Consider the following 54,170-nt stretch of genomic DNA (forward strand, 5'->3'; position numbering starts at 1 on the left):
GTATTTTTTCAAATGTATATTTTCTGCAACTTTCCGGAACTAAAAGTACGGAAGTGTTTGAACCCGTCAGGATCTCGTAAGACAATGAACCAACAATGACCTGAACAAAGTTTTGTTTTCCAGAGGTGGCACAGACCACCAGGTCCACATCTTGATCTTCGATGACTTCATTAATGCCATGTATCAGACTGTCATTTTTAAGGATGGTTTCAGTAATTAATGTTGGATACTGAGCCTTCAGAGAAAGTTCGATCTGGCGCAAAGCATTTTCGGCTCTTTGCACATTGTCTTTTACAATATCGGCACCCAATAATTGTTTTCCGGTCTTGTCGATCACAAAGAAATTATCAATATTGTGCAGTATAATAAGACGTGAGTGATGCCTTGACGCAATATTCAATGCCATCAACAATGCATTCTGCGATTTTTCTGTGAAGTCGGTGGTTAAAAGAATAGTATTGATTGAATTTTGCATTTAAAATGGTATTTACATCAGTATATTGATGTGCAAAGTTCGCTAATGTTTGTAGTAATGTATGTTAGAAAATACTGGTAAAGTGGTATAATTTATAGGCAAGGTTTTAAGAATGTGTAAAACTGACAACTGTATATTTGATGATTGCCTAACGTTTTTTGATAGTAGAGATGCGTTCTTAAAAAAGGTAATTTGAGAGCGGTTACTTCTTAAAAAGATCATGGGTTCAATATTACCGTAAAATACAACCAACAAATAAGCTGTGGCGGGATATTTGATATTTTCACCTCAAGCCGCTTGAGTATTACAGCTTCGCCTAAACGTACTGAATATTACAGCAATTCACAAAATCCTTTTTAGCAATAATAAATTTACGTCCTCTATGGATCAATATCTGATTATTTTAGTAATACTCAGCGCTGTCATTTTCAGTGTGGCATGGATGCCCGGAATTTCAAAAAAAACTGGCATCTCGTACTCCATTTTTTATGTAGCATTAGGATTTTTAATTTATCGTCTGGCTCCCAATTTTCTGCCGGATCCGCTGCCTCAAAAAAACGAAGACCTAACACTTCATTTAACAGAATTGATTGTCATTATCTCGCTGATGGGTACGGGTATCAAGATCGATCGGAAATTTTCTTTCAAGAGCTGGTCATCCCCGTTGAAACTGGTAGGTTTTACCATGTTATTATGTATTGGTGCAGCAACGGGAATGGGCTATTATTTTTTAGGTTTAGGTCTTGCTTCGGCAGTATTGCTGGGCGCTGTTCTTGCTCCAACCGATCCAGTTCTCGCATCGGATGTACAGGTGGGACCTCCAAATGAGGGAATGAAATCAGAGACCAAATTTGCGCTCACATCAGAGGCTGGACTCAATGACGGAGTAGCCTTTCCATTTACCTGGCTTGCCATTACTGTTGGCGTTATTCTATCAGGCAAAGAAGGTAGTTTTTTTGACTGGTTTGCTTTTGATGTCATCTACCGCATAATTGCCGGTATCGTGATCGGATTTCTTGCGGGAAAAAGCATTGGCATTTTGTTGTTCCGCATTTCAAAAAAATGTGAGATTTTAAGAACCAGAGATGGTCTGGTGGCAGTTGCCGCTACTTTATTGGTGTACGGTATAACAGAAATCATTCATGGTTATGGTTTTATTGCGGTGTTTATCTGTGCAATCACGCTAAGGCATTTTGAGAAAGATCACCAGTATCACGATAAACTTCATTCTTTTACGGATCAGATAGAAAGGCTGCTCGTGTGCCTGCTGCTGATTATTTTCGGAGGAGCCTTGGCGATGGGTATTTTGAAACCCATAACTTGGAAAATGGTTTTATTTTCGATGACTTTCCTTTTAATAGTAAGGCCTTTATTTGGATGGTTGGCATTGGGCTCTTCAAAAATGAAAAATAGAGAAAAGCTGGCAATCGGATTTTTTGGCATTCGAGGGATGGGTTCAATATTCTATCTTGCATTTGCTGTCAGTAAATTTAATTTTAGCCATCAGGATGAATTATGGGCTACTGTTTCTATAACGATCCTCTTTTCAATATTGATTCATGGTCTTACCGCCACGCCTGTCATGGAATATCTTAAAAGAGAAGAATAGCATCAGGCTATTGGGTTCCTGCCGAAAAAGTCTTACATTCTAAGAGAATACTTTATTTCTGACCACATGGTCTAATCCTTAGCGTATTGATTGCCTGGCAATCAACTACCATGATTTTATATTTATAATAGATGCTTTTACATAATATTAGATCCTTTGATAATAATTTTTAGTCAGAGTACCCTTTAAGCAATTGCCTGTAACTCATTAAAATCGATGATTTTGAAATAAAGCCTAGGAAGATATTCTGCTGATCGACTACAGGCAAGCTCCACGTACCGGTGTTGTCAAAGATCTGGAGGATCTCTCTCGGCTTGTCTTCCGGATGGATAAATGCAGCCGGGGCTCTCATTATTTTTGTTATTGTAGGTGTCAAATCATTTTCATCATTGAAAAAATAAGGTCTGATATCATCTAATGTAAGAATACCTCTCAACTTTTTATCATTATCGATAACTGCGAAAAAATTCTTGTTCCCATTCTTTACTAAATCAGACAACTCTTCTATTGAAGCATTTTCATTAATAGTTTGGGAATATCTATCAATGAAATCTTCTGTGTGGAGTGAGAAAAGAAGATTCTTATCATGCTCATTCGTGAAAATCTTACCTTGGTCGGCCAAAGATTTTAGTTCTGGAGATATCGGTGAAAACCATTTTACAATGAGATAGGAGATCACGGAAACAATCATCAGAGGTATGAAAAGGTCGTATCCAAAACTGGACTCAGCAATAAGAAATATGGCAGTTAACGGGGCGTAAAGAACACCACTCATCGCACCGGCCATTCCTACCAGAACTAAGTTTGATACAGGTACTTCCTTGAAGCCGATCTGTTGGCAAATCACGGCAAATAAAAATCCGACGGTGCCTCCTGCAAAAAGTGATGGTGCAAAATTACCTCCATTTCCGCCGCTGAAAATTGTGAAAGATGTCGCAAAAGCCTTTAACAGACATACACAAACTAGAAATACAATAATCGTCCATTCTTTGATGTCAAAATATCTAAAGAGACTGTTTTCAATGATCGAGTTTGTATTGCCATTGGTAAAGGCCTTGACTGTATCATATCCTTCTCCGAATAGTGGTGGAAAAAGCACACAGAGTAACGATAGGATCGCTCCACCCAGCATTGCCTTCCGCAATCGGGACATTTTCAGACCTTTGATAAAATGCTCCACTTTTTGGGAAACAATTAAAAAATATCGTGCATACAGTCCTGTCACAATACCCAATATAAGATAATAGGGAAGATTCCTGTAATCGAATGCTTCTCGGGTATGAAACCTAAAAAGGATATCTTCCTGAAGCAGAATCCTGGATAGGAGGCTACCACATACCGCAGCAACTACCAGTGGGATAAAATCTGTAAAGACCACTCCTGTCAGTAGGATTTCAAAGGCAAACATTACTCCGGCAATAGGAGCATTGAAAGCCGAGGCTACACCAGCTGTGGCTCCGGCTGCCAAAAGTAGTGTTCTTTCCTTGTAATTCAGGCGGTAGGTTTGCGCGTAATTGGAACCAATGGCCGCACCAGTCACAGCGATAGGGCTTTCTAAACCGGCAGACCCTCCTAGGCCTACGGTTATTGCACTCTGGACAATTTGGGAATAGGTTTTGACGGATGAGACGATACTCGAATTCTGAGCGATCTCATACAATATGGCACCTATCCCTTTTCTGTCCTGTCCTTTAAATATCGTCAACACGATACTCGTTGTCAATACGATTCCCAAAAAAGGAAAAATGATATAGAATAGGATCTGATATTCAAAATGAACCTTGTTCGTTATAAAGAAATGGATATTGTGTACTATCGTTTTCAGCAGAACACCAGCCAGACCTGCTGTACAGCCCACTAGAATTCCGGAGAGAAGTAAAAACTGGCTGCGGCTGAGCCTGTTGTTGAGCCAGTGGAGGATCAGTTCATAGCTGCGGGCCTTTTCAAGTCCATATTTTTGGAAGTCTCTCTTGAACCTGAGAAAACTTATATATTTTTTTTTATTGTTGATATTCACTTATTTGGATCGCTTTTATTTGCGAGAGGATGTTAATTAGAATACGCAATTTTTTTAGGGTTATTGCAAATATACCAAAAGGATATGGGATGGCACCTCTATCTCTGCGAAATCAATAAGATCTGTATTCTAAAATATGGTAGAAAACGATCTTTCATTTTTTTTGTATCTTACTACGGTCAATTATTCGAAATCATCAATTAAAAATATAAAAATTGTAATTATGAAAATAGGATTATTAGGATTTGGGAAGGCAGGTAAAGCAGTAGCGAATGTTATTCTTCAGCACAAGGATTTTTCATTGGAATGGATTCTGAAGAAAACTGATACGCTGAATAAGCTTTCTGCAAAAGATATTCTTGGAATCTCAGCATCGGATGATGCGTTGATCTATTCTCAAAGCAGCACTGACATTGAAACATTACTTGAGGATCATCCTGTAGACTTTGTTATTGATTTTTCCAACGAAGAAAGCATCCATCTTTATGGCAAGTTCGCAGCCCGTAAAAAGATCAAGATCATCTCAGCCATTTCGCATTACGGAGAAAATGAGATCCAAGTTCTGAAAGAACTTGCAAGGGACACTGTGGTGTTTTGGTCGCCTAATATCACATTAGGCGTCAACTACCTGCTGTTTGCAGCATCGCTGTTAAAAAATATAGCGCCTGGTGTTGATATTGAAGTGGTCGAGGAACACTTCAAAGCCAAATCCGGCGTGTCGGGAACAGCAGTGAAAATTGCGGAAACTTTGGATATAGAAACGGAAAGCATCAATTCTGTCAGGGCTGGTGGTATCGTTGGAAAACACGAAGTTATCTTTGGTTTTCCGTACCAGACCGTTAGGCTTGTCCACGAATCCATATCACGAGAAGCATTTGGAAGTGGTGCATTGTTTGTCGCTGAGAACCTTAAAAGCAAACTGAAAGGATTGTATAATTTTGAAGACATCCTGCGACCTTACTTTTTCGCTCAGACTCCAGATATGTTATCTTAAAATCTATCAGTTGGAAAAATGCCATTCCAATTTTGGAATGGCATTTTTGAAGTGTATGTCATTTAGTTTTCAGAATTGTTTAAAAGTTTGACATTTTTCTCATTTAGCCTTTTTTCAAGCCAGCTTTTGAGCTGCAATTCATTCACTTTCTTTCCAGAGTAGATCATCACAAATTGGAGCCTTGCACTATCCGTTTCGGGATATTGGGCTATCTTTCCGTAGGAAACGTCGGACATATCCGGATATAGGATTTGTATCTCTTTCCCCAATGTGGAGTCTGAAACTTTATAATTATCCAGTTCTGACCGAAGGCTGGATAAGGCTATATCCTTCTCTGACAGGTTTGTATTGTTTTTGTTGATCTCACTCAGTATCTCTGATTTCAGATCGGAATTGTTTTGCCTGATGTTGATCTTTGTATTCGAAAGCCCGTTATCAGAAAGCATCTTGTTGTAAGACTTGATCTCTTCAGCAGTGAATTTTTTATTTAGGAATGCAACGTCGATGGTTTTGGGAGTGGCGTTGTAGTTTATCTTTTTATAGATCAATGTGTATCCATTCTTTTCAAATTCTTTCTGAAGGAAAAGCTCTGCAGTCTTCGTGAATTTCTTTTCATTGTAAAGATTATAGGCCAAATACGAACTGGGAACGATCATTACCAGTATTAAGAAAGATATGCTGTACCTGATCCTTTTTTCATATTTGTTATCGACAATAGAGGAAGGATAATGCAGATATTTTACGACAAGAAAAGTAGCAATGCATATAAAAAAGCAATTGATGCTGTAAAGATAGAATGCGCCGATGAAATAAGAAAAATTAAAAGTAGCAAGACCAAATCCAGCCGTACACAATGGAGGCATCAATGCTGTTGCAATGGCAACACCGGGAATAGGATTTCCTTTCTCTACCCTTGTTATGGCAATGACACCTACCAGACCACCAAAAAAAGCGATCAGAACGTCGTAGATGTTGGGTGCGGTCCTTGCCAAAAGTTCTGACTGTACATCCTTGAAGGGACTTATGTAAAAGTAGAATCCTGAAACCAATAAACTAACCACCGTTGCGATAAAAAGGTTCTTAAATGATTTCTTGAGCAGAGGAAAATTATAGGTCCCAAGAGCAAATCCGGCACCTACGATCGGGCCCATTAGAGGAGAGATAAGCATGGCCCCGATAATGACCGCAGTGGAATTGACGTTAAGACCGATGGATGCGATGATGATCGCACAGGCCAGGATCCAGAGATTTGAACCTCTGAATGAGATGTTGGAGGTGACATTTTCCAATACCTTATCCTTTTTCTCCTCACCATTGTGAAGATTAATGAAATTAAAAATATTATTCATCGGTTTGAGTTGGTTTAGAATCTTTGTTGAGGATCATATAGCCTATAATTCCTCCGATCAAAGAGGCTGCAAATATGCCGATCTTAGCCTGTGTCTGGTACTCTTCATGGGTAAATGCAAGGGAGGTTACAAACAAGGACATGGTAAATCCGATGGATGCCAGAAAGCCAAGTCCCAGCAGATTACGGATATTCATCCCCTCAGGTAATTGGGCAATTTTTAGTTTAATAAAAACAGCAGTGAAGCCTACAATACCTAAGACCTTTCCGACCAACAAACCCAATGCTACACCCAATGCGATATTGGTGTCGAATAAACTGTTGAGGTCAATATTCAGGGAAACTCCGGCATTGGCTATTGCAAAGATCGGTATGATAACAAAAGTTACAACGGGATGCATCGCGTGTTCCAATATCTGAAGGGGAGGAGTGGCGGCATTTGTCGTCTCATTGATCTTTTCCAGAACATGTAACTGGTCGTTGGTCAATGTAGGTGTATTTTCGGTAGGGTCTAAATTTTTAAACCTTTCCAGATAGCTGCTGATCTTGGAGATAAACAGGTTTTCCTTGATCTTCACATCTGCCGGAATGGTAAAAGCAGCCAAAACAGCAGCGATCGTGGCGTGAACGCCTGAAATTACAAAGCATGTCCATACACCACAGATGCCAAGGAATGCGAAAAAGAAGATCGATCTGATGCCAAGCTTGTTGCCCAGGTACATCACTGCAAGAATGCCCAGTCCTATCAACAAGTAGGTCATTTCGATGTTCGATGTATAAAAAAATGCGATTACCAGCACAGCACCAAGATCGTCAACTATTGCCAAGGCGGTTAAAAATACCTTCAAGGAGAGTGGGATCTTTTTTCCCAATAGAAAAAGCACGCCCAAAGCAAAAGCTATATCTGTCGCCATAGGGATTCCCCAACCTTTGTGCATTTCCCCGGCCGGATTGAGCAGTAGGAATATAAATGCCGGCATTACCATTCCCCCAACTGCCGCAACAATGGGAAGCATGGCCTTTCGTGGGTTGGAAAGTTCCCCGCCGATGATCTCCCGTTTCAGCTCAAGCCCCACCACGAAAAAGAAAACAGACATCAATCCGTCGTTGATCCAGTGATGGACGGTAAAATCGAAAAAACTTTCCCCATTCCATTGAAATCCAAAGGTCTGCTCCAGAAAATGATGGTAGCCATCGGATAATGGAGAATTGGCCAAAATCAAAGCAATAATCACACTGATCCCTAAAAGTAATCCCCCGGACTTTTCCTGCTGGATAAATCGCTGAACGGGCTGTGTGATCTTGTCGATCGGCTTTGTGGTGTAACTTTTGATCATAGTTTATTAAAATGGATAACTGCAAATTTATGAATACTAAAGGGAAAAATAAAGGAACATTGCTAAAGTTATTTTTAATATACTTTGATATTTAGCTCGGAAATTTGTTAAGAATTAAAAAGAATATGTCATATGTGCTCAATTGTAATTTTAAAGTTAATTATCAGAAAAGAATGAACTTTTTAAAATTAATTTGTTTAATATTATGGACCTTAAATTGATTAAAATAAGAAAATGTCAACAAAAAAGCTTAGTGAATGGTACGCCACTGCGATCTGTGGCAATGATATAACTTCATCTTGTCTGTATGTTTCGGCTCTGGCTATTGTAGCGGCAGGTCAGTATGCATGGGTCGCCCTTCTTATGGTAGCTGTGGTACTATTTTTATTCAGAAAGATCTATGGCGAGGTAGTTGGTGCGCTTCCTTTGAATGGTGGTGCATATAATGTTTTGCTAAATACCACGACAAAAAGCAATGCCTCGATAGCAGCCTGTCTTACCATCTTGTCTTACATGGCAACGGCTGTGATTTCCTCAAGCGAGGCGATGCACTACCTACATCATATTTTGCCATATTTTAATGTGAACATAGCAACATTTGTACTTTTGCTTATATTTTTAGGGCTTACTATTTTAGGAATTTCTGAAAGTGCGGTGGTTGCCCTGGTCATTTTTGTATTCCATCTTGCAACAATGGGACTGTTGATTGGTTCCTGCTTTTTCTTTGTCTGGCAGCATGGATTCTCAATATTGATCGACAATTTCCATCTTCCTGCCAGAAATGGAAGTATCTTAACCGCTATTTTCTTTGGATTTTCAGCTGCTATGCTTGGGATCTCAGGATTTGAGAGCTCTTCAAATTTTGTGGAGGAGCAGGAGCGAGGTGTTTTTGCGAAAACATTAAGAAATATGTGGATCGCAGTATCTGTGCTGAACCCCATGATTGCATTTCTTGTGATATGCATCATCCCCATATCTGCAGTAGAATCACACCAGAATTCTTTTTTAAGTTATATTGGTACTTTGACCGGTGGAAAATGGCTCGCTACGATCATTTCGATCAATGCGGTCTCTGTTTTAAGTGGTGCGGTATTAACTTCATTTGTGGGCGTCAATGGTCTTATAAAAAGGATGACATTGGACAGAATATTACCAAATTACTTTCTGAAGGAAAATAAAAGGGGTAGTACCTACAGAATCCTTATTCTTTTCTTTCTGTTATGTCTCTCAGTGCTATTGGTGACAAGAGGACAGTTGGCACCATTGGCCGCTGTTTATGCCTTGTCTTTCCTGACTGTCATGGCATCATTTGCATTAGGCAATATCCTGCTTAAACTCAGAAGGTCACGTCTGCCACGTCCGGAATATGCCAAACCCGGCGTTGTGCTGTTAGCTTTTGCGGCCATAATTATTGCTTTATATGGGACTGTAATGACGAAACCTCAATATCTTGTCACCTTTCTGCAATATTTTATTCCTTCGGTACTGATCATTTTGGCCATGTTGCTGCGAAAAGATATTATTCACTTTGTTGTTAATCTGTTGCAGTCGCTATCGAAGAACTATAAAAAATACACTCTAACAAGACAGAGATCATTGTACCGTAGCCTGAAAAAACTCTACGAGCAGGATTTTGTTTTCTTCTCAAAAGGTGATGATATTGCAACATTAAATAAGGTGATGATGTATCTTCACGAGAACGAGGTGACCAATAAAATGAAAATTGTTACAGTACTTCACGAAGCCCAGCAACCGGATCCGAAGTTTCTCGCAGATTTTGACACTCTGGATAGAGCATATCCAGAGGTCGATATGGAATATATTACTTTATTGGGTGACTTCACACCGCAGCTTGTTGAAGAACTCAGTAACAAATGGGGCATTCCAAAAAACTTCATGTTCATTAGCAGTCCCGGGGAAAAATTCAGTTACAGGGTAGATGAACTTGGTGGGGTAAGGCTTATCCTTTAATAAATTGGCATTGAATATACTTTGCCTTCCTTACGTTATATACAAAACAAATTTATTTTGAAAGCCTTTGAAGTATTGAATTCATCTCATCGATCTCTCTTTGCTGGGACACAGCAATACTGTCAGCCAATTTACGTACCTCAGGGTCTTTAATATTTGCACTTCTACTGGTCATAATTGCTGACGAATGATGTGGTACCATTGCTTTGAGATATTGAATGTCATTTACTGGCGTCTGATTTCTTAGAGCTGTGAAAGAGCCGGCAAAAAATACTATTGAAAATATATTATCAGTCTGTTGATATTTTTATTATCATACATTTTCGGCATCATGACCGGTATCATGACAGCCATAGGACTTATCATAAGGATGGTCATATATATCCTGGTTAAACTGGTATAATAGTCTTTGATATTATTCATATTGAGAAACATTATAAAATACATTATAATGAAAGAACACACTATCATTAATGCAAATTTTTTGTAATTCATCAGTCTAAAATTTAACGTAAAAAGAAATTTAATTGCACACGGGTCAATTGATAGGTCCGCTGCGGTATGCATTATTAAAACAACTCTGGCTAAAATTAATATATAAAATAAGCTGCGATTCGCAGCTTATTTTATATCTACCATCATCAATCAGAATCTTCTTCAGAAGCTTGAAAGTTGATAGAATTGTATGCTGAATCGGTCAGTAGAGCATCGGCCTCTTTTTCTTCTGCTAATGTTGATTCCAGAAGAGAGGCAATTTCGTCTTCACCAAGCGTTTTTGCAAAAGCGATTAAAGTTCCGTAAGATGCAATCTCATAATGCTCAATTTTCTGTGACGCAGAAATAATCCCAGCATCTCGCACCGGACCAGCTTCAGTTTCTTCCAAGATACTTTCTCCTTCTTTAATAAGGCCTTCCATTGCATCGCATTTCTTACCACGGTTTGATTCCCCAAGAATTTCAAAGATCTGATCTAATCTCTTCACCTGTCCTTCTGTAACTTTTACATGTTCTTCAATTGCTGAAATCAGTTTTGGCTCTGTGGCATTGTTTGCCATTTTAGGCAATGCCTTCAAAAGAGCACGTTCTGCATAGATGATATCCTTGAGTTCATCAATAAATAATTCTTTAAGTCCTTCTGCTGCACTGGATTTCGCTTCAACTTTTCCACGACCTTTTCCATTCTGTGTGTCTGTTTCTTTCATAACAATAATTTTTTATGATTTTGTGACTTGAAAAATTGCAAATATCAGACCGGATAAATTTTTTGGTTCGTAAATTATTCCTAATTTTCTCATTCGCTATATAGAACCGGAATGCCATTAATGTTACCGCTCTGCTTTATTTCTCCTCATAGATCGATACCAGAATATGTCTGGCAGCATTACTTCGAACAGGAATAGATCTGGTACATCATTACCATCAGATTTAAAATTTCGTTTACTTTTGAAAAGGACCTTATGGCATAATTTAATGACTCTAAAAACTATGACTAAAAGCTCTAGTTGCTTGATTGTCTTCTACCAAAATATTTTTTCGCATACTCATATTTTAATAATTACAAAACCAACATGAAGGTTAGAAATCAAAACTCAATATTTTAAGTTAATTGATTATTCTCAAGGAAAACTTATTTCTTTACCTAATGACTTGAATCTTGGTCAGTAGTTCTGCTTTGATAGTTATAGCATTGGTGTGAATGTCCAATCTCCGATCCCATAAGAGAAGAACTGCTGAAGCTTCAAAAGGAACTTAAAGAAACAAAGCTTGAACGTGACATCTTAAAAGCGGTAAGCATCTTCTTGAAGAGAGACGGGTAAGATATAAATTTATCAAAGAACACGCTCATGTGTTTCCTGTCGGGAAGATGTGTAAGGTATTAAAAGTAAGCAGGAGCAGTTTCTATCATTGGAAGAAAAGAAAACTTACTATGTGATCAGAAAGAAGAGCTATTTTATCTGCGGAGATCTTCAGTATCGATTATTGGAACATGGCAGATATGGAAGCCCCGGATTGTAAGGGAACTAGAATCAAAAGGAATAACGGTTCCCGAAAAAACTTAAAGTGAGCAGCAATATTGAAAATGTTTTAGTGTAAAGTGGATGGGAAAGTAGGCTGCGGTTGTTTGGGAATTTACAGTATCTCACTGACCAAGTCAAGATTCCATTTTCGGTCCACGAAAAATCCATAGCTATACCAGTAAGGATGCATAACTCCCATGATTTTAGCGATACCTCTTGAATCGTCATCTCCCTGCATTATTCAAATTTAATTTTCGGCGTGAATTTAACGGCTCTATGAGTGGCTATAAGAATGTGTCACTCAATGACGCTGTCTGGCAGCGTTATCTCTAATACAACGTTTATGCTTATCCCTCTATAATTTTTATCATTTAAAAATATTTCTTAATTTTGGTGCTATGAGAATGACTGTAATGTTATAATATCCTTTTCAAGCTTAGTTCTTAAGCAGAATGCGCTTTTATACAAAGCGTACCATTCTATTATTCACTCATATTATCAATAATTATATAACCAATTCCATCAAGATTTCTTTTGTATGGCAGTGGTTTTTAAATAAATAAATTATGTCAGATATACTAATTAAAAAGGAAATAGAGCATTTTATTCATAAAGGTTTTGTTCGCCTTGACAACTCATTTTCCCAAGAAATTGCAAATGCAGCTTTAGATATTCTTTGGGATAACCTTCCTTGTGACAGATCAAACCCTTCGACCTGGAGTGAACCTGTGATTCGTTTGGGGATGTACACACAGGAACCTTTCATCACATCTGTAAATTCCTCTATTTTACATAATGCATTTGATCAGCTAATAGGAAAAGACAAATGGATTCCCTGTAAGAGTGTTGGGACATTTCCTGTCAGATTCCCATCTGATAAGCAACCTAATGATATTGGTAAGCATGTAGATGTAAGTTTCCCTGGAAATGACCCTAATAATTATTTTGAATGGCGTGCCAATATAAAATCGAAGGGTCGAGCCCTGTTGATGTTGGTGTTGTATTCAGAAGTTAACGAAAAAGATGCTCCTACCGTCATTTATGAAGGGTCTCATATCGATGTTGCAAGGCTTTTATCGAAAGAGGGAGATACTGGTCTATCGTTTATGGAACTTGCGGACAAACTAGATACCTTGCCTAAAAGGAAAAAAGTATATGCAACGGGTAAAGCAGGAACTGTGTATCTATGTCATCCGTTTTTAGTTCATTCTGCTCAGCCTCACAAGGGAACAAACCCTAAATTTATGGCACAACCTCCTTTGCTCTTGAGAGGTGAATTGTCTATTTCGGATAATGATAGCAACCATTCACCGGTAGAACAAGCTATTCGTTTAGCGTTTGATTGGTAAGTGGAGATAAATTCTATTATTTAGGAGGTTGTATTGAAAAATACAACCTCTTAAAATTCGGAGATAAAACTTTGTCGATTTACTTCTTATTACTGTGACATTTTCTCTTTTTCTTCATTCCAAAATTTGTTTTTGTTAGACAATTGTTTTTCTAGGTAATCTAATTTCGTGTTCCCTCGGATAGGGCTCTCTAAAAGTTAAACTCACATCTTCACGAAGATTACTTTCAACTTCCGTAGCTTTTTCCTCATCCATTTCATATCGAGGATCTGCAATAAGTGGCATTTTGGCCATTTTTGTTATAGTAACAGTTGGGAAATGGTAATCGACTTCTACGGTTCCGCGTAAAAGATAAATACCTCCTTCCTTAAAAGGAAACTTTTTCAGGCTGTCCGGGAAATGAGCCGTATCAAAATACTGACCCTCGGCATCGATCCAGGTTCCGAAGTACATATCATCTCTATTCCCATATTTATTCTTAATAGGAACGTGCTTTCTTGAGATGAGGTATGCCAGCATTCTAACCTGTTGTTTATGGTGCTTCAGAAGATCTTTAACCATAACATCACCTCTGTGCTTGGTTTTCAATAAATCAAAAATTGAATAAGACACAGTGAAACCTAATATTTCAATTTCGTCGAATGCGTCTTCAAAAGGATCTCTTTCTATGACGGGTAATTCATATTTCTTTTGTGGTTCATCAAATAAAGAGATGATCTTTGTCTTATAGTGATTTTTAGCCAACAGGAATCTCGCTTCGATCAATAATTCGTGTTTTTGTTTTCCCGTAAACCTGAAAGCACCGACAAAGATCAGTATTTGTAATGTTTCAATACCGATGTTGACTCTTTTCACAAAATCTTCAAGTGATTTGTAATTGCCGTTTTCTTTTCGTTCTTGGGGAATGCACAATTTAACAGCAGCATCTAATTTCTCAATATGCATTAAGCCTAAATAGACATCTATTCCATATACAGTTGTTTGAAATTCACTTAGGTTGACACAGGGGTTATGGATTGTAGCGCCGGCCATTTTCGCTTCGTGAACATACACTTCCGTTCTGTAAAACCCACCGCCGTTGTTAATGGCTGAAACCATAAATTCAATAGGGTAGTATGTTTTTAAATAGAGGCTCTGATAACTTTCAACAGCGTAAGAGGCAGAGTGAGCTTTGCAGAAAGAATAGCCGGCAAAAGATTCGATTTGTCTGTAGACCTCTTGTGATAATTGTTCAGGATGTCCTTTTCTCTTACAGGATTCAAAAAAATCATCTTTTAATTTCTGTAATGCAGAAAGTGATCTTCCTTTTCCGCTCATTGCCCTTCGCAGGACATCACCATTTTGTGCAGATACTCCCCCATAGTGAAGGGCAATTTTGATCACATCTTCCTGATAGACCATAATGCCATAGGTTTCGCCCAATTCCTTTTCAAACACTTCATGAAAATATTCAAATTGACCGGGATGATTATGGCGGAAAATATACTCACGCATCATACCGCTTTGTGCTACACCTGGGCGAATGATAGAGGAAGCGGCAACCAATACTTTATAATTATCACACTTCAGTCTTCTTAATAATCCGCGCATAGCGGGCGATTCGATATAAAAGCAACCTATTGTTTTTCCAATACTCAATAACTCATTACATTTTTCTTCATTCTTTGAAATCGTGGTGTCTTCAATATCTATGGTAATATCTCTCTTTTCTTCAATCAGCATAACTGTATCTTTTATCGTTCCTAAGCCTCTTTGGGAGAGAATGTCAAATTTTTCCAGACCTATTTCTTCGGCAGTATGCATATCGAACTGTACAATCGGAAACTCTTTCGGCGGAAATTCCAGAGCAGAATAATTGGTAATGGGTTCTTCGGAAATAAGGATTCCGCAAGAATGCATACTCCTTTGATTAGGAAAACCGATCATCATCTGCTCATATTTATAAATATCCTGAACAATTGCATTTTGGTCGTGTTGTTCTCTTGGCTTTTTTGAGAGCTGATCTAATTCATCTTTAGGAAGTCCGAATACTTTTCCCAATTCTCGAAATCTTGATTTTCTCTTAAATTCAACATTGGTTCCGCAAAAAGCCACATGATCTTTGCCGTACTTATTAAATATGTACTCCAGAATAGTATCCCGGTTCTTCCAACTCCAGTCAATATCAAAGTCAGGAGGCGTTTTCCGGTTAAGATTCAGAAACCTTTCAAAATAAAGATCCAATTCTAAAGGACAAATGTCAGTTATCCCCAGACAATAAGCAATGATACTGTTAGCGCCGCTTCCTCGACCCACGTGCATAAATCCCATACTATGACTGTACTGAATGATATCCCAGGTGATTAAAAAATAACCGCAAAAATTCAGATGATTAATCACTTCTAATTCTCTCGCAACCCTTTCGACAGCTTCTCTGTTTTGATCAGAATATCTTCTGCGCACACCTTCATAAGCCAGCCGAGATAATAATTTAAAATCATTTTCCTTACTGTCTGTATAATGCTTTTTATTTTTTGGTGTTTCAAAATCAAAATCAAAACTGCATTCTTGTACGAGATATTTGGTGTTTTCAATGATTTCAGGATATTGTTCGAATTGCTCTAATAGGTTTTTCTTACTAACGAAAACCTCATTATCTTTACAATAATCCTTTTCAGTCAATTTGGTAAATAAGGTATTGCCACTAATCGCTCTAAGTACTTTATGAAGTTCATATTCTTCATCCGTCTTAAAAGTTACCGGATGAAGAATCACCATTTTATGGATCAAAGATTTGAGTTCAGGCTTGACTAGTAAATTCAATTCATCATGCCTGATGCCTATAAATTCGTGTTTCAAAAATATTTCAGGAATGTTCTGCAAAGAATAGATGACAAAACAATTTTCCAGTTGAGGATTTAATTTAGGAATCTCAATTCCGTCACAATTATAATCGTTCAAAAGTCTGTTGACCTCTGTAATCCCTTTAGGATTTTTAGCCAGACAGACATAGTATTGTTCATTTTTAACCCTTACATCAACACCGACAATCGGTTTAATACCTCTATTTTCACACAACTTATAAAACTGATAGATTCCGGTTACGGTGTTAATATCCGTCAATGCCAAAACTTTCAGTTTATATTCAACAGCAATCTCAACCAGATCTTCCACAGAAATAGTTCCATAACGTAGGCTATGATATGTATGGCAGTTGAGAAACATAATTTTATCTATTGAGTCAAAAAACCAGAAGCCCTTCCTAAGCTTTTAGCACCAAACCGATCTTTCATTTTGTCCATCGTCTGGTATAATGAGATCAGTTCTTCGGTATCTTCAAAGAGATTCATTTGATGATTGCCGTGAACAAGTCCTGTAAACTTGACACCCACCAGACGAATTCTCATTCTTCGCATATAAACTTTTCTGAAAAGCTCCTGAACATACTTGAGCAAAGTATGATCTGCTGAAGTATAGGGAACTTTGCATTGCTTCATTTCTGTATCAAAATTGGCGTACCTGATTTTTACAGAAACTGTTGAGGTCAGCCATTTTTCGTGACGTAACTCATAGCATAACTGCTCTACCATTCCTGAGAGAGTGCTATGGATTTTTAGGATGTCAATGGTATCTTCGGTAAATGTGGTTTCTTTCGAAATAGATTTTTGTTCTGAATATTGTATAACAGGATTAAGATCAATACCATTAGCTTTTTTCCAAAGTTCTGTGCCGTTCTTTCCAATTAACTCCTGAAGGACATCCACTGGCATTTGAGAAAGTGTTTCTATTTTCCTCACGCCTAACCTTGAAAGCAATTCAAAAGTCACATTGCCAACCATCGGAATCTTTTTGACGGATAAAGGGTTTAGGAAAGGTTGAATTGCCAGTGGTTTCAATTCTAATTTTCCGATGGGTTTAGCTTCTCCGGTTCCAATCTTTGAAACTGTCTTATTGGTGGAAAGAGCAAAACTAATGGGTAGCCCTGTATTCTTTATGACAGCTTGTGCAATTTCTGTTGTCCATTGATAACAACCGAAAAACTGATCCATTCCTGAGAGATCCAAATAAAATTCATCTACGCTCGCTTTCTCCATTACCGGAACTTTTTCCTGAATAATTTCCGTAACCTGATGTGACATATTGGAATAGTATTCCATATCACCCTTGATTACTTTAGCTTCCGGACATAACCGCAGAGCCATTCTCAAAGGCATAGCCGAGCGGACCCCAAATTTTCTGGCTTCATAAGAGCAAGATGCGACTACACCACGGTCACCACCGCCTATGATTACAGGCTGTTTCTCTAATACAGAGTTTCTCAACCTTTCACAGGAAACGAAAAACGTATCTAAGTCCATATGTACAATTGCTCGTTCCATTTGACAAAATTAGATACATTTAGTATCATTTTTATTATATTTGCTGATACAAATTGTATCTATGTCAATTTTTTCAGATAACATCAGGTTTTTGAGAGATCAAAAGAACTTAACGCAAGAAACTCTGTCAGATGAGATCCAGCTGAGCAGAGTACGATATTCTAAATACGAAGGTGGCCGATCAGAGGCACCCTACGAAGTATTGATCAGAATTTCGAAATATTTTAAAGTGAGCATAGACCTATTACTGACAGTAGATATAAGAAAATATCCTTTGGAAGATATGATCAATATTCCAGGCAATAAGATATTATTACCTGTTGTGGTAGATTCGGAAGGAAATAATTTCATTGAAATTGTTCCGCAAAAAGCTTCAATGGGCTATTTAAAAGGATTCAGTGATCCCGAATATATTGAAAGCCTTCAAAAAATGCAGCTGCCTTTTTTGAAACATGGGAAATTCAGGGCATTTTTAGCTGATGGCGATTCAATGCCGCCATTTGCCGATCAGTCGATCATTATTGGTGAACATGTAGAATCACTGGATGATCTGAAAATAGGTAAGGGATATATTTTTGTTACGAAAGAGGGAATCACTTACAAGACCTTCTTTGAAAGACATCTGCAATCAATTACTGTGACTGCTGATAATTCTTTCTATAAACCCTACCAAATTGCACTGGAGGATATTGTTGAGATCTGGAGTTATGCCCAAGGTATACTGCCCAGAGATTATAAGCCCCATTATCTTTCAGATCATAAAAATTTAAGAAGTTTAGTTGATGAGGCAAAACGCAGCATCAGCAATTTGGAAAACGGGATCCTAAGATTAGATCAGTAAAGAAAAAAACTTCCCCGAAAGGAAGCTAAAAACACAAATGATGAAAAAAGTCCCATCCTGAGACAGGACAGTGTAAAGGTAATAATTAATAAATAATTATAATGAGCCAGCTGAGTTTATTTGATGCCGAAGAATCCTATGAATTTCCAAAAAACCTTTTGGAATACAGAGAAAATTTCCTGAGCTATGATGAAGCAGATCATTTAAAAGATCTTCTTCTCAATACCGCACCATGGAAACAACACACCCAAAAAATGTATGACAAGATGGTGCTCACGCCCAGGTTGACAGCGTGGTACGGCGATACACGATCTTATGATCTGCCCGGTAATACACCTGGCTCCCATCCCTGGATACCCGAACTTTTTGCGTTAAAAGAAAGAATAGAAAAAGAATTCGGTTGCCAATTCAACGGCGTTTTACTTAATCTGTACCGAGATAACAATGATTCCGTGGCCTGGCACCGTGATAAGGAAAGCCGATACGGAAAGCGCCCGGTCATTGCATCCATAAGTCTTGGCCAGACCAGAAACTTCGACTTCAGAAAGAGAGATCATCATCAGAGCAAATATAGCCTGCCACTTCCAAACGGATCACTGCTCATTATGAAAGGGGATCTTCAGGAGAATTGGGAACACCGGATCGCAAAATCCACACTGCCAATGAAACCCAGGATCAATCTTACTTTTAGAAAGATCATGGAAATTTAATTACTCTAAAGCGATAAAGACAAAAGTACGAATACTGTTTTACATCAATTACTGCAAAACCTGCATTTATATTAACAACATCAATTTAAACTGACGACATGGCTATCTCATATTATGACTTTATAAACCTTTCAAAGGATTCTCAATACGAGCTTATTTTGGCTGAAGGGGAGATCATTAATGAAACTTATAAGAATGAACTACGGTTTGTCTTATATGGTCTTTCCACTTTTACTGTAGAGATCGTTTATAGCAAGGTGAATGGCAAGATGACAAGTCTAACGGCCTTTCAGAATAGAGGTGTTGCAAGAAATCAAACGGATTAAATTCCAATTATTTATTATCTCATTATGTTTTTTTTTAAAGCTGATGATTTATGAACCGCGGTCTTACCGGTCTTTTCGCTCATCACCTCAAATTGCGGACTTTCCTCCGATGCCCGCCTTTGCCTGTTCATAAAAACGAAATCGCTGGTATGGACCTTTGTTATTACACCTTGCGTTTCACCATATCGGAATTTCCATTTGACGTGATCTCCTTTTTTCAACATAACTCTTTTTTTAATTATTGTGTTTATTTATTAATCTGTTCATCAGGTAGTTGTTACAGAGCCGAAATTTTAAGTGCTAAAGATTGTCTCGGAAATACTTTATCCAAACTTCTTTTTCCATTTGATCTTTAACCTGACATACTCTGCATTTTCCTCAGCCTCTTTCCATTTCTTATAGAATATATCAGCTGCTTTGGCTTTTCCGGGATCTCCGGTACCGCGCTCCAATGGCTGATAATCCTTTTCCGCATCATATTTTTTACCGCCTTTGTAATTGAAATACCGACGTGCTCTTGTAAATCCCATCTGAAGATATTTTCTTGCCATATCGGCTCCGACGAAATCATTCTGATCTATATAATCAAGAAAGAGCTGAAAGATCTTATCCGAGCTTTCCTTGGCAATTGCTTCATCTTTGAACCGCCAATATTTTCCGATCTCTGTTTTGTAAGGCTCACATATCAGTACGCCCTGCTCACCCTTTCCAACTTTGTATTTTTCCGGATGCTTGCGGTAATCTATATCAGGTTTCCAGGAATAGTCCGCAGCATTGAAATTCAGATAACTTGATTTGTCATTGTTCATAGTAATATTCTAACAAATGAAGTGCCTATAATTTTATTACAAATATTCTGTGAAACGTTATCACCAGATGTCCCTTAAATTATTCAAATAGCAATATCTTTGCGTCAGGATCAAACCGTAATATGTCAATCTATGAACGATAAGGAAGTGAGTTTTCCGGTGTATTCCCCGACATCTGTCATAGGTATATTCAGTAATGCACTGAAGCTGAATGCGACAGTCAATCTTATCTATCTCAAGGGAAGATATTCCTATGGCGGCGGTAAAGCATATGGGAATTATTACTATGACCAATTGTTCTCAGAAGGAGACCAGGTTTCCATCGGGATCCGTATTTCTGCCTTGTTAAGAAGTAAGATGATGAACAATGAAGTCTATACGCTCAGGGGATTTATAGAAAAAAATGTAAAAAACTCTTTTATCGAACTACGCTTTGTAGTGGATGAGATCGTTCAGCAGGAAGAGAGATCTGTTTCTGAAGAAGAACTCGAACGGTACGCACTGATCCAGAAAAAATTGGAGACAGATTCAAAAGATCTGGAAACCCTGATCAGGGATAAGATGCTAAAAAATGAGAAGATCAGGATCGCTAACATCTATGGTAACAATGCCATCGTCCAAAAGGATTTCGCAGAAGGTCTGGATATATCCCAGACCTATTTTGAGATCTCTGACCACAACTGCAATATTACCTCCTCAACAGCGATCATTGCGGCATTGAATGAAATTTCTGCCAAGGAATTTGATATCGTTGCTTTAGTGAGGGGAGGAGGTGACCGGCAAAGTATGGAAACATTCAATGACCTCAGACTTTCAGAATTATTCATTACACTGCTGCCGGTCACCGTTACAGCCATTGGGCATACGGTCGATGAAACATTGCTTGACAAGCTGGCGGACAAGAGGTTTCACCTGCCTCATGATTATGGTGCGGGACTTCATGCCATTGCTGAAAAACTATCAAATGAAAGATCCAATTCCAGAGCACTGCTGATCGATGAGGTGAAAAACGATGTGACGAAACAGTTCTCAGAACAGGTGGTGACCCTCGAAAAACAGCTGAAGACAAAGAACGACGAGTTTACTGAAGCTCAGAAAACATATAAAGAACAGATCGAAGCACATAATAAGACTTTTGCAGACCAACTGAAGGTCAGAAATGAGGAGTTCGAAAAGCTACAGATGAACTCTACGAAACAGCTTGAAGCGCTTCAGACTAATTTCCAGGAGCAGCAGAAACAGCGGCAGCAGGAAATGGAAAACTACAAAAAAGAGATCGCTACACTCCACGAAAAAAATATTCAGTCTGCGATCAATGAAAAAACAGTCTCCCTCAATATTGCTTTGGAAACTTTGAAGCAGGAAAATAAGCGATTGAATAAGGAAGTTCAGAGCAGTACAACCGTTTATGTCAAGATTATTATTGCATTTTTACTGGCAATGGTCATCGGATTCACGCTCGCCAAAATTCTTTAAAGAAATAAAGCTACTGATATTATGGATGAAATAATTTAGTATTCATTATCAGTAAAATGGAGGGAAGTTCCTGGATTCTTCGTAGTGATCCCAAAGATTGTATTATTAATCCGATACATTCTAATACCACATCTACGTTGATTTTATTATTAACCTGATAATAAGAGCTTTGCTGGCATTTTATTTGTTCTTATAAGGATAAAATATACATCATGGCAGATAATAAATCGAAAAAAGACCAGCGTGACCGCAATAAAGTCAGTGGCTCAGAAAATTATGAAATCCAGTATTTCAAAGATAAAATGAATGTCAGTTCTCAGGCTGTTACCGGAGCGATTCGCGCTACAGGATCCAACGACCGAAAAGTTCTTGAAGCGTATTTAAAGGACAAGCATAAAAAATAATTTACCCGGCAGCTTTATACAGAAAGCGTCCATTCTATCTCATCTTTCTGGCAGTGTCAGAAAGATTTTTGTGATCTAAAATCCAACACTATGAAATTATCAGATTACCATAAAAAAAGATCGGAAGATAAGACCCCTGAACCTTTCGGAGGCAAGCCTTCAGGAACAGAACTACGGTTTGTTATTCAGAAGCACGATGCCTCGCATCTGCATTATGATTTCCGCCTTGAGATGGATGGCGTGCTGAAAAGCTGGGCGGTTCCCAAAGGACCTTCACTGGATCCCGGTATCAAACGACTTGCAATGATGGTGGAAGACCATCCCTACGATTACAGAGATTTTGAAGGCATCATCCCTAAAGGACAGTACGGCGGTGGAACCGTCATAGTCTGGGATGAAGGTACCTATGAACCCATAGAACCGGTTGAAGGCGACCTGAAAAAACAGGAGAAGAACCTCCTGCATCAGCTGTATTCAGGAAAGCTGAAAATAAAACTCAAAGGTAAGAAGTTAAAGGGTGAATTCGCCTTGGTTAAGGCATACGGAAGAGGCGAGAACGGATGGCTGCTGATGAAGCTCGATGATCGATACGCCACAACAGATGATGTTACTTTAAAAGATAAATCAGTGATTTCAAAGAAGACCATTGCCCAGATGGAAAAATCACCGGATAAGGTCTATGGTAAAAATATCATTAAAGTTGACAGTACGACGAAGGATACGAAAACTACCGGTAAAGAAGCGGCCGAATTGGTGGATTCACAACTCAATGCCACACCTCCAAAGAAAAAAACAGCTACCCGAAAAGTCAGCACGTTATTAAAAAATACTGCCGAACAGAAATTCTATCATGAGGTAGAACCGATGCTGGCTACATTGGTCGATCAGCCTTTTGAGAGTGATGACTGGCTGTATGAAATTAAATGGGACGGCTACAGGGCAGTCGCTTTTATGGACGGAAAAAATGTTGAGCTGAAATCCAGAAACAACAAAAGTTTTTCCGAAAAATTCTATCCCATCCAGCAGCAGCTAGAACAGATGAATCTCAAAACCATTATTGACGGAGAAGTGGTCGTTCTTGGAAAAAAAGGATCGGCAGATTTTGGTTCATTACAAAACTGGCGAAGCGAAGCGGATGGGGATTTGGTCTATTACGTATTTGATATCCTCTGGTACGAGGGCAAAGACTTAAAAGAACTTCCCTTAACAGAAAGAAGGGCAATACTGGAACAAGTATTACCGCAAAATGATTCTGTACTCATCAGTCAGGACTTCCATACTTCAGGCATTGAATTTTTAGAAGCTGCCAAGAAAATGGGATTGGAAGGCATTATGGCCAAAAGAAAAGACAGCTTATACTATACAAAAAACAGAACTAAAGATTGGTTGAAAATTAAAGCCAACAAAAGACAGGAGGTGGTGATCGGGGGCTTTACCCTAAATGATGATTCCAATAAACTGTTCAGCAGCCTTTTGGTGGGTGTTTATGATGGTAAAAAATTAATTTATACCGGAAAGGTGGGAACAGGATTTAATGCTAAAATGCAGAAAGAGATGATGGAACAGTTCAAACCACTGATCACAGATAACGTACCATTTTCTGAAGAGCCCGATGTTAACAAACCATCCCGTTTTCGTCCCAATCCACCTCATGCCACGGTAACATGGCTAAAACCGGAACTGATCGGAGAGGTCAGCTATACGGAAATGACGACGGACGGTGTTATGCGCCATCCGTCATTCGAAGGGATGAGAGATGATAAGAAGGCAAACACCGTAATTCTTGAAAAAGAAGCTGAGACTACGGATATTATCGCTGATCATTCGATTGTACAACCACGACAAAACACCAAAAGAAAAACACTGCTCAATCCTACAGAAACAACCCAGGTAAAAAAAGTCAACAAACACGAACTTAAGTTTACCAATCTCAATAAAATATTCTGGCCGGATAATAAGATAACAAAGCGTGATCTGATCAATTATTACTACCAGGTCGCACCATATATATTACCATATCTCAAGGGGCGTCCTCAAAGTATGAACCGATTTCCGAACGGCATTGCCGAAGAAGGATTCTATTTTAAAGATATTACAGGAAAGGCTCCCGACTGGATCGAAAGATACAATTATCACAGCGATACGGATCAAAAAGAGAAACAGTATCTGGTTGGAAGCGATGAAGCCACACTGTTGTATATGGCCAATCTGGCATGTATTGAAATGAATCCCTGGAACAGCACTGTTAAAAAGCCGGATCACCCGACCTACTGCATTATTGATCTCGACCCGGATAAAAATACGTTCGATCAAGTCATTGAAACCGCGCAGGTGACCAAACAGATCCTCGACGATATGGGCGTGCCCTGCTACTGCAAGACCAGCGGTTCTACAGGACTGCACATTTATATTCCTCTAGGAAATAAATATACCTATGAACAAAGTAAAGAGTTTGCCAGAGTCATCGTCAAACTGGTTAACGAAGCACTTCCTGAAATAACCACTACTGAACGACATATATCAGACCGTAATGGTAAAATGTATCTAGACTTTTTACAGAACAGACCCCATGCGACCATTGCCTCAGTGTATTCTGTCAGACCAAAACCTGGCGCAACGGTATCCATGCCCCTGGAATGGGATGAAGTCAAAAAGGGTTTGAAGATGAGCAATTTTCACATCTTTAATGCGATGGAGCGTTTGGAAAGCCTGGGAGATATTTTCAAGCCTGTATTAGGAAAAGGCATTGATATGATGAAAATTATTTCAAAATTTTCAGATCAATAGTCTGACTACACTCACCTTATCTATAAACTATACCTATACGGCCGTTTTTTATTTAAACGGCTGCTTTTCTATTCAACCATATATTTTTGGAATCGAAGTATTATCATTTTCTCAGGATAAATCGTACAAATATTTCATCCTTTAGTCGTTAACCTTTGGCCATTCCGTTATTATCATCAATAAATTTCAAAAATCTTTTCGGTACTACGAAAAGGTAGTGATTTTATGTGATGTTCAATTTCCAACTTTACCTCATTAAAAGTTGATCAACTGTTCACATCATTTAAAACCAAAAAATCACCGTTATGAATATCGAACGAACAGAATTTATCGCATGGATGGAAAAGATCATGGAACGATTTGACCTCCTGAAAGAACAAGTGCCATCCAAACAGTCCAGATTCATCGAGATCGACGGCGAAGTATTGCTTGACAATCAAGACGTATTACAACTCTTAAAGATCAGTTCAAGGTCATTGCAACGCTACCGAACGAATAAAAAACTGCCTTATTACACCATCAGCGGCAAGCTTTATTACAAGCTGTCCGATGTCCATCAGCTCATCAGAGAATGTTTAAGTTCCTGATAACATAAGACAGAAGCTGCCAAAGAAGTAGGCACAATTCCAAATCAACGCATTCAACGCTCATCCCGCTACCTTCATCGCACAAAATATCTGCTATGGAAAAGAAGGTACAGAATGAAACCCATGAAACCAATAAAATCAAGCCAGTGTCCGACACCCTTCTTGTCCTGAACATCCAAACCAATGCGGTCGAGATGGTCAAAGGCGTTGACAAGGAGGGAAATCTGCAAAAGATCACTCCCAACGAGAAAAAGGACAATGATCAGTTGATCAGGGTTGACAAGCATGGTGATCTGTTCTCCAACTTCTTTTCCAATTTTTACCGGCAGCTGAAAAACCCTTCCCATTTCAATTTCTTCAAGGTCTCGGAATACGATGCCGTCAACACGGCAAAAGACCTACAGCAGTATGTGGATCAGGCATCGCCTGAAGAAAGGGAAAAGCTGAAAGAATATGAAATACAACCAAAGAATATCAATAATCCAAAAAATCAGAATACAATGGAAAACAACACAGACAATCAGGAATACCGTTTCCAGCCGGAACAGATCGACTGGAAGACGATGGAAAAATTCGGGCTCAACCAGGAAAAACTTGAAAAGATGAATGCTATGGATCCTCTGCTCAGAGGCTTTAAGACCAATAATTTAATTCCCATTACCATCAATCTCGGAACAGCGGTCAGCAAGATGGATGTCCGTCTATCTCTTCAAACCGCAGACAACGGCGAGGTTGCCGTTAACCTGCACGGCATCCGCAAAGAGCCGAACTACAACCTCAAGTTCCTCGGTCACGAGTTCACCGATGAAGACAAGAAGAACCTCAAAGAAAGCGGAAATATGGGAAGGGTTGTCGATCTGGTCAATCCCAAGACCGATGAGATCATTCCTTCAGTCATCAGCCGTGACCGCCTGACCAACGAACTGGTGGCCTACAGGGCGGAGTATATGAAGATCCCCGATGACATCAAGGGGATCAAGCTGGATGACCACCAGAAACAAACCTTATTAGAAGGCAAGCCGCTTTATCTGGAAGGGATGACCTCCAAAAAGGGAGAACTGTTCGATGCGATCGTACAATTCAATGCAGACAAGCGCTATGTCGAATTTATCTTCAACAACAACCAAAACCAACAGCAAGGACAACAACAGGACCCATCCAGTCAGCAAAATCAATCCAAAGACGGGGAAGCCCCAAAAGTATTTCGTGGAAAAGAACTGGATGATGCACAATATGAAAAGTTCAAAGCAGGGCAGACGGTCTATGTGGATGGTCTTGTGGACGGCAAAGGAAAAGCCTACCAAGGCTACATTACCTTCAACAAGGAAACATCCAAAACGGACTTTTCATTTACCAATCCCAACAAGCTGAAGGAAAAAGCCCAACCATCCGAAGACTACAAGATCCAGAAAGCGGTCAATTCCGATGGTAAGACCAACGAAGCCACCAAGAACATCAAAGAACCGCTGGAGTCCAAACAACAACAGCCAGCAAATAAACAGCAGGAGGCCCAGCAGAAGAAAGCGACCAGATCCAAAGGGCGCAAGATGTAATCCGAGACTTACAATTACAACCACAAATACAATCACAAAAACAATTCTAATCATAATAAATCCAATCCTATGAAAGCCATTATCTCAGAAAAACCCAGTGTCGCAAGAGAGATCGCCCAACTGTTAAATGCCAACGAAAGAAAAGACGGTTACCTGGAAGGGAACGGGTATTGCATAACCTGGGCATTGGGTCATTTGGTGTCATTAGGAATGCCGGAAGATCATGGTATAAGAGGCTTTGACAAAGCCTCTTTGCCTATCTTTCCCGATCCGTTCCTGTTAATCCCAAGGTCCATTAAAAAACAAAACCAGAAAGGTTACCAGCCTGATCCTTCCGCACTCAAACAGTTAAAAACAATTCAAAATGTCATCAACCGATGCGACAGCATCATTGTAGCCACCGATGCAGGAAGGGAAGGAGAGCTCATCTTCCGATATATCTATCACTATCTCCAATGCAACAAACCTTTTGAAAGGCTATGGATCAGTTCCCTTACCGAAAAGGCTATACACGACGGTTTCAAAAAACTCCAGCCAAGTTCAGCATTCGACGGTCTCTATCAGGCAGCCAAAGCCAGAAGCGAAGCAGACTGGCTGGTCGGGATCAATGCCACGCAGGCATTAAGCATTACAGCTAACCAAGATGTTTATTCTCTAGGCAGGGTACAGACCCCTACACTCGCGCTGATCTGCAAGAGATTTGAAGACCATCAAAATTTTACACAAAAGAAATACTGGCAGATCCAGCTGAAGCATAGAAAAGAATACCTTGATTTTACCAGCGTGTCCAAAGAACAATGGGAAAACAAAAAACAGATAGAACAGATGCTCAAATCCATAGAGCGGGAGGGAAAAGCCACGGTTGAAGATGTCTCTGTTAAAACTGTAACAGAACAATCGCCCTTACTTTTTGACCTGACAGAACTTCAAAAAGAAGCCAACAGAAAACTAGGACTATCTGCCGATGAGGTCTTGCAGACCGCACAGTCTCTTTATGAAAAAAGATTTATTACCTATCCACGAACCGGCAGCAAATATATTCCCGAAGACCTCTGGGCAGAGATCCCGGAACTGGTCAGAATTCTCAATACCGTCGATCAATTCAAACCTGCCATTTCAACCCTTAAATTCGGGAACTTCAACAAACGGATAGTGAATGACCTCAAGGTGACCGACCATCACGGACTGTTGATCACTACAAAAATACCTTCTGCGCTTACCGCAAAAGAGAAGGCCATTTACGATATGATTGCCTGCCGTTTACTGGAATCCCTTTCAGAACATTGCTCCAAGCAGCTCAGCCATATCACGATCAAAGTACACCATTATGAATTCAGCATCAAAGGATCAAAAATAATGACCAAAGGCTGGCGCGCCATCAAGGGGATTCTTTCCGAGCAGAACAACAATAATACATATAAAAACGAAAATTGCAACAGCAATGATAATATCAATAACGTCGAAGAAATGCTCCTTGAACTTCCTGAATTGAAGATCGGTGATGAGCTGAAAATCTCCCAAGCTGAGCTACAGGAAAAAACGACCCAACCACCCAAACTGTACACTGAGGCAGATCTGTTGTCAGCCATGGAAAATGCAGGAAGATCGATAGAAGATAAAGAACAACAGAAAGCCATTTCAAATATCGGGATAGGTACACCCGCCACCAGAGCCTCCATCATTGAGACCCTGCTTAGCAGAAACTACATTATTCGAAAAAGCAAAGCGCTTACTCCAACCGAAAAAGGACTAAAAGTTTATGGTCTTGTCAAAGACCAAAAGATCGCCAATGTACAAATGACCGCAGAGTGGGAGATGGCATTGGACAAGATCGAAAAAGGCGAGCTCAATTCAGAACAATTCATCACCGATATCAAAGACTACACATCAGAGATCACTAACGAACTACTATCACTATCCATTCTACAAGAAAACATTCCCGAACTCAAATGCCCAAAATGCCAACAGCAACACCTCATCATCAAAGACAAGATCATCAAATGTCCTGATGAACAATGTAATTGGATACAGTTCAGAAATGTCTGCGGTGTACAGCTCAGCGTTGAACACATCACTTCACTCGTCAACAATAAAAGAACACCACTCATAAAAAACATGAAGGCCAAAAACGGCAAAAAGTTCAGTGCTTTTATAATTCTTAAAGATGATTTTACTACATCATTTGAATTTCCTGCAGAGAGATGATGTTTATAAAAAGCACTACAAATGCCAGCAAGAGCAGGACTAATTCTAAAAGAATTTTATCTGCTATTTTCTTGTAATATAATCTACCGGATTTCTTATCCAAATCCATAATTTTTCTACTTACATCAAAAATATAAAACTAAAATAGACAGACAGGTTTGTCTATTTTAGTTTTTTATTGTACATTTGTCTCGTAAGAATAAAATTATGACATCACCGAAAGATAGAATCCTGAATATTACCTTTTTGCTTTTTGCAAATCAAGGTTACAATTCGACCGGTATCAACCAGATTATCTCTGAAGCCAAGGTTGCTAAAGCAAGTTTTTACCAGCATTTTCAATCGAAAGAGGATCTTTGTGTGGAATTTTTAAAGATCCGTCACGACTATTGGTTTAATGAGCTGACTACTTTTATAGAAAGAAGTGACTCAGCCAAATCCAAGGTGACTGCGTCTTTTGATTTCTTGATTTATATGAATGCTAAGGAAAATTTCAGAGGGTGCAGTTTTCTCAATATTCTTTCTGAGATTCCCAGTGATAATGTCAAGATTTTAAATGTTATTCAAGATCATAAGAAAGACCTTAGACTGTTCTTTGCAAATATGACAAACGACGAAACTCTGTCTGACCATATCTATATGCTATTTGAGAGTTCGATCATCGAAAGTCAGTTATTTAAATCGAATCAATTAATAGAGAGATCAAAAACAATTATTAACAATTTAATTTTTTAAAAATGGAACAAAAACATCCACTTCCACCATTTACATTAGAAACAGCTTTACAAAAAATACAAGTTGCGGAAGATGCGTGGAACACGCAGGATCCTGAGAAAATTTCTAAAGCCTACACCATTGACAGTGAATGGCGAAATAGAGATCAATTTGTCAATGGAAGAGAAGCAATCGTCGCTTTCCTTTCCGACAAATGGAAAAAGGAATTAAACTATCAGCTTAAAAAGGAGTATTGGTCGCATACCGACAACCGTATTGCCGTAAGGTTTGAATATGAATATATGAATAAAAACGGAGAATGGTTCAGAGCATACGGAAATGAAAACTGGGAATTTGACGAAAATGGGCTGATGAGAAAAAGATATGCCAGTATCAATGATCTGGCGATTAAAGAAGAAGATAGAAAATTTAAGTAACGCCAAAATTACCTTCATATGTGGAATTTAACAATTGTACCGTCGAATTTGTTGGTTCCACTTTATCATTCTTTATATCACATCGACATATTATACAAAAGCATCTTTGACCACCCTAACAAATCAGAAGTGAACTTCTTGAGATAAAATGCAAAAAGCAGCCCTGGAGCTGCTTAGTTCTATTCATCCTAAATTAATCACCTTTCTCGTGTTCATGAGGTTTTAGTTTTGGATGTTTAGGTTGATTAGGAGGATTTACTCTCCTTCTTTTGTCGGGCTCGCCATCTGGTTTTTTAGGCTTAGGTCCCGGCTTGATCGCTTCGATTGTGCTCATAGCAAAAAGAATTTGTTAAAACTTATTTCTAATATTAAAACAGATTAATATCAATTTCAAAAGTAAGTCTCCGCTATATTAATTCATTACGGAAAACCGTATTAACATTTGTTATATGATAGAATAAGAAACTTTCTGCTATATAACAATTATAAAAACATTACCTTCTTCTCGGAGCGCTTCTTGTATGTGGTCTAACATAAGTGCCGTCCTTTCGGATATAACCCTTTACACTAACGGATCCTCCAGAACTTGATCCTGAATTATAGCTGGAACCAGCGCTAACTGTTGGAGAAGTATAGTTTGATGTCTTGGAATAGTTGCTGTATGCAGAGTGCTGAGGGTTATTTGCCCATCCGTTAAAATTTCCCCATTTAATCTTCCTGTAATTTTTCTTGTTGGGTTTGGATGATAAATAAACTTCTCTTCCTTTAGGAATCACTGTTGTAGAAGTTTCGCTATTACTGCTTGAATAGAGTGGTGTATCTTCCTGTAGCAGGACAGTATAATAATTTGTACATGAAGTTACTGATAATAGTAAAATCAGATAAAGTAATGATTTTTTCATTGTAAATAATTTTATTTACAAATCTAAAATTACTTACACTTAAATAATTACGGAAAACCGTAATCAATAGCATTTTATTGATGAAAGCTTTTTAATACTTTAATTAATTGCTCTTTCTCCCCACTTCCTGTAGTAGAAAATCGTACCAAAGGTATTCTATACTTCTCTAAAATCTCATTCTTCATGACATCTCTTTCGGATTGTCGGCTTTCCATTTTATGATATTCATACCCATCAACTTCTATTGCTAACACAGGATTTTTCCCCAACTTGTTATAGATCACAAAATCAAGATGCGTGGCGTGATGTCTAGCATATTTTTCTTCTTCATAACTTAATCTCGAAAAATCTAACAACAGATTTCTTAGTGGATGATGCAGAATGACTCCATATTTCAAAAATTGTTCTTCATACAAGACTTCCCTAATTAAAATATACATAAGATTCTCACTGTCGAAAACAGATTTCTTTTTTTGATCCGATAAAATAGCTCTTCTTTTTTCTTCATACCCTTTGTACAGGTAATCAAAAATAGAGTGTACCTCACTGTTTATTACATTAAAATTATTATAATCAATATAACGGATCAGATCTGAGATATTTGTGTCATTGTCACTTTCATTTCCGTTCACCAATAGAATCAGCTGATCTTTGGCTCTGGAGATCGCTACATTGAGTCGGTTCGGGTTGTCGGTGAATTCAGAGATTTCATTATCAACGGTGGAGAGAATAATCACATCATTTTCTCTTCCCTGAAACTTATCCACCGTATCTGCTTTGATATCTGTTCCCTGAAATGTTCTTTGTAATGCTAAGGTCTGATTACGGTAAGGCGTTACAATTCCCAGATTTACACCTTCCAGCTTTTGCTGTGGAATGATTTCCTGAATAATCACATCAATCTGCCGCTGATTTTCTCTCTGCCGGGCATGGTTGCCTTCAGTTGTTTTATAGACCAACAAAGGTTCTCTTTCTGTCTGTCCTTCCGAAAGGATAATCAGCTGATCATTATAAAACTTACGGTTACAAAAATCAATGATTTTAGGATGGCAGCGATAATGTTCTTTTAACAGGGTTTTTGGTACTTCCGGAAATACTTCTGTTACGGAGGAAAGTAGGCTATGATTGGAATAGCGATAAGGTTCCGGAATATTATAGTTCTTAAATATCTGATCTGTATTTTCTGCTGTTACGGAATCTACTACATTGGGAAGCTGTTTTAAATCTCCTACGATGACAGCCTGTTTTGCGCAGGATAATGCGAGTACACCCGTTGCAAGATCTACCTGTGAAGATTCGTCAACAATGACATAATCATAGAAGACATTTTCAGCAAGACTTCTTCTTAGTGAGTAGGTCGTACTCATAATGACAGGATAATCGGAAATGAATTCTTCTGATTTAAAACGAAGATCCCATTCGGTATATTCTGAACGTTTTTGTCCTTTATATTTTTGGTATAGCTTGTTTTTAAATAGCTGCATCGATCCTTCAGTATATTCTTTCATTTTATCATGGAAGGAAAAATGCTCTAACGTATTTTGCAGCTCATGCTTTCTTACAGTAAGCTCTGAAATTTTTACCCCATAGTATTTTGACTGAACAATCCTGATCATTTCTTCATACGATAAGGTATAAAAAATCTTATCCCTCACCCCATACAGAAAAGGAAATATGAGTTTTCGCCACCAATAAAATCTCTTACCATTTTTTTCGTACTCTTCCAACGTAACCCATAATGAAAGCAGCTGATCTGAACTGACATTCTTTTTAAAACAGATTTCAGTTGCTAATGCGATATCATCCGTAAAATGCTGATGCTCTGTTTTGATCTTGTCTATTTCCCGTTTAAGCAAAGCCAATTCATTATTTACTTCCAACTTTTCAACAAGTTCAGTAAAAAGAAGGGTAGTAGATTGAATAAGCGATTGTTCCTGTTCTTTTTCTAATCTAAAATCCGATAAATTCGGGATTTCGGTCTGATTGTCGATAAATTCCTTTTTATTCTGACTGCTTCCTAATAATGCTGCCATAAAAGAAACCCCATTGCTCTCCAGTTTCTCAAAAACATTTTTTGTTGCAGAATTATTGCTTGAAACAACAGCTACGCTCTGATTATTTATCACCGCATTGGCAATGATATTAAGAATAGTCTGTGTCTTTCCTGTTCCCGGAGGACCTTCTATAACACTTAGTGGATTTGAAAATGCATTGTCTACTCCTGATTTCTGGCTTAGATTAAAACCAAACGGGAAGATTTCAATAGGAGAGGCGTGGTAATTCTTTTCGGGTTCTTTTCCGTTAAGAAAATTATACAGGATAGAGGTCTCAGGAATAAAACGGATACTCCCATAGCTATTGGAAAGAATGTTATTGCCTTCCTCTGTCTTCAAACCAACACTTTCTGCAATTGCCTTTAGATAAGAAAAGATAGTTCCTGCTCTCTCACTTTGAATAGCAGATCTCACTATCTTAATTCTATGTTGAGGATAAGAATAGGCTTTATCATTGCTTTTATATACCACGTTACACTTATTTTCTTCAAAAGAATAAGATTCTATCTCGTCACTTCTGTCCTTATTATCTATGTATAATGCTTCTCTTCTAATAGTATGTGGTTTAGATTTTTGCATGAATTAATAATTACTTTTAAATATAATAAGCTGTATATAAAGTAAGACTCAAAATCCTAGGGATTTCCGAGTGGTCAGGTTAAATTATGCCCAATTGCTGAGCAATATCTTGCTTGTATTTTTCAAAAGGTTCATTGTTTGACTCAAAACATTCTTTGCCAAATAGATCTTTTTTTATTGAGTATTCATCTCTTTTCAGTAATGTGGCAATTTCTTTAATTTGCGAATCAGAATAGATTTTTCTTTTTTGTAGCATATCATAGGAAATATTCTTGTGATAATTGTATCTGCTCTGTAACCTGAATATGGATATGAAATCATCAACATTTTCAATTTTTGATAAATTTGATAAATTAACATCAATATCTTCTAATTTTTCTATTCTTGAATTTTTATATTTTAATTTGAATTTTATCAAGTTATTAAAACTATAGTCTTTCGAGCTGGGAACTATATTTTTTAAATCATCATTGATGTTAAATTCTTTTGTGAGTTTAAATTTTGAATTACAAGAGTAACAACATGGTACGAGATTAAATAGCGAAAGGGATAAAAAAGCATTCGAATTTTTTGGTAACACATGATCCAAAGTAAAATGTTCGTTCTCAAACTCTTCTTTATACCCGTCTTTTAATTTCTGAACTATTTCAGTACCAATTTTAGGAAATAAAATCTTGATATCCTTTTCATAAATAAAACTTGATTTTCTTTTTTTTGAAATGTAATTTGTTGCAGATTCACTAATTATTGTTTTTAATATCTTGTTTGGAGCATAATTAATCAATTCATCAATAGAGGAATATTTATCGTTAAAATTATTAACGTATTCGATATTACAGTAAAAACAACTTTTAATATTTACATTCTTTCTAGTTAAAAAATCTGCTATCTCTCGTTGTAATTTCGAATATAGATAGTCTTTTTCTTCAGTTCCAATTCTGAATAATTGATTAAGATTATTTACATTGTCCTTTGTTGTGAATTCCACCAACTCACAAAAATCTGCTGTAAGAAGCTTTTTTAAATCCCAAGAAATATCTATTTTTTTGATTTCCATGCAAATTTCAATATGATTAGAAATTTCAGTAGAAATACTATCAAAATATTCATTCAAGAAAGTTTGTTTTTCTATTACTGTTGTGAAAGGATAGTTGATTTTTCTCATTCAGTTTGCTTTTTTAATTTTTTAATTTCTTCCAAACGAATATTTAGTCTCTCTTCTTCTACATCTAAATAAGTTTTATCTCCAAAACGAACTTTTAACTCATCCAAATGATTATACAAAATAGCCCGTATATAATCTTCACCAATTAATGTTATAAATTTATGATACCATTCTATTTGAATATCAAAATCCTCTGGCTTATCAGTTCCATCTTTAGTTTTTTCATAGTACTCTAAAAATTTTTGGATTTCGTTCTTGACAAAGGCACCTTTTGTATCTGTAATAAAGAAGGCATCAGTGAGCATTTGGTGCACGTTTTCACCAAATGTATTATCGCCCTTGTAAGAACTTGGTCTTGATTTTCCATTTTCATCTACTTCCAAAAATAACACGTTTTGCTTGGGAATATCAGATAGTATGAATGGAGAATGAGTGATGAAGAGCAGGTTAAGATTTTGATATATGTTCTCTATTGAATTTAGAGCTGTAAGCAAATCATTTATAAACTTCCTCTGAAAATCTGGATGGGCATATAATTCTATTTCATCAAAAATAATATTGACATTGTTGTAATGTATAAGCTCTTTTCTTTTTTCTACACCATGTTCATCTTCTTGACTATGGTTTTGAACTGATTTTAAATTTCTTAAATGATAAATTACCGAATGAATACTGTATAATTTTTGTTTCTCTCCAGAACTAAAATTATCAAAATGATTATTTGAAGGTTCTTCAGCAAAATAGTAATTAACTTTAAATATTGAGGGCAAAGATTCTTTGATTGAAAATTCATCATTAGAAAAATGTACAATTGCAGGTAAATCCATTCTTGATTGCTTCCACGACTGATGTATCTTTACGTACAGTTCGGTAATCTCCAAAAGCTTTTCATTTGTATCTTTTTCAAATAAATCGTTTTTATCTAAATATAAATATCTCAAGAAGAATAAAGCTTGTCTAAGTTTATCTGTATTATGGCTAGAATCCTGATCAATTGCTTTAAAATAATATTTTAACTTTTTTCTATTTTTAATAGAGTATTTACTTCTTGTAATTGGAAAATCATAATGCTTAACTTCAACATTATAACTTTCAAAACAATCTTTAAATTCCTTATAAACTGAATAATGTCGCATTCTTATCAGTTTAAAAATGATATAATCTCGTACAAAAGGATAGAAAAAATGATCTGTATTTATTTTTATTATCTCATTTTCATAAAAAATCGAAAAAATTGAGTTTAAAATTTTCTGCTTGTCTACTTCTGAAATATCTAACCATTGGTTTCTATTTTCTTTACTATTCCAGTCATGCCATGCTTCTGATTTTGCTTGGTTAAAACCAGTAAATTTATCTTCGTTTAACTCAATACTCACATACTTAATTTCTTTTCCCTCTGAAATATTACGTAAGGCAGCATCTTGCAGGATATTAACTAAAAATCGTGATTTTGAAAGTTCCTTTTCGGAATTGATGTTAATATTTCCCTCTTCTCTCATAGGATTAATTACAACAGGTAATTGGTAACCGTCATTTTTATGAAAAACCCCTTTTAACCATTCGCCTGATTCTAAAGCATTATATCCGTAATGCGAATAATTGATAACCATGGTATAAAAAAAATCTTGAAAAAAATGTAGTTCTTCACGACTAATTTTTAAATGTTCTATTTCTTGCCCAGATTTTAAAACTTCTTTAGAAATATCAAACTTCTCTTTTATAAATATATTACTATTTTGGTGAAAGTCTGTTATTTTAACCTCATCGTCTTTCAATGTAATTTTTCTGATTTTTTCTTGGGCATTGGTTCCAAAACATTTTAACTCTCCATCATTCATTGTACAGGGTTCAGCTTTGTGTATAATAAATATTTCAACATTAATGTCTTTTAAATCCTGTACTTTGCTATTATTAAATTTGGTAATCAAGTCATTTTGTCTATCTTTATTAGCATCATAATAGAGATTTTCAGCTTCAATAAAATCATGTTTTATTGCCAATGACATTTTTACAATAGAAGCTACTAACAATTCCACCAATGCGCTTTTGCCACTTCCATTTTTACCTACTATAGCAGAGATGTTAATTTTTGTTTTTAAATCTCCTTCACCTTGATAATATAAGTTCTTAGGCACTGTTTCATCATATTCAATAGAAGTAATATTTCCATCTATATCTTCAACAAATTTGTAATCATTATAAAATTTATAGAGTTCTTTTGGGGTCAAGTTTTTAAGAAATTTTGGATTACAACCACCCAGAGGTCTAATTGCTAAAAGTTTAAAGCTCATGTTTAATTTGTTTTTTAATTAACCGTAGCGATTTCATAGTTTATTCAGTCTTTCAGTGCTTTTTGTTTTTGTAAAAAAGTTGTGAATACAAGTCGTACAAATCTTTCGATTTAGATAATCCATGGCTATTAACTTCAACACAATCATTATAACTTAAATTTTCAAAATATAAAGCGAAGCTGTAATAAGGCATTAGGCTATAAAATTCATGAAGTGATTTGTTATAAAATTCTTACAATTGATCTTTATTTTCTATTATACTTGAAATTTTAAAATATTGTTCTTGAAATCTTCAAATAGTTCATTGATTTCCATGATAAAAATATTTTTCGTTTTCATAAACTATTATTTTTGACAATTCTTATAATGTTAGCTTACAAAATTTAGAGTGACCATGTTATCTTATTAAAATCATTTAATAACTTTTGACTTGCTACTTTATCTATTGAATGTATAAAACAAATGTGACCATATAGCCAATCATGAAATTTCAGAGAATTATAAGTCGGAAATTGTTCAATATTTTTTAGTAGGTGATTTTCTACACCATATTTCCTGGAAAAATAGATATGTCGAGCAATTTTTTTTCGATATCTTTTAGAGGTATGAACACCATTTGTTACTGTTAAACCAGTAACATATTGTTTACTGCCACGATGCATGTAAGTTATTTTATCCTCATTAATATAGAAATTTTCCTCTTCAATAATTTTTCGTATTAGATTTAAAGGAGGTAAGGTACCAATATGATTAATTGAAAAAGTTAAATCATCAGCATAACGCGAATAAGAAAATTTTAATTTTTCACCCAAACCTTCAAATCTCTTGTCCATTTTAGTCGCTACTATATTTGCTAGTGTAGGACTACTAGGTGCACCTTGAGGCAAGATTGGAGGTTTGAATTCTAAGTAGTAGGATAGAATTTTTTTGTCATTTTGATTAAAATCAGACCAATATTTATCATGATGTTCTGCGGTACAAAGTTTTGCTAATGAATATGCTAAATTTTTGGCATACCCAATTTTCTCAAAAACACCGTAAATTCTTTTCTCAGTAATTGTGTCATAGAATTTTAAGAGATCAACTTTTAAAATTATTTTTGCATTACTATGAATAGAAGCGTTATCATATATTGAAATACCAGAACGAAAACCTTTACATGATTCTGCTAAGGGAACTTTACTTAAAATATTAAATAGTAGCCATTTCTGAATATATTTTAAATCCTTGTGAGGAGCCATAATTTCTCTGTAGCTCCCTCTTTTTTTCTTGATGAAAAAATGATTATATTTTTTGAGCTTAACTCCTTCATTTTCGTACAAATATCTGCTATTTTCATTTTCACCAATCAGAGCAGTCAAAAAGTCTGATTGGATACCAATAGCCATTGCAAGATGCTGGATTGAAAAAAAAACTGGATAATCTCTATCTTCTAAATTGTGAGCATATTGAACACATGCCTCAATAAAATTCTGTGTTCGACCTTCACTATTTGCGTTTTTAATAAATTGTTCAAAGGGGAATGACTTCATAGTTACTTCTTACTTGGGTGTATGATATGTATTCTTCTTGGAGAATTGTTATTGGAAGGAATCCGGCGGCTGCAATGATAATTTTTCAAGCAGAATGTAGCCCAATATTGGTACTAAAGGATCCTTAAAATCTCTCGGCACAAGGCACCGAGAATATCTGTTTCCAGATAACATAGCTAACTTTTTAGGTCAGCCCTTTGAACATTTGTGGCAAATATAAATGTTTTTTAATTGTTAAATTATTTTCTGTCTCATTTCTTATCTTTTCACTTTTGGTAACCTTATTTAATTCTAAAAGTAATGCTTTACCACTATTGGTTATTGATTTGTAGTCATTTGTAACTAGACCCTTATTCCTTAATTCGATAAAAATGTATTTTAATTCTTCTCGTGTAATGCCCAAAATTTGACAAACATAAATGTTTTCATAGCTTTTATTTTTCAGAAATAGAACTGTAATTGCTGCTTGATTCTGTTCACGCATTCTTCTTGTAGTCTCTTTCCTTCTATCAGGCATTTTATCAATTAGATTAATACCTGAATTAATATTTATACCTAATTTTTCACAAATACTCAGGTAATAATTTATTTCTTTTTTGAGTTCACGAGCTTCTGACATTCTTACATCTACTTTTCTAGGATATAAAGCTTTCCATTCTTTAGTTTTCCCCCAAATTAATGAAATAGTATTGTTGGGAGTACCATGAAAAAAAGCAATTGTACTTTCACTGTTTCCATATCCAAATGGTAGGAATTGCTTTGGTGGTCTGTTTACTATAATTTTCTTTCCATACTTATTCACAATATTTTTGACAGATTTATATGTGTTTTTTGAAAATGCTTTGTAAGGTGAAAAATTTTCATCAAAAAGCTTATGTCTAACTTCTGAAACAATTTTGATTTTAGAATAATTTCCTTCTATTTTTTTCTTTCCTTCATTCATAATAATTGCAGAAAGTAAATAAATTTTCTCAATATTATTATCTAATATCCAATCTTTCACACCAGAACTTTCAAATTCATCACAAAAAGTCTTTCCACTTCCGATAAAGTCATCTAAAAAAATAATATGTTTATATTGTTCTGAATCTTTTATGTATTTAAAATCGTGAGTAAGTAATATATTCGCTTCTCTTCGCTTAAATGCTGATGTATTTCGAAGGGGATAAGTAACTAAGGTTCCACTTTTGCCAATTTTACCATAAGGAAAAATGATTATCTTATCTTCGTTGGGTATTTTCTTAAGTAGCTCTTTTAGTAAACTATCTAAACGAAACATGAATTCAGGAAAACTAATGTATTCAAATATTCTAAGAATATCTATAGCGAAAGGCACATCAGGGCCATCAAAATTTTCTAACCACTGTATTATTTTAGTTGGATACAAGGAATATTTAAGACGAGGTATTAAAAACTCAATTTGTCGAATTGAATCCTCCGTATATTTATATGTGCTACCCATTTTTTAAAATTAATTAATTTTCCTCCTCATAAAAAATTTTATAATATTTTCTTCCATTTTCATCAATTCCTTGTGTTATTAAGTCAGCATTACCATGAATATAAATATGAAAATTTTTATCTAGCTTCAATACATTTTTAAAAACTCTTGCCTGTTTTTTTACAGCCTGCGTTGATATATCAAAGTTATCATATAGTTCTATTTTATTTTCTTGTCTATAAGCTTGATCAAAGGTTCGGAATGACTCAATTAAACCTTTATCTTCAAAAACCAATTCTTCAAATTCTTGTTTATCAAAACTTCCATGACTTTTAAAATAATCCACAGAACGATTTAAATAATCAATTTTATCTGCTTTGCTGATTTTAAATTCTTCATCTAATTGTTTTGTTACAAATTGTTTAGCAATACTTAAAAACTCATTTGTTTGATGGAAATCATTTCTAATTGGCTGAATTCCTAAAAATTCATCTTTCCAATATTGTGCTTCTGAACTTCTATTAGTATTGTCGACAACAGAAATTAAAAAGCCACTCTCTTTCCCAGCATTAAAGATTAGGCATCCTTTATCTAATTTATTTGTGCTTATTCCTTTTTCATCAGTCAACTCAAATCCATTTTCCCTTTTATTTACCTTAAGAACCGTGTCTTTATTTTCTGATTTGAAAATGCCAATACAGTCAACTATTTCATCATTAACTTTACAATCATTGAAATAGATTATACATAACTCACCACTTTTTATTTGTGGATGAGTACTCTTATCATACAAATATCGACCTGTATTTTGTGATTGTTCAATAAATGATTCTTTGTTTTTAAAAATTGAACTTACAAATTGATAAACAGGGTTGAGGTCTAAATTTGGAACAAAAAAGAAGTGATATAATTCATCAAACTTAAAGCTATTATTTGCCAATTGTTTGATATGCTCTTCAATATTATCAAAATCAGTATGAATATCAGAAAAACGTACACCATCTCCATTGTTCTTGTTTCCAATATAATGGACTATAAATTTATTAATTTCCCCTAATGTTATATTTTGCATAGTTAGTTATTGTAAATCTCATTTGGAATTAATCCTTTCCCATCAATAAATTCATCTACTGTATGAAAGTATGATAAGTTGTTGTCTATCCAATATTCTTTGGATGCGTGTTCTACCATAATAATTTGAAAATTCTTATTTTTTTCGACATTGATATAGCCAACAAATGAATTCAATAATTTAAAAGCATCAAGTAGTTTTGCTTTATCATCATTTTTTCCCTCGTAATATGGTGTACTTGGTTGGTCAATAAATAAGAATTCTGGTATATGGTCTTGCTCGATATTTAATACGTGTTCGTGTAATCCCAGATAAAGACATAAATGCATAAACATATAGTTTGAAGCACTTCCAACATTATCTAATGGGAACATCTCTCCATCAGGAATTAGTTGTAAAATCATTCTTTCACTACTAAATTCTACTCGACTATTATTGTATTTTGCTAAAGAACTTAGTTGGTTGAAGTTTCGTTGAATACTCTGATTTAACAGCGTTTTCATTGAGAATTTTATTTCTGATGTCTCTTGTGGTACTTTTAACAATCTTTCTTTTTCTTCATTCAAACTATTTAGTTTGATTGTATCAATGGGCTTAACTATTTCTTTTTTAAGAATTTGCTCATACGCATATTTGATTTCTCCAAGCACAATAAATTTTTCTCCTTCTGAGTGATAATTTTTCTTAATCTCGTTAAGTTGAGTTATTTGTTTGTCAACTTCTTGAATTTTTACTCGTAAGTCCTTTGCATCACCATTGACTCTTAAAGGTTCTGCGATTTTTTTGGAAAGGTTTGCTTTAATATTTTTTAAAGAAGACTCTAAGGATTCTACAAATAGCTTTGTCTCGTACGAATTTACTAATTGGTCAGATAACTTTTGATTTAAAAACTCAATTGGCTGTAAGCTATCTGCAGATTTATTCAAATTTTTTTTATACAAATCATATTCTCTTTGGTACTGATTTATAGCATTAAGCTGTGCATATAAATCGCTTTTGTTCTTATATAGAATATTAATTTCTGAAAACAGTTTTGAATTCTCTGCAACCTTTTTTGTATTGGCAATAATATCTTTAATTGTTGATATTGCATCATCAACCTTATCGAAAGAGTCAGAATATTCAATGAATTTGTATGCTTTGCATTTTTCAATCAAACTGAATATTTCTGTTTCAAAATTTTTGATTTTATTTTGATTACCTTTTTCTTGATTTTGAATTGTTCTCAACCCATTTTCTATTTCCTGTAAACGCTCAATGGCTTTAATATTTTCCATATCATTTACACCTATAACCAAATCAAAAATATGACTCAAAGCATTATCATATTCTTCTTTTCCATAAAACGTGGTGTCAAAATACGTTTCTGGTGCGTCAATAATAGTTTGCGTTAATGAATTAAATAGTAGAAAATGTCTGTATGAAATATTGAAAGTTGTTTTTCCTGATCCTTTTCCAAACGGAAATCTTAAATTATCACTAATCCCAAATTCTTCATCTAAAATTGCCTTTATTTCTGCGATTTCTTTATTGTTTGTAGGTTTGTTTGGAAAAGAACCTAAAGCGAAAAAAACATCTGCAGAAACAGAGCCATTACTTGGTGTTTTTCGCACTATAGAAATTTCTTTGCCATTTATAGTAAAACGAATTCCAAACCATAAAATCTTTTCTATGATTTCAGTTGGAACTGTTACTTTGCTAGATAAAAGGCAATAATCAATAATATTCCAAAAGCTTGTTTTGCCTGTTGTAGAATCGCCAGTTATAACATTTACCCTGTTAGGTAAAAAATTATAATTTTTAGGTTCAGTATTCTCATCCTTAAACCAAAGTTTTATTTCGTGAAGTATGAATCTCATAATTGTACTTTTAGGATTTTGTAAAGTTGAGTGGTAGAATGTTTTTCTATCAATGACAAAAATATTGGAATAACTTCCAGTATTCTATCGAATCTGTTACCTAAAATTTTATTTTCAAAATCTAATATAACATTTGCCACGATTTCATTTCCTATACTAATTTGATTACTAGTATTTAAAAGTGTTAAAGAATTTATTGTAACTGGTAATAATGATAAATATCTTTTGTTGAATGAAGCAAATAGTCTTGATTGCTCTTTAATCATATTGTCTAATTCGATATCAGGATTTTTGGATAAATAACTGACAGTTCTATCATCAAATAAGAATGGTAAAACCAAACAAGAACGAGCTATATCCAACGTATCAATTTTATTCAATATCGATAAGAAAATGCAACTTGCAATTGCTTCATTATTATAAACATAGTAGATTTCTTTCATTCTTTCTTGTATTTATTGCCCCAATCAAAATGCCAACCTATTTCAAGTTTATCAGATAAAGCATAGTAGTGTCCATTGCTAAATTCAATGCCTAAAGCTGAAAATCCTGGTATTGATAAGTCCTGTTTTCTAATGTAGTCAACTAACTCAACGCCTAAGTTTTTAATATCATCTTCTAAAATCTCACTAGATGAGCCATTACTTATTTGACGTTCAATTTGTCTGTATTTTGCTTTAAATTCATTTATCCATATCTGAATACTGTTACTTTTGAATTCTTCTATATCTGTAAGCAAAATAAAGTTTTCTTCCTCAGACCAATATGTGAAATGATTTAAAAATTTAAGCATTTGAGTTGTGTAGTTCCTAATATCGTTTGAGCCTGTTTGTATTTCGCCTATGTCCAGTAATTGCTTTATAAAAATCTGATTTTCTAAATCATCAGGTAATAATACAGGAAATTCTCTTTTAGGCAGTGGGCGGATCTGAGTAGCAATCTTAAAGCATTTACCAAAACGTTTCCCAAATTCATCTCCCGATATTTCAAATTTTTCACCAGCTTTTATATCTAAATACTTTGACAAATTTAATTCAGATGAAAATTTTTCAAAGATTGGATCAACTAAATTTTCTTGATAGTATTTTTCAAGTATCCTTTTCCTAATCTTTTCAATTATTTCGTCTTCATCTGTTTCTATCATTAGTTTCGTTAAAAGTAGGCTAAGCTTACTTTTGCTTAATTTGGAAACATTTTTCAAGTATTTTTTTAGTGTTTCGTCTTGAGTTTTGTTTCCCAATTCATCTATTTTCGACTTTATGTTATCAAAATTATTATCTAATTTGAACGAATTAAGTGCACTTATAAAATCATTGTTGCTTTCACTTTTATTGGTTACAAAAATGAATGTATGTTTTTTAAGAAAGTCTGAACTTTTATCTACATTAATAAAATCAACCCAATTGCTTAGAGTTTTCCATAAATCCACATCCAATTCAGTTAAATTTTGTGGATTGCCCTTTGCGTTTTTTATGACTGTATGTTTTGCCTGATATAAGATGGTTGTTCCATCTTCCTTATCGATATGCACATCATCCTTAACTTCAAATCCTATCTTCTCCCCGAATTTGAGGTCGAGTGCTAAAAGCATAAAATAATAAAATTGATAGTCAAACCCAATCAATTTTGAACCGGCAGTGTGTTTTGAGATTTCAGAATTTATTTCAGTCATTGAGAGTTATAGTATTAAGTTGTAAGTGTATTAATATATATATATATATTAATACACTCCTTAAAGATGTATCATGAAATTATAAAATTTCCATTATTGTACTAGAAAAATTAAATACAAATTTGTCTGGTTATATTTAGAATTTATATTGCCTGCTGTGAATACTAATAAATTGAAATTTGTGTAACGGTTTTATCATGGTTATTTTAAAACATTAAAAATAATTAATTTTTCACATAATTTTTATGGTTTTCCATAAATAACAAAAATAAAAACCATTATAAAGTCCAATATCAGTATTTTCACTGAATTTATTAACGACTACAAATTTTGTATACTTAAGAAAAAATCCCAACTCTTGTCAAGTTTTACTTATAAAATTTACATTATTTCCCCAGGCACTTCTGTACCCCAACAGCAATTCCAACAATATTAACTGTGCTTCTTTTAACTTTTCTTTGTTAACACCAAACTTGTTTGACCAGTATTCCAGCTCCCAAGTTTCGTTCACATTGCATCTTGAGGTCTTCTTTTACTTAAATCGCCACTCATAATAAATAATTTTTTGTCAGTAAAGTAAATGTAAAGAGATTTAATATTATATCATTACGGTTTTCCGTAAAATGAAAAATCCCAACTTTCGTTAGGATTTTCTTCTATTATGATTTTTAAATTCTTTTTGTAATTCTTTAATTTCAATTTGAAGTTTTTCATAATCAATGTCAGTCAACTTAGTAAATAAAATCAATATATCAATTTTAAAAAAATTACAGAATTTAACAATACTTTCTACTGTAGGATTTGTTTCTGCTCTCTCAATTCTACCCACTTGATTACTTGAAAGATTAATCTCATTTCCAAGTTGTAATTGCGAAAGTTTGTTCTTTAGCCTGTAAAATTGAAAGATTTTTCCAATTTGAAATTTTAAGTCATCTACTTCCCATATATACATTTAGTAAATTTTGGACTTTCTTATATTTTTCATAAACACATATATGTGTTATTGTTATTTTTTTATTATATTTGTAAAATAAGTTACAGTAATGTAACTTTGCGATACTTCAAAGAAATATTAGAAGCTATTGCTTAGAATCTTGTATTAGAAAACTGGTAATTTTAGAATGCACAAGACGATAAGCAGAAAGCTCACGACCTAGGCGTGGGCTCTCTTATCTTGTGCAAAGGTATACCAGTACCTCTAATACTGATAATGTAGAGTCTCACGCTGTTTTTCAAATGCTGTACGCCTTACCTCTACATTAAAATCTAAGCCCGCTTCCTAAAAAATAGTATCAGATTATACGATACAATAGGAGGGTACAACCTATTGCGGCTTTCAATAGCTCACTCGGGACACAGATTCATTCATATTAAATTCTTTCCGGTGCCTTGCGGTCACTGCTTACAGATCCTCACCAGTCCTTTTTCATACCAAAGGGCATCAGGAAAGTTTTTATCCATCGATGAATCCATCACATTAATTACAAAAAATAAAAAAACAAAAAAGCCCCTTCCCATACAGTTTGACGACATAGGGAAAGAGCAGATCAGTAATTAATTTAACGATTAAAAACCTTTTACAAATCTATGAAAAATTCCTATTACAAGATAGGAGGTATTTTCTTTGGCCTTATGCTGACCGTTGTCAGCACCAACACAAAAGCCCAAACACGCACCATTTCCGGTACCGTTACTGCATCCAACAAACCACTTTCGGGAGTTAGTATATCCCAAGAGGGAAGTGATCAGGTAACGACCACCGGCGAAACCGGAACCTATACATTAAAGGTTTCAGAAGAAAATCCCATCCTATTGTTCAGACATCCTGATTATGCTGAAGAACGAATCACAGCAAGTAATCAGACCGTCGTCAATATCAGCTTAGAACAAAAAGTAAAGGGAATCGAAGAAGTTATTCTCAACGCTGGCTACTACAAGGTCAAAGACAGGGAAAGAACCGGTAGTATCGCCAAAGTTTCAGCAAAAGACATAGAAAACCAGCCTGTGACCAATGTTCTGTCAGCAGCACAGGGGAGAATGGCCGGGGTCAACATTACACAGAATTCAGGCACGCCTGGTGGTGGCTTTGATGTTCAGATAAGAGGACGAAACAGTCTTAGAAATCTGACCAACTCGGAAATTGACGGCAATCAGCCTCTCTACGTGATTGACGGCGTTCCGGTAGGCGGATCGGTGACATCATTATACACGGCAACCATATTTCCTGCCAGAAGCATCAACCCTTTAAACAGCATCAGTCCGAATGATATCGAAAGTATCGAAATCCTTAAAGATGCAGATGCTACGGCTATTTACGGATCAAGAGGAGCCAACGGCGTGATCCTTGTCAATACCAAAAAAGGAAAATCCAAAAGATTGGTCACAACGCTTAACACCAATTATGCACTGAGTTCAGTCGCTTCCCGAATGAAGATGATGAACACCGCGCAGTATCTGGATATGAGAAATCAGGCCTTCACAAATGACGGAATCAACACGTATCCTGTCAATGCCTATGATATCAATGGCTCTTGGGATCAGAACCGGGATACCGATTGGGCAAAGTACCTTCTGGGAAATACTGCTTCGTCCTATACGACTCAGTTATCCTTGAGCGGTGGAAGTGAAACAACCTCATTTTTACTAAGTGTGGGACATACCGAGCAGGGATCTATTTTCAGAGATGATTTCAGATACAGAACCAACACCATAAACGGGAGTATTTCTCACCAGTCTTTAGACAGAAAGTTTCAGCTGACGCTGTCCAATATTTTTTCAAAGATTGATAACAATGTGATTCGTGAGGACATCTCACGCCCCGCTTATCTGTTATCTCCCAATGCTCCGGTGCTGTATCAGAATGACGGCAGCCTGAACTGGGAGAACAATACGTTTAACAATCCGGTTGCCCTATATAACAGTACCTATGAAAATGATAACCTCCAGTTTATCTCCAACCTTAATATGCAGTATGAACTCCTTAAAGATTTCAGGATCAAACTGAACGGAGGGATCAATTACAATACCTTTGAAGAATGGGCATTTCAGCCGAATACGATCTATAATCCGGCAACCGCCACAGGACAGTCGAGTATTTATTCAAGAACCTCCAAGAATAATCAAAACCGATTTTCCTACATCCTTGAACCTCAATTGGAGTGGAGCAGGACAGGGGAGAAGCATCAGATCTCTGTACTGCTAGGCAGCAGTATACAAAACGAGAATAACAGCTCAGGCTCTCTCGTAGGAGTAGGCTTTGACAGTAATCTATTCATGAATAACATCAGTGCTGCCAAAACCAGAACCATCGGCAATCAGATTACCGCTGAGTACCGATATGCCGCTTTATTCGGAAGAATTAATTACCAATACCAAAAAAAATACATCCTTAATCTAACCGGCCGACGAGATGGCAGCAGCCGTTTTGGTCCCAATAATCGCTTTGCCAATTTCGGAGCGGTAGGTGCAGCATGGTTAATAACCAATGAGAATTTTTTAAAGGACTCAAAATGGATCAGCTTTGCCAAATTACGGGGAAGTTTGGGGACCGCAGGAAGCGATAATATCGGAGACTATCAGTATCTGGATAATTATACCGTTTCTACGCTGATCTACAATAATACCGCAGGATTGCTTCCGTCAAAACTTTTCAATCCCGATTTCAGCTGGGAAAAAACAACCAAGCTGGAAGCGGCGATAGAGTTAGGCTTTCTCAAGAATGCTATCAATCTTACTGCGGCGTGGTACAGGAACCGCTCTTCAAATCAATTAGTAGGAATTCAGCTCCCAGCCGTCACAGGTTTCAGTTCCGTACTGGCTAATCTGGATGCCACCGTTGAAAACAGCGGATATGAATTTGAACTGGGAGCAAGACCTTTCCGAGGGAAAGATTTTAGCTGGGAAACCAGTTTCAATATCAGTTTTCCTAAAAACAAATTGTTGTCTTTTCCAAGATTGGAAGGATCAACCTATTCCAACAGGTATGTAATCGGTGAGTCTACTTCAATCGTCAAACTGTATCAGTTTGAAGGCATCAACCCTGCCACTGGTCTGTATCAGTTTACGGACTACAACGGCGATGGAAAAATATCCTCACCGAATGATAATAAAGTCATCGGCGATACCGATGTGAAGTTTTTCGGAGGTTGGAACAACAGTTTCAGGTTGAAGAACTGGGATTTTTCATTTCTGTTTCAATTCGTTAAAAGGGATAATTTCAACTACAACAGAACGATGCTGATGCCCGGAAGTATGAACAATCAACCTGTAGAAGTTCTTAATGTATGGTCACCTTCCAATCCGTCAGGAGTATATATGCCGTACAGTTCAGGAGCAGACGGAACGAAAGCCTCGTTGCATACGTATTTCCAAAACAGTACCGCTTCGCTTTCAGACGCATCTTTCATCAGATTGAAAAATATTCAGATCGGCTATACACTTCCTCTGGAGTCAGAGATTTTTAAAAGTGTGAAACTCTATCTTCAGGGACAGAATCTCCTGACGATAACCAAATATTTTGGGATCGATCCTGAATTTATGGCATCGGGCTTTCTGCCTCCGCTCAAAACCTATTCCGTGGGTGCACAAATCAGTTTTTAACTTAAATATTGAACAATGAAAAATTTACATTATAGATATATCATCGCAGTGACTTTGAGCATCTGCCTGTCACTGATCTCATGTGAAAATCTGGTTGAGGTAGAAGATCCTACCAATCAAATCAGTACCAACCTTGTATTTGAGGATATTCAGACCGCCAACGCTGCGTTAGCAGGAGTATATGCCGGCTTATGGGAAGATTCTCCGATATCCGGAGGGGCGAAGGGTTCAGGGCCTCTCCTGGGAATATATGCCGATGACCTTGATAATTTTGCATCTTCCATTACCAATGCAGAATACGACCTGTACCAAAATATTCATACTGACAACAACAGTGCGGTATTGGCTTACTGGACATCCGCTTACCAGAAAGTATATCAGGTGAATGCTATTTTAGAAGGGGTAGAAGTATCTTCAGGAATCAGCCAGCAAAATAAGCAACGGCTGAAGGGAGAGGCATTAGCGATTCGCTCTGTCCTTTTTTTCTACCTCCAGCAGACCTTCGGAGATATTGCCTATCCGGTCACGACCAATTATCAGATCAATCAATCCATTTCCAGAGCCCCTTCTGATGAAGTATTAGAAAGACTGGAAAGCGATCTGAGAGAGTCGATCAGCCTCTTATCAGATCAGTACAGAGAACCCGAAAGAATTGTTCTGAATCGGAAGGCTGCTGAATTTATGTTGACCAAAGTATTAATGACGCAAGGAAAATGGAATGAATCTGAAATTCTTTTAAAAGGAATTATTTCTGATCCACAGTACCAATTTGAGAACGATCTTTCCAAAGTGTTTTTGAAAACCGGAAAGCATATTCTTTGGCAGCTCAAACCTAAAAATGCTGTTGATCCGACAAAGGAATCGACGTTGTATTATTTTGTCAATTCCGCGCCATCTATTCATGCACTTTCCAATGATCTGATCAACAGTTTTACTGCGGGTGATCTTCGGAAGAGCCAGTGGATTACAGGGGTAACTTTTAATCAGGTTACAAAATACAGAGCCTCAAAATACAAGGCAACGAGCAATAACAGTACGGAGTATTCAATTGTCTTCAGACTCGAAGAAGTTAATCTGCTGCTGGCTGAATCTTTAGCTAATCAGGATAAAATGTCGGAAGCAATTCCATTAATTAATAAGACAAGACTAAGAGCGGGCTTAACTGCATTGCCATTGAGCCTCTCGAAACAACAAACACTTCAGGAAATTACAGCAGAAAACAGAAAAGAATTTTTTACCGAGATGGGAAATCGATTCATGCATCTGAAAAGAAGAAATCTTTTATCGGAACTCATTTCGTCTAAACCCAATTTTAAGACCTTCCATAAAGTATGGCCGGTTCCGATGAAAGAACTGCTGTTGAATAAAAATCTTGATCCTCAGAATGAAGGCTATTAAACATCTCATCATGCTTTTGGTTGCTATACTTTCATCATTAATGAGTGGCCAAATAAAGAACATCCCAAAATCGCCGGCGCCTAAACTCGCCGGCATTTCTGCATCGGCGGAACAGTACAAAATCAGCATAGCAGGTCAATCTACCGATATGGAGTGGGTAGCTGTACGAAAATGGTATTATAAAAACAGTGATACCATACTGGTTTTTAACCGGCACTTCGTTCAAAAGCCTGTATTGACACTGACTAAGATAAATTCAGTGGAATTTTTAGGAAAAAATAAATTGCTTGTATCAGGCGAAGGAAAAGCATGGTTTTATGATTTAAAAATGAAAACAAAAAAGGAGTATGAAGATATAATACAAGTTGAAGTAAACGAGCCCAAGGATGGAAATTCAATGTTTGCGATATTTTATAAAGGTCGTTTTTTGGAAATCTATGACAAAAAAGGAAGTTTAAAAGATAGGTTTACGGATGTCATAAGCTTTCAGGCTTTTAAAGAAAAAGGTTTTTTGATTCGCCAAAAAAATATTTCAATCAGTAGAGTTAGTTGGGTCAAAGATTCAGAAATAGTTCCATTATTCAGTACGTCCGCATCAATCAGTCAGCTTAAAGTTTCAGATGACAGTACTGTTATTATGATCAACGAAAGTGTCGGACATTATATCGATGGGGACAAACAAGTTTCGAGAAGCAAAATACACATTGTTGATCTCGTTACGGGCAAATCTGTAGAGTTTGACTTCAGTAATGAAAAAGATTTTACCGACTTAACCATGTCCAGAATTGGTACCTCCAATTCATTTCTTTTAGGTCTGCATAAAAAGACGGAAGCAGACAATCAATTGTTGGAAATTTGGTACAGCAATGAGAGCAATATCAAATCTGTGTATCAGGGAAAAACTTTAAAGAAGTTTTATATTCTCAATTTAAATAACGAAACTGCTGAACAATTAAATGATTATTCAGAAGAGATGTTTATGGCATTTACCAATAACCGCTATTTATTAAGATACCATCCTCATCAAGGTCAAGATTATGTGTTTTGGAAACCGACCATAAAGATTCATCTGTATGATATCACTTCTTCAAAAGAAACTTCTCTGGGAGATTTTGCCGGAGTTGATTACAAAGCACCTCAGGTGATCTACAGCCCGGACGGTCAGTTTATTTTAGGAAGTGAGGACAGAAAAAAATGGAAACTATGGAATATCGAAAATTTATCTAAAATGTACATTCCTGTGGATGATTTAAAAACTCCTGTTTACACAGAAGATGGTCGGTCTGTATATTTTAATAGTTGTAATGGGATCTGGGTATATGATCTTGCAACATCGAACCTTATGCGAATGAAGGAAACAGAAGGAGAAGCCAGCTTGGTTAATATTAATATCAACAGGCAGTTTTACGAATACCATTTTGCTTCTCAGACGGTAAATAGTGAAAAACCGTTGCTGGTTAAAACTATTGATTCAAAAAATAATGTGGTCACATATGATGTTGTAAAAAACAGGAAAAAGACAACCATTATTTTAAAAACGAAGGATAAACTGTCAGATTTGTCATACAATCCATTGTTCAATCAATTTTTTTATCTGACTGAAAATTACAACAAACCTCCTGAACTGTACAGTCAGCAAAATAGAAAGAATCCAAGAATAATTTACAGTTCTAACAGTACCGATAAAATTGCAAATCAATTTAAGCAGGAGATAATCAACTATTCTAATTCTAAAGGTCAACCATTGAAAGGAACCTTATATTATCCTCTCAATTATGATGCGTCGAAGAAATATCCTATGGTCGTTAAGGTGTATCAGAATCAAAGAGCGTATGCAAAGGAATACCTTGTTAAAGGATATGCCAGTTATGTTGCATATGATAAGAGATCTTTGATTGAGAAAGGCTACTTTGTCTATGAACCCGATATTGTATTTGGAAAAAAGGGAACCGGGATTGAAGCTTTAGATTGTATCAATCACGCTTTGGATGCACTATTAAATATAAGCTCAATGGATTTCAAAAAGATTGCTTTGATCGGGCATTCTCATGGAGGATATATCACGAATTTTATCGCAACGCAGTCGGATCGTTTTGCCACCTACATTTCAGGAGCGGGGAACAGTGATATTGTAAGATCTTATTTTTCCTATAACAGAAACTTTCATACCCCATTTTACATGCAGTTTGAAAGCGGTCAATATGAAATGCCTGGTCCGTTTTCTCAAGACAAAGAACTGTATATCAAAAATAATCCGATCTATTATGTAGATCAAGTTTCCGCACCGATACTGCTATGGGCAGGAAAGAAAGATGAAAATATTTTCTGGGAACAGGCTCAGGAGTTTTACATCGGTTTAAAGCGAAATCATAAAAATGCAGTCGCATTGTTTTATACTAAAGGAGATCACTCTTTAAGCATGGGTACGGCAGAAAAAGAGGATCTACACAGACGTTCAGCAGAGTGGTTGGATTATTTTCTTAAAGATAAAAAAGATGTGGAATGGATCAGCAGACAGACGAAAAAGGACGCTTTATAGTATTCATATCATCTCCTAATTTTTTAATTCTATGAAGTTTTATTCGTTAGATTATGTTATTGTTGGATTTACTTTTCTGCTAATATAAGTTCAATCATATCTGAGGTTTCATTTTTATGTTAATCCAAAAATTGGGAAAGGAGTCTATGTATTTAAAATTATAATAAGTTGCATCATCATTTTAAACACGTCAAGTTTTGTCGTCTTATCGACTTAACTTTGCAAAATCGGACATGATAACACTCATATTAATTCTTTTTAAAAGTTAATGATATCTGTTAAAAAAAGTTAAATTTGCGATATAAAATTAATAACAAATCATGAAAAAACTCTACATGAGTGCATTATTCCTATGCACAGTTATGGGCGTTTCAGCTCAGGATGTGGTTTGGCAGAAAGATATCAAATCCTCCACTCAGGATTTTCTTTCGCAGGTGACCACAACTATCGATCAGCAATATTTGATTACAGGAAGCTCGATTCAATCAAAAAAGATCACTTCAGAAAACAAACAAAACAACGGTTACGATTTTCATCTTGTTAAACTCAATCAGCAGGGTGAAGAGGTCTGGGAAAAACATTTCTCAGGACAGAATCATGATTTTATCGGATCAACTGTGGCTACCCAGGAAGGTGGATTTTTAGCAGTTGGCACCTCGTTTTCGGGGAAAGGGTTAGATAAAAAAGACGATTCCAAAGGCGGATCGGATTTTTGGCTCATCAGAATCAATGAATTCGGAGA

The 54,170-nt window shown here is 36.2% G+C and carries 40 protein-coding genes and 2 pseudogenes (1 of these 42 cut by a window edge); 19 read left to right on the forward strand and 23 right to left on the reverse strand.

The window, feature by feature from the left end:
• Positions 1-475, reverse strand: the 5' portion of a protein-coding gene (locus tag AC4FQ5_RS17535; protein ID WP_491145404.1) for a universal stress protein. The gene continues 434 nt to the left of window position 1, outside the view; only the first 475 of its 909 coding nucleotides appear in the window; the start codon lies at positions 473-475; its stop codon lies off the left edge, out of view.
• Positions 476-857: 382 nt separating this feature from the next.
• On the opposite strand from AC4FQ5_RS17535, the gene AC4FQ5_RS17540 reads away from it, so the two are divergent.
• Entirely contained in the window at positions 858-2,084 is a 1,227-nt protein-coding gene (locus AC4FQ5_RS17540; protein WP_491145406.1) for a cation:proton antiporter, read from the forward strand.
• Positions 2,085-2,253: 169 nt separating this feature from the next.
• Here the strand turns inward: AC4FQ5_RS17540 and AC4FQ5_RS17545 are convergent, their stop codons facing one another.
• Positions 2,254-3,942: a chloride channel protein gene (locus AC4FQ5_RS17545; RefSeq protein ID WP_491145407.1), complete on the reverse strand. Its 1,689-nt coding sequence runs from the start codon at positions 3,940-3,942 to the stop codon at positions 2,254-2,256.
• A 382-nt stretch (positions 3,943-4,324) separates the two neighbouring features.
• Between AC4FQ5_RS17545 and AC4FQ5_RS17550 the strand changes: the two genes are divergently transcribed.
• Positions 4,325-5,095 carry a 4-hydroxy-tetrahydrodipicolinate reductase gene (locus tag AC4FQ5_RS17550; protein WP_491145481.1) on the forward strand — a complete coding sequence of 257 codons (771 nt, stop codon included), beginning with the start codon at positions 4,325-4,327 and terminating at the stop codon, positions 5,093-5,095.
• A 62-nt stretch (positions 5,096-5,157) separates the two neighbouring features.
• On the opposite strand, the gene AC4FQ5_RS17555 is transcribed toward AC4FQ5_RS17550, so the two are convergent.
• Both AC4FQ5_RS17555 and nhaA read right to left on the reverse strand, forming a co-directional pair.
• Positions 5,158-6,444, reverse strand: a complete 1,287-nt coding sequence (locus AC4FQ5_RS17555; RefSeq protein ID WP_491145408.1) for a DUF389 domain-containing protein — start codon at positions 6,442-6,444, stop codon at positions 5,158-5,160.
• The gene (gene nhaA / locus AC4FQ5_RS17560) at positions 6,437-7,780 is read right to left on the reverse strand and encodes a Na+/H+ antiporter NhaA (protein WP_491145410.1); all 1,344 of its coding nucleotides are present in this window, start codon (positions 7,778-7,780) and stop codon (positions 6,437-6,439) included. The genes AC4FQ5_RS17555 and nhaA overlap by 8 nt, the downstream gene beginning before the upstream one ends.
• Positions 7,781-8,014: 234 nt before the next feature.
• On the opposite strand from nhaA, the gene AC4FQ5_RS17565 reads away from it, so the two are divergent.
• Positions 8,015-9,751, forward strand: a complete 1,737-nt coding sequence (locus tag AC4FQ5_RS17565; protein WP_491145412.1) for an APC family permease — start codon at positions 8,015-8,017, stop codon at positions 9,749-9,751.
• A gap of 52 nt (positions 9,752-9,803) precedes the next feature.
• Here the strand turns inward: AC4FQ5_RS17565 and AC4FQ5_RS17570 are convergent, their stop codons facing one another.
• Together AC4FQ5_RS17570 and AC4FQ5_RS17575 are read right to left on the reverse strand one after the other, a co-directional pair.
• On the reverse strand, positions 9,804-9,953 hold the full coding sequence (locus AC4FQ5_RS17570) for a DUF305 domain-containing protein (RefSeq protein ID WP_491145414.1): 150 nt from the start codon (positions 9,951-9,953) through the stop codon (positions 9,804-9,806).
• Between the two features lie 439 nt (positions 9,954-10,392).
• Positions 10,393-10,953 (reverse strand): YciE/YciF ferroxidase family protein, encoded by a 561-nt coding sequence (locus AC4FQ5_RS17575; RefSeq protein ID WP_491145416.1) that lies wholly within the window; start codon positions 10,951-10,953, stop codon positions 10,393-10,395.
• Between the two features lie 534 nt (positions 10,954-11,487).
• Between AC4FQ5_RS17575 and AC4FQ5_RS17580 the strand changes: the two are divergent.
• Positions 11,488-11,666: pseudogene (locus AC4FQ5_RS17580) on the forward strand (IS3-like element ISLbl1 family transposase); the annotation flags it as partial.
• A gap of 669 nt (positions 11,667-12,335) precedes the next feature.
• Complete coding sequence (locus AC4FQ5_RS17585; protein WP_491145417.1) at positions 12,336-13,118, forward strand: phytanoyl-CoA dioxygenase family protein; 783 nt, start codon at positions 12,336-12,338, stop codon at positions 13,116-13,118.
• Positions 13,119-13,253: 135 nt separating this feature from the next.
• Here AC4FQ5_RS17585 and AC4FQ5_RS17590 read toward each other — a convergent pair whose 3' ends face one another.
• Positions 13,254-16,322 carry a DNA polymerase III subunit alpha gene (locus AC4FQ5_RS17590; protein WP_491145419.1) on the reverse strand — a complete coding sequence of 1,023 codons (3,069 nt, stop codon included), beginning with the start codon at positions 16,320-16,322 and terminating at the stop codon, positions 13,254-13,256.
• An 8-nt stretch (positions 16,323-16,330) separates the two neighbouring features.
• Positions 16,331-17,476, reverse strand: a complete 1,146-nt coding sequence (gene dinB / locus AC4FQ5_RS17595; protein WP_491145421.1) for a DNA polymerase IV — start codon at positions 17,474-17,476, stop codon at positions 16,331-16,333.
• Positions 17,477-17,537: 61 nt separating this feature from the next.
• Here dinB and AC4FQ5_RS17600 point away from each other — a divergent pair, with 61 nt between their 5' ends.
• Positions 17,538-18,317 carry an XRE family transcriptional regulator gene (locus tag AC4FQ5_RS17600; RefSeq protein WP_491145423.1) on the forward strand — a complete coding sequence of 260 codons (780 nt, stop codon included), beginning with the start codon at positions 17,538-17,540 and terminating at the stop codon, positions 18,315-18,317.
• Between the two features lie 101 nt (positions 18,318-18,418).
• Entirely contained in the window at positions 18,419-19,027 is a 609-nt protein-coding gene (locus AC4FQ5_RS17605; protein ID WP_491145425.1) for an alpha-ketoglutarate-dependent dioxygenase AlkB family protein, read from the forward strand.
• Between the two features lie 340 nt (positions 19,028-19,367).
• On the opposite strand, the gene AC4FQ5_RS17610 is transcribed toward AC4FQ5_RS17605, so the two are convergent.
• Positions 19,368-19,577, reverse strand: coding sequence for a hypervirulence associated TUDOR domain-containing protein (locus AC4FQ5_RS17610; protein WP_491145427.1), 210 nt, complete (start codon positions 19,575-19,577; stop codon positions 19,368-19,370).
• 99 nt (positions 19,578-19,676) lie between these two features.
• Complete coding sequence (locus AC4FQ5_RS17615) at positions 19,677-20,162, reverse strand: DUF4385 domain-containing protein (RefSeq protein ID WP_491145429.1); 486 nt, start codon at positions 20,160-20,162, stop codon at positions 19,677-19,679.
• 132 nt (positions 20,163-20,294) lie between these two features.
• Between AC4FQ5_RS17615 and AC4FQ5_RS17620 the strand changes: the two genes are divergently transcribed.
• The 8 genes from AC4FQ5_RS17620 (at position 20,295) to AC4FQ5_RS17655 (ending at position 30,325) form a co-directional block, all read left to right on the forward strand.
• Positions 20,295-21,638 carry an exodeoxyribonuclease VII large subunit gene (locus AC4FQ5_RS17620; protein WP_491145431.1) on the forward strand — a complete coding sequence of 448 codons (1,344 nt, stop codon included), beginning with the start codon at positions 20,295-20,297 and terminating at the stop codon, positions 21,636-21,638.
• 212 nt (positions 21,639-21,850) lie between these two features.
• Positions 21,851-22,042 carry a DUF3606 domain-containing protein gene (locus tag AC4FQ5_RS17625; protein ID WP_491145433.1) on the forward strand — a complete coding sequence of 64 codons (192 nt, stop codon included), beginning with the start codon at positions 21,851-21,853 and terminating at the stop codon, positions 22,040-22,042.
• 90 nt (positions 22,043-22,132) lie between these two features.
• A complete protein-coding gene (ligD, locus tag AC4FQ5_RS17630) occupies positions 22,133-24,829 on the forward strand; it encodes a DNA ligase D (RefSeq protein ID WP_491145435.1) in 2,697 nt (898 codons plus the stop codon).
• Positions 24,830-25,134: 305 nt separating this feature from the next.
• Positions 25,135-25,416 (forward strand): helix-turn-helix domain-containing protein, encoded by a 282-nt coding sequence (locus AC4FQ5_RS17635; protein ID WP_491145437.1) that lies wholly within the window; start codon positions 25,135-25,137, stop codon positions 25,414-25,416.
• Between the two features lie 95 nt (positions 25,417-25,511).
• Positions 25,512-26,969, forward strand: coding sequence for a DUF3945 domain-containing protein (locus AC4FQ5_RS17640; RefSeq protein ID WP_491145439.1), 1,458 nt, complete (start codon positions 25,512-25,514; stop codon positions 26,967-26,969).
• A gap of 69 nt (positions 26,970-27,038) precedes the next feature.
• Complete coding sequence (locus AC4FQ5_RS17645) at positions 27,039-29,174, forward strand: type IA DNA topoisomerase (RefSeq protein ID WP_491145441.1); 2,136 nt, start codon at positions 27,039-27,041, stop codon at positions 29,172-29,174.
• 207 nt (positions 29,175-29,381) lie between these two features.
• The gene (locus AC4FQ5_RS17650) at positions 29,382-29,909 is read left to right on the forward strand and encodes a TetR/AcrR family transcriptional regulator (protein ID WP_491145443.1); all 528 of its coding nucleotides are present in this window, start codon (positions 29,382-29,384) and stop codon (positions 29,907-29,909) included.
• A gap of 2 nt (positions 29,910-29,911) precedes the next feature.
• On the forward strand, positions 29,912-30,325 hold the full coding sequence (locus AC4FQ5_RS17655) for a DUF1348 family protein (protein WP_491145445.1): 414 nt from the start codon (positions 29,912-29,914) through the stop codon (positions 30,323-30,325).
• 193 nt (positions 30,326-30,518) lie between these two features.
• Here AC4FQ5_RS17655 and AC4FQ5_RS17660 read toward each other — a convergent pair whose 3' ends face one another.
• The 13 genes from AC4FQ5_RS17660 to AC4FQ5_RS17720 form a co-directional block, all read right to left on the reverse strand.
• Positions 30,519-30,659, reverse strand: coding sequence for a hypothetical protein (locus AC4FQ5_RS17660; RefSeq protein ID WP_491145447.1), 141 nt, complete (start codon positions 30,657-30,659; stop codon positions 30,519-30,521).
• A gap of 160 nt (positions 30,660-30,819) precedes the next feature.
• Positions 30,820-31,227, reverse strand: a complete 408-nt coding sequence (locus AC4FQ5_RS17665; protein ID WP_491145449.1) for a hypothetical protein — start codon at positions 31,225-31,227, stop codon at positions 30,820-30,822.
• 74 nt (positions 31,228-31,301) lie between these two features.
• Positions 31,302-33,860 carry an AAA domain-containing protein gene (locus AC4FQ5_RS17670; RefSeq protein WP_491145451.1) on the reverse strand — a complete coding sequence of 853 codons (2,559 nt, stop codon included), beginning with the start codon at positions 33,858-33,860 and terminating at the stop codon, positions 31,302-31,304.
• Positions 33,861-33,939: 79 nt separating this feature from the next.
• Positions 33,940-35,025, reverse strand: a complete 1,086-nt coding sequence (locus tag AC4FQ5_RS17675) for an HNH endonuclease (protein ID WP_491145453.1) — start codon at positions 35,023-35,025, stop codon at positions 33,940-33,942.
• On the reverse strand, positions 35,022-37,316 hold the full coding sequence (locus tag AC4FQ5_RS17680; protein ID WP_491145455.1) for an ATP-binding protein: 2,295 nt from the start codon (positions 37,314-37,316) through the stop codon (positions 35,022-35,024). Before AC4FQ5_RS17680 ends, AC4FQ5_RS17675 begins: the two co-directional genes overlap by 4 nt.
• Positions 37,317-37,699: 383 nt before the next feature.
• On the reverse strand, positions 37,700-38,848 hold the full coding sequence (locus AC4FQ5_RS17685; RefSeq protein ID WP_491145457.1) for a reverse transcriptase family protein: 1,149 nt from the start codon (positions 38,846-38,848) through the stop codon (positions 37,700-37,702).
• Between the two features lie 184 nt (positions 38,849-39,032).
• A complete protein-coding gene (locus AC4FQ5_RS17690) occupies positions 39,033-40,310 on the reverse strand; it encodes a phosphoribosyltransferase-like protein (protein WP_491145459.1) in 1,278 nt (425 codons plus the stop codon).
• 13 nt (positions 40,311-40,323) lie between these two features.
• Positions 40,324-41,361 (reverse strand): nucleoid-associated protein, encoded by a 1,038-nt coding sequence (locus AC4FQ5_RS17695; protein ID WP_491145461.1) that lies wholly within the window; start codon positions 41,359-41,361, stop codon positions 40,324-40,326.
• 2 nt (positions 41,362-41,363) lie between these two features.
• Complete coding sequence (locus tag AC4FQ5_RS17700) at positions 41,364-43,220, reverse strand: DUF3732 domain-containing protein (RefSeq protein WP_491145462.1); 1,857 nt, start codon at positions 43,218-43,220, stop codon at positions 41,364-41,366.
• The gene (locus AC4FQ5_RS17705; protein ID WP_491145464.1) at positions 43,217-43,663 is read right to left on the reverse strand and encodes a three component ABC system middle component; all 447 of its coding nucleotides are present in this window, start codon (positions 43,661-43,663) and stop codon (positions 43,217-43,219) included. Before AC4FQ5_RS17705 ends, AC4FQ5_RS17700 begins: the two co-directional genes overlap by 4 nt.
• The gene (locus tag AC4FQ5_RS17710; RefSeq protein WP_491145465.1) at positions 43,660-44,892 is read right to left on the reverse strand and encodes a hypothetical protein; all 1,233 of its coding nucleotides are present in this window, start codon (positions 44,890-44,892) and stop codon (positions 43,660-43,662) included. Before AC4FQ5_RS17710 ends, AC4FQ5_RS17705 begins: the two co-directional genes overlap by 4 nt.
• Before the next feature lie 361 nt (positions 44,893-45,253).
• Complete coding sequence (locus tag AC4FQ5_RS17715) at positions 45,254-45,403, reverse strand: DUF3606 domain-containing protein (protein WP_491145467.1); 150 nt, start codon at positions 45,401-45,403, stop codon at positions 45,254-45,256.
• Between the two features lie 132 nt (positions 45,404-45,535).
• Entirely contained in the window at positions 45,536-45,844 is a 309-nt protein-coding gene (locus tag AC4FQ5_RS17720) for a helix-turn-helix domain-containing protein (RefSeq protein ID WP_491145469.1), read from the reverse strand.
• A 635-nt stretch (positions 45,845-46,479) separates the two neighbouring features.
• Here AC4FQ5_RS17720 and AC4FQ5_RS17725 point away from each other — a divergent pair.
• The 4 genes and pseudogenes from AC4FQ5_RS17725 to AC4FQ5_RS17740 all read left to right on the forward strand — a co-directional run.
• On the forward strand, positions 46,480-49,491 hold the full coding sequence (locus AC4FQ5_RS17725; RefSeq protein ID WP_491145471.1) for a SusC/RagA family TonB-linked outer membrane protein: 3,012 nt from the start codon (positions 46,480-46,482) through the stop codon (positions 49,489-49,491).
• 15 nt (positions 49,492-49,506) lie between these two features.
• A complete protein-coding gene (locus tag AC4FQ5_RS17730; RefSeq protein WP_491145473.1) occupies positions 49,507-50,889 on the forward strand; it encodes a RagB/SusD family nutrient uptake outer membrane protein in 1,383 nt (460 codons plus the stop codon).
• On the forward strand, positions 50,876-53,428 hold the full coding sequence (locus tag AC4FQ5_RS17735; protein ID WP_491145475.1) for a S9 family peptidase: 2,553 nt from the start codon (positions 50,876-50,878) through the stop codon (positions 53,426-53,428). Before AC4FQ5_RS17730 ends, AC4FQ5_RS17735 begins: the two co-directional genes overlap by 14 nt.
• Positions 53,429-53,748: 320 nt before the next feature.
• Positions 53,749-54,170, forward strand: a pseudogene (locus tag AC4FQ5_RS17740) (T9SS type A sorting domain-containing protein); the annotation flags it as partial.

The organism is Chryseobacterium sp. DT-167 (assembly GCF_058310155.1).

Coding starts and splice junctions, on each gene's coding strand:
- AC4FQ5_RS17540 (WP_491145406.1), top strand. CDS start 858: ATGGATCAATATCTGATTATTTTAGTAATACTCAGCGCTGTCATTTTC.
- dinB (WP_491145421.1), bottom strand. CDS start 17,476: ATGGAACGAGCAATTGTACATATGGACTTAGATACGTTTTTCGTTTCC.
- AC4FQ5_RS17670 (WP_491145451.1), bottom strand. CDS start 33,860: ATGCAAAAATCTAAACCACATACTATTAGAAGAGAAGCATTATACATA.
- AC4FQ5_RS17655 (WP_491145445.1), top strand. CDS start 29,912: ATGGAACAAAAACATCCACTTCCACCATTTACATTAGAAACAGCTTTA.
- AC4FQ5_RS17680 (WP_491145455.1), bottom strand. CDS start 37,316: ATGAGCTTTAAACTTTTAGCAATTAGACCTCTGGGTGGTTGTAATCCA.
- AC4FQ5_RS17625 (WP_491145433.1), top strand. CDS start 21,851: ATGGCAGATAATAAATCGAAAAAAGACCAGCGTGACCGCAATAAAGTC.
- AC4FQ5_RS17590 (WP_491145419.1), bottom strand. CDS start 16,322: ATGTTTCTCAACTGCCATACATATCATAGCCTACGTTATGGAACTATT.
- AC4FQ5_RS17555 (WP_491145408.1), bottom strand. CDS start 6,444: ATGAATAATATTTTTAATTTCATTAATCTTCACAATGGTGAGGAGAAA.
- AC4FQ5_RS17675 (WP_491145453.1), bottom strand. CDS start 35,025: ATGAGAAAAATCAACTATCCTTTCACAACAGTAATAGAAAAACAAACT.
- AC4FQ5_RS17570 (WP_491145414.1), bottom strand. CDS start 9,953: ATGGTACCACATCATTCGTCAGCAATTATGACCAGTAGAAGTGCAAAT.
- AC4FQ5_RS17550 (WP_491145481.1), top strand. CDS start 4,325: ATGAAAATAGGATTATTAGGATTTGGGAAGGCAGGTAAAGCAGTAGCG.
- AC4FQ5_RS17695 (WP_491145461.1), bottom strand. CDS start 41,361: ATGCAAAATATAACATTAGGGGAAATTAATAAATTTATAGTCCATTAT.
- AC4FQ5_RS17705 (WP_491145464.1), bottom strand. CDS start 43,663: ATGAAAGAAATCTACTATGTTTATAATAATGAAGCAATTGCAAGTTGC.
- AC4FQ5_RS17620 (WP_491145431.1), top strand. CDS start 20,295: ATGAACGATAAGGAAGTGAGTTTTCCGGTGTATTCCCCGACATCTGTC.
- AC4FQ5_RS17585 (WP_491145417.1), top strand. CDS start 12,336: ATGTCAGATATACTAATTAAAAAGGAAATAGAGCATTTTATTCATAAA.
- AC4FQ5_RS17690 (WP_491145459.1), bottom strand. CDS start 40,310: ATGGGTAGCACATATAAATATACGGAGGATTCAATTCGACAAATTGAG.
- AC4FQ5_RS17710 (WP_491145465.1), bottom strand. CDS start 44,892: ATGACTGAAATAAATTCTGAAATCTCAAAACACACTGCCGGTTCAAAA.
- AC4FQ5_RS17720 (WP_491145469.1), bottom strand. CDS start 45,844: ATGTATATATGGGAAGTAGATGACTTAAAATTTCAAATTGGAAAAATC.
- AC4FQ5_RS17565 (WP_491145412.1), top strand. CDS start 8,015: ATGTCAACAAAAAAGCTTAGTGAATGGTACGCCACTGCGATCTGTGGC.
- AC4FQ5_RS17660 (WP_491145447.1), bottom strand. CDS start 30,659: ATGAGCACAATCGAAGCGATCAAGCCGGGACCTAAGCCTAAAAAACCA.
- AC4FQ5_RS17605 (WP_491145425.1), top strand. CDS start 18,419: ATGAGCCAGCTGAGTTTATTTGATGCCGAAGAATCCTATGAATTTCCA.
- AC4FQ5_RS17635 (WP_491145437.1), top strand. CDS start 25,135: ATGAATATCGAACGAACAGAATTTATCGCATGGATGGAAAAGATCATG.
- AC4FQ5_RS17685 (WP_491145457.1), bottom strand. CDS start 38,848: ATGAAGTCATTCCCCTTTGAACAATTTATTAAAAACGCAAATAGTGAA.
- AC4FQ5_RS17650 (WP_491145443.1), top strand. CDS start 29,382: ATGACATCACCGAAAGATAGAATCCTGAATATTACCTTTTTGCTTTTT.
- nhaA (WP_491145410.1), bottom strand. CDS start 7,780: ATGATCAAAAGTTACACCACAAAGCCGATCGACAAGATCACACAGCCC.
- AC4FQ5_RS17730 (WP_491145473.1), top strand. CDS start 49,507: ATGAAAAATTTACATTATAGATATATCATCGCAGTGACTTTGAGCATC.
- AC4FQ5_RS17610 (WP_491145427.1), bottom strand. CDS start 19,577: ATGTTGAAAAAAGGAGATCACGTCAAATGGAAATTCCGATATGGTGAA.
- AC4FQ5_RS17575 (WP_491145416.1), bottom strand. CDS start 10,953: ATGAAAGAAACAGACACACAGAATGGAAAAGGTCGTGGAAAAGTTGAA.
- AC4FQ5_RS17645 (WP_491145441.1), top strand. CDS start 27,039: ATGAAAGCCATTATCTCAGAAAAACCCAGTGTCGCAAGAGAGATCGCC.
- AC4FQ5_RS17640 (WP_491145439.1), top strand. CDS start 25,512: ATGGAAAAGAAGGTACAGAATGAAACCCATGAAACCAATAAAATCAAG.
- AC4FQ5_RS17725 (WP_491145471.1), top strand. CDS start 46,480: ATGAAAAATTCCTATTACAAGATAGGAGGTATTTTCTTTGGCCTTATG.
- ligD (WP_491145435.1), top strand. CDS start 22,133: ATGAAATTATCAGATTACCATAAAAAAAGATCGGAAGATAAGACCCCT.
- AC4FQ5_RS17600 (WP_491145423.1), top strand. CDS start 17,538: ATGTCAATTTTTTCAGATAACATCAGGTTTTTGAGAGATCAAAAGAAC.
- AC4FQ5_RS17735 (WP_491145475.1), top strand. CDS start 50,876: ATGAAGGCTATTAAACATCTCATCATGCTTTTGGTTGCTATACTTTCA.
- AC4FQ5_RS17700 (WP_491145462.1), bottom strand. CDS start 43,220: ATGAGATTCATACTTCACGAAATAAAACTTTGGTTTAAGGATGAGAAT.
- AC4FQ5_RS17615 (WP_491145429.1), bottom strand. CDS start 20,162: ATGAACAATGACAAATCAAGTTATCTGAATTTCAATGCTGCGGACTAT.
- AC4FQ5_RS17665 (WP_491145449.1), bottom strand. CDS start 31,227: ATGAAAAAATCATTACTTTATCTGATTTTACTATTATCAGTAACTTCA.